The organism is Bradyrhizobium sp. P5_C11_2 (genome assembly GCF_054049755.1).
Genome location: NZ_JBFULT010000008.1, coordinates 1 through 44,237 on the forward strand (window position 1 = coordinate 1; position 44,237 = coordinate 44,237).

A 44,237-nucleotide genomic window follows, 5' to 3' on the forward strand; every position below is an offset into this window, starting at 1 on the left:
CCAAAACGCTTCTTGGCCTCGGTCTCGGCCTTGCGCTTGGCTTCCTCTTCGTGGCGATGGCGCTCGTCCTCGGCCTTGCGGCGGGCTTCGGCGGCCTCGCGCTCGACGCGCTCGGCGCTTTCGCGGACGGCGCGGCGCTGGGCTTCCTCTTCGGCCTGGCGTCGCTCCTCGACCTCACGCACCTTGGCGTCGGCGAGCGCGCTGGCGCGGGCCGAACGTTCATCCTCGGTCAGGGTGCGCAGCACCACGCCGGAACCGGCGTTGCGCGGCGGGGCAGGCTTCGGCGCGGGACGCGGCGCTGCGGCGGCGGGCGCGGCCGGCGCCGGCTTCGCAACCTCGGCTGCCTGCGGCTCAGGGGTGCCGTCGATGCGGCGCTTACCGCGCTTCTCGACCACGACCTGCTTGCTGCGGCCGTGGCTGAAGCTCTGGCGCACGGTGCCCGTTTCGACGCGCGGCTTGAGCGATAGCGTCTTGCTCGGAACGCTCAGCTTCTTGTCGCCAGGGGTCTTGGTATCAACCATTCAGCAGTCCTAATCCTGATCTTTGTTAACGTTGTGCGTTGCCGCACCGTCCTATCGGGTGGTCGTTGTCTCTCAGAAATCCTGGCCGCGCTTGTCGGCAGTCTTGTCATCGTCCGCCAGCCGGTATCGGACCAGCATCTGGCTACGTGACAGGAATGACCTGCTCGCCGGGCCCGCGAGCAGCGCAGCATGTATCACATTTGACCGGGTAAGTGCCAAATCCAATTCTACCGATTTCAGCGCGGTTATGACGGGAATCGGCGGCTTGGCGCCGCGATTTCCGTCATTTTGACGCGCCAGCATGTCCAATTTGCGGATTCCGTCCGCAGCCCCGTCGCTGGCGTGGATCAGGACCTCGACCGTGCCTTCCCGCAGGGCGCTCTCGACCTTGCCGAAGCCGGCCACGATCTGGCCCGCCTTGGCGGCAATCCCAAGGGCTTCCGTCACGCTCCGAACCAGGAGCGCCTCGATGTCGTCGGGAAGCGTCTGAGGGATGCGCAGCTCGCGCTTGAAGGCCTTGCTAAATTGGTGACGACGGACGGCTTCCGCAACCGTCTGTCGCGAGGCCGATATCCACATGCCGCGCCCGGGCAGCTTGCGCTTGAGATCGGGAACTATGTGGGCTTCCGGCGAGACGACGAAGCGGATCAGCTCGTCGATCGGCCGGACCTCGCGGCTGACCGCACACATCCGCATGGTCGCGGACCTTTCGGTCCGCGGTCCATGGTCGAGATCGTGGTCGGTATCAGCGAGCATCCGGGCGACATCTCCTAAAACCCTTAAGCCGGCTGATCTTCGGTCGCCTCGGCCTCTTCGGCCGGCTTGGCCAAATCGGCTTCGGTGATCCAGCCGGCCTTGACGCGCGCCTGCATGATCATGGCTTCCGCGTCGTCGCGGGTGATGTCGATGCCTTCGAGCGCGCCAGCGTACTTGGTCTGCTCGCCGCCTTCCTTGCGCTCGGTCCAGCCGACCAGATCGTCGGTGGCGCAGCCGGCGAGGTCATCGACCGACTTGATGTCGTTCTCGCCGAACTTCACCAGCATCTTCGAGGTCACGCCGGGCACGTCCTTGACGGCGTCCTCGACGCCGAGTTCCTTGCGCCGGGCCTCGAGCTCGGCTTCCTGCTGCTCGAGATACTCGCGGGCACGGTTCTGGAGCTCCTGGGCGGTCTCCTCGTCGAAGCCCTCGATGCCGGCGAGCTCCTTGATGTCCACCATCGCGAGTTCCTCGACCGAGGTGAAGCCCTCGGACGCCAGCAACTGGCCGACGACCTCGTCGACATTGAGCGATTCCATGAAGACGCGGGTGGAATTCTCGAAGTCGGCCTGACGGCGCTCCGATTCCTCCTGCTCGGTCAGGATGTCGATGTCCCAGCCGGTGAGCTGCGAGGCGAGACGGACGTTCTGGCCGCGGCGGCCGATCGCCAGCGACAGCTGGTTGTTGGTGTCGGGCACCACGACCTCGATGCGCTCGCGGTCCTCGTCGATGACGACCTTGGACACTTCGGCCGGCGCCAGCGCGTTGACCACGAAGGTCGCGATGTCGGGCGACCACGGAATGATGTCGATCTTCTCGCCCTGCAATTCGTTCACCACCGCCTGCACGCGCGAGCCGCGCATACCGACGCAGGCGCCGACCGGATCGACCGAGGAATCCCGGGAAATCACGCCGATTTTGGCGCGCGAGCCGGGATCGCGGGCAACCGCCTTGATCTCGACGATGCCGTCATAGATTTCCGGCACTTCCTGCGCAAACAGTTTTGCCATGAACTGCGGATGGGTGCGGGAGAGGAAGATCTGCGGGCCGCGGGTTTCGCGGCGGACGTCGAAGATGTAGGCGCGGACGCGGTCGCCGTTGCGGAACACCTCGCGCGGCAGCATCTCGTCGCGGCGGATGATGGCCTCGCCACGGCCGAGATCGACGATCACGCTGCCATATTCGACGCGCTTGACGACGCCGTTGACGATGTCGCCGATGCGGTCCTTGAATTCCTGATATTGCCGGTCGCGTTCGGCCTCGCGCACCTTCTGCACGATGACCTGCTTGGCCGACTGCGCGGCGATGCGGCCGTATTCCAGCGGCGGCAGGGTGTCGGCGATGGTGTCGCCGACCTGGGCGCCGGGATTGGCGCGTTGCGCATCTACCAGCGAGATCTGGTTGGAATGGTTTTCGACGTTCTCGACCACCAGCATGTGGCGCGACAGCCGCAGCTCGCCCTTCTTCGGGTCGATCTCGGCATGAACGTCAGTCTCGCTGCCGTAACGCGCCCGCGCCGCCTTGGCGATGGCGTCCTCCATCGCCGCGATGACGATGCCGCGGTCGATCGATTTCTCGCGCGCAACGGCGTCGGCGATCTGGAGCAGTTCAAGTCGATTGGCGCTGACTGCCATGGCTAGTCTCCTTCGTCAGGCTCGATCTCGCCGCGCCGCGCACGTTCGGCAGCAAGGCGATGTTTCTTTGTATTGGTCGGGGCCGGCTTCTTCTTCGCCGGCTTGGTATTCTTGGTGATCTTCGCGCTGATCTCCGCGTGCGGTGCAGCCGGCGGCTCCAGCCCGAGATCGCGGCGCATCTCGCGCGCCTGGGCCTTGCCGCGGCGCATCGATTCCGCGATCAGCTCGTCGGTCAGCACCAGCCGTGCCTCGCCGATATCCTCCATCACCAGGAGAACCTCGGTCTCGTCGTCGGTCTTGACGTCGTCGCGCATCACGCGCACGCGGTCGCCCTCGACGCCGGCAAGCGTGCCGCGGAACCGCTTCCGCCCCTCATGGGCGGTCGCCATCTCGACCTTGACCAGATGGCCAGTATACCGCTCGAAATCGGAACGACGCACCAGCGGGCGGTCGATTCCCGGCGAGGAAATCTCCAGCCGGTAGGCGCGGTCGATCGGGTCGGCGACGTCGAGCACCGGCGACAGCGCCCGTGAGATCGCCTCGCAATCCTCGATCTGCATCGAGCCGTCCGGCCGCTCGGCCATGATCTGCACGGTGCAGCCGGCCTCTCCGGAAATACGGATCCGCACCAGCCGGTAGCCCATGCCCTGGAGCACGGGGCCCGCGACCGCCGACACCCGCGCCGCAGCGCCCGGCTCGACCACGAGCCGCGGCTCGGCCAGCAACTCGGCATCCATGGAACCAAGGTTCGGTTCGGTCATATCCAGGGTCAAGGCGCTCGATGGTTAAGGCTTGGTTACGATGTCAGAGCCTGCTTCGGAACTCTCCGTCCGACAGATCGTCGGACCGCGCATCTTCCGCCAAGCCGCGCTCAGGTAATAAAAAAGAGCGGGTCCTTTCGGGCCCACTCTCACTACGCGGATCGTATGAGAAGATGAATTGGCGCTGATATAGCGCTTTCCACCCTCCCGGACAAGGCCCATCGCAGGCGGCAATGGGCTTTTTGCGCCCCGGTTCGCGGCTGCTGGCGCAACGCTTCCTTCATCAAGGGGGCCTAGATTCCCCGGTTGTGGGGCGGCTTGAGCCTATGGCGCGCCCACGGCGTGCCAGATTCGAGTTTGCGTTCCATGACCGTTGCCACGTCGCTCATTCCTGGACTGGACGATATCGTCAAGCGCGGCGATCCCCGACGTCGCGGCGAGGTGGCGCGCGCCATCGCCGAATTGTTCTTCCACGACGCCGCAAGGCTCCGCCCCGACCTCGTCGATCTCTTCGACAATCTCCTGATCGATCTCGTCCCGCATGCGGAGCTGGCCTCGCGCGTCGACCTCGCCGAGCGCTTCTCGCGGCTCGACAACGCGCCGCGCCATCTGGTCGGTCAGCTTGCGCGTGAAAACGAAATCGCGGTGGCAGGCCCGGTGCTGCGCCGCTCGCCCGTGCTCGACGAGGCGGCGCTGGTCGAGATCGCGCGGCTGAAGGGCCAGGGCCATCTGCTGGCGATGACGGAGCGGCCGGCCTTGTCGGTGAAGCTCACCGACGTGCTGGTCGAGCGTGGCGATCGCGACGTGGTGCGCCGTGCCGTCGGCAATGCCGGCGCGGCGTTCTCGCCCGGCGGTTACTCGGAGCTGATCAAACGCGCTGCCCAGGACGGCGTGCTGACGCTCAAGATCGGCCAGCGCGAGGATCTCTCCGGCGAGCATCTGAAGGAGCTCCTGAACGGCACGCTCGATGTGATCCGCCGCCGCCTGTCCAGCGTGGTCAACCCGGTTCGGCAGGTCGAGATCAAGCGCGCGATGGCCTCGATCGAGGAGGCCACGCTGCCGCCCGGGCCGCGGCGCGATTATTCGGGAGCGCAGCGCACCGTGCTCGGCCTGCATCGCGACGGTCATCTCGGCGAAAGCGCGCTGCTCGGATTCGCCAAGGCCAACAAGTACGAAGAGACGATCGCCTCGCTCTCGGCGATGTCCGGCGTCAGGCTCTCGATCCTCGACCGCCTGATCGCGGGCGACCGCTACGATCCGATCCTGATCCTGGGGCGGATGTTGAATTTGGGCTGGCCCACGGTGCGTGCGCTCATCCTGTTGTGGTACGGGCCGCATCGCACGCCGGCTGACGCCGACATCGAGGCGGCGCGCATGAACTTCACGCGCCTGATGCCGGCAACCGCCGAGCGCGTCGTGAAATTCTGGCGCAACCGGCAGACGATCTGAAATTATCTCTCTTGTCATTCCGGGGCGCGCGAAGCGCGAACCCGGAATCTCGAGATTCCGGGTTCGATGCTGCGCATCGCCCCGGAACGACAATCAGCTTCTTCTGAACCGCAGATACGCCGCCTTGCGGCCCTCGCGCGCGGCTTTCCGGCCATAACGCGTCATGGTGTAGCCGTCCCAGGGCTGCCGGAAATCGTCGGCGCGCTCCGCGAGCCATTGGAAATCCGGCGCGCGTGCAAGATGCGACAGTGTCCAGGCGCAGTAATCGTCGATGTCGCAGACGAATCGGAATTCGCCGCCCGCCTTCAGCACGCGCGCCATCGCGGCGATCGTCCTGTCCTGAACGAAGCGCCGCTTCCAGTGCCGCCGCTTCGGCCAGGGATCGGGATGGATCAGGTCGATCCGCGACAGCGAGGCCTTCGGCAGCCAGGCCAGCAGCTCGGCGGCATCGCCCGCGAACAGGCGGATATTGCCGATGTTGCCAGCCTCGATCTGCGCCAGGATTTTCGCCATGCCGTTGACATAGGGCTCGCAGCCGATGAAGCCGGTTGCGGGAAAGCCCTGCGCCTCCGCCGCAAGATGCTCGCCGCCGCCGAAGCCGATCTCGAGCCGCACATCGTCGGCTGCGGGATCGAAGATCTCGCCCGCATTCGCCGGCGCTGCAGCTGCGATGTCGAGCGCGAGATGCGGCAGCAGATGATCGATCAGCTCGGCCTGGTGCTGCCTGAGCTTGTGGCCCTTGCGGCGTCCGAAGAAGGCGCGTTCGCTGTCGTCGCGACCTGGATCTGATTTGCGCTCGCTCATTGCAGCGTCTGATACAGGCGATAGAGCAGCCGCGCGCGCGGTTCGAGCGAGGAGACGTAGAGCTGCTCATAATGGGTGTGCGCGCCCTTGCCGTCGACGCCGAGCCCGTCGAGCGTGCCGGTATCGGCCGCCGTGAAATTGCCGTCCGAGCCGCCGCCGGTGTGGGTGTCGATCAGCTCGAAGCCGATCTCGGCTGCCAGCGTCTTCGCATGCTCGTACAGCGAAGCACCGGAATTGCTTTTCTCATAGGGCGGACGATTGAGCTCGCCCGTGACCTTGACCGTGACGCCGTCCGTCTTCGACGTCAGTCCGAGGATCTTGCCGACGAATTCGTCCGCATCGGTGAAGCTCGGCACGCGCAGATCGATTTCGGCATAGGCCTCTTCCGGCGTCACGTTGGGCCGCGTGCCGCCGCGCACCACGCCGACATTGACGGTGACGCCGCGCTTCAAATCGTTCATCCCCTCGAGCGCCTGGATGACGTTGGCGAGCTCGCGGACGGCGCTGCGGCCGTCTTCAGGCCGCGTCCCGGCATGGGCGGGCACGCCCTTGATGAACACCTGGAAGCGTCCGACGCCCTTGCGCCCGGTGACGATCTTGCCGCCGTCGCGCGCCGGCTCCGTGACCAGCACGTATTTGGCCTTGCGTCCTTCCTGCTCGATCAGCGCGCGCGAGGTGGGGCTGCCGATCTCTTCGTCGGACGTGAACAGATGCGTGATGCAGAGCGGTGAACGCTCGGCCGTGGCGCACAGCGCGCGGAAGGCGTGATGGGCGATGTAGGCGCCGCCCTTCATGTCGTAGATGCCGGGACCGAACGCGCTGTCGCCTTCGACCCTGAACGGCAGGCGCGCGATGAATCCCATGGGATGAACGGTATCGAGGTGGCTCAGCACCAGGATGCCCGGCCGGTCCTGGCCCCAGGTCGAGCGTGCCACGAGATGATCGCCGCAACCATCGACGCCATCGACGCGCTCGAGCGTGACCGGCAGATCGCGATATTGCTCCGCGACCATCGAGATCAGCTTGTTGACTTGGTCAGGCGCTTCCGTCGGCGTCTCGATCTCCACCCAGCGGCGGATGCCATCGAGAATAGTTTGGGAATCGAACCAATTGGAGCTCGCCATGGACGCATCTGTGCCTTTGAATCGCATCATCTGTGAGGGCGCGCATCAAGACGCGCCCGCAAATGACGACATAGGCCAGATTTGGCGCAGTCTCAAATCGGAATGAGGTTGCGCGTCAGCGTTTGTCGGGGCCTTCGCGGGCGGCGATCTGCTCGACCAGATCGACGATGGAGCGGCGCAGCTTCGAATCGGTGATTCGGGTGAACGCCTTGGTCAAGGCGAGCCCTTCGGAGGTCGCGAGAAAATCGGAGACGTAGGACGGCGAGGCGCCTTCGGCGAAGCCGTCCGGACCCGGCACGCCGCTCGGGCCGCCCTCGAACAGGAACGACACGGGCACGTGGAGGATTTCGGCGATCTGCTGGATTCGGCTCGCGCCGACCCGGTTGGTGCCCTTCTCGTATTTCTGGATCTGCTGGAAAGTCAGGCCCAAAGCTTCACCGAGCTTTTCCTGGCTCATGCCCAACATGATGCGGCGCATGCGCACGCGACTGCCGACATATTTGTCAACAGGGTTGGGCGCTTTCGACATTTCCTCAGCCCTCCAAACACCACCGTCGGCGCAATCAGTATTGCCTMAGGTGACAGCGACGTCAAAACTTCACTCTGATTGGGGAAACATTGCGGAGAAATTTAGYAATGCACCGCTGTCTTATTGCAGCGGGCTCAGAATGAGGAGCCCGCCTGCGGTCTGTCAACCGTGGGACTACGGTTGTCAAAGGTTTCCGGCCGCTTCGGCAAAGACGGCGCGATCAGGGGTGCCGTTTGGCAACACGTCGCCGGACCGCCAGCAGCACAGCCAGCGCAACGAGCATGGCCGCGGGCGCGTCGCCGACCCTCGCATAGATGGTCGGCGGGATTGCGGCGGGCAGACTTGCATCCAAAATGCCTTCGATTCCAAGACCGAGGCTGGCAACCGTTCGGCCCACCGGATCGATCACCGCCGATACGCCGGTGTTGGCGGAGCGCACCAGCGGCAGCCCGAGCTCGATCGCGCGCATCCGCGCCTGCTCCAGATGCTGATAGGGGCCGGTCGAAACGCCGAACCAGCCGTCATTGGTGAGGTTCACGATCCAGCCCGGGCGCTCGTTGCGCGCCCCGACCTCGCCGGGAAAGATCGCCTCGTAGCAAATCAGCGGTAGCGCCGGCGGCGCGCCCGGCACCGGCAACGCATGCCGCACGCTGCCCGGAATGAAGCCGCCGCGGACCCGCGTGAGTTGTTCGAAGCCGAGCTTCTCCATCGTGTCCTGGAAGGGAAGATATTCTCCGAACGGCACCAGATGCAGCTTGTCGTAGACTGCGAGCACGCTGCCGTCGTGGTCCATCACATAGATCGAATTATAGGCGCGTGTGATCGGCTTGCCCGGCGGCAGGTCGGGGGCGCGCACCGATCCCGTGATCAGCACCGTGCCCTTGGGCAGGAGCTCGGCGATTTGCGCCATCACGTCGGCTTCGCGGGTCAGAAAGAACGGAAACGCGGATTCCGGCCAGATCAGGATGGTGGCATCGCGCACGCCGGTCGATTGCGGCCCCGAGGCGCGGTCCGACAGCGCGAGATATTTCTTCATCACCTCCGCTTTCGCGGAGTAGTTGAATTTTGCGTCCTGCTGGAGGTTCGGCTGCATCAGGCGCAGCTTGGCGCCCGCGACCATCGTGGTCGGATGCAGCGACAGGCGAATCGCGCCGAAGATGCCCATGACAATCAGCAGTGCGACCGCTGCGGCCGGCACACGCCACGCCAGGCGGCGATCCCGCGTGCGGTCGATCAGCACCGCGGGGCTCGCGAAGATCGCAACGGTGAGGAACGTCATGCCCCACAAGCCGATCAGGGACGCCGTCTGCGCCAGCGGCRGCGGCTCCGACAGCGCATAGCCGAAGGCGTTCCACGGAAAGCCGGTGAGCGCGTGACCACGCAGCCATTCGGCGACGGTGAGGCTCGCGGCGAGCGCGAGAATGCGCGTGGCGTCCTTGCTCCAGAGCAGGCGGGCCAGCGCGAAGCCGATCGCCGTGAAGATCGAGAGATAGGCCGGCAGGCCCAGCACGGCGAAGGGCGTCAGCCAGGCAAACACGTCGGCGTCGACGAAGAAGGCGTAGCCGATCCAGTACAGGCCGGGCACGAAATAGCCGAGCCCGAACCAATAGCCGGTCAGGGCCGCGGCGGGAACGCCGCCATATCGTCCGGCGCCAGCGCCGTCGATCAGCCAGACCAGCACCGGGAAGGTGATGAACAGCACCGGGAAGAGGTTGAACGGCGCCAGCGCCAGCACCGACAGCGCACCGCACCCCATCGCAATGAGCGCGCGTTTCCATCCCCAGGTCAGGATGATGGCAAGCGCGATCTGTCGCAAACGCTGGAAGGGACTCACTGCGGGCCGGTCCCGTCGCTTGGCGGCGGGGTCGGCGTGTCACTGGAAGGCGGCTGGCCGCTCTCCGGCGTAGCCTCGCGGCGGCGGCTCTCACGCTGGGTGCGGGGGGCGGGGCGTTCTTTCCGCGTCGAGATGCGCAGCCGCTTGACGCGGCGCGGATCGGCATCGAGCACCTCGACCTCGTAATTGCCGGGACCGGAGATCACCTCGCCGCGCACCGGCAGGCGGCCGACGAAACTGACGAGATAGCCGCCCAGCGTCTCCACCTCCTCGCCGGCCTCGCCGGTGACGAAGTCCTCGCCGATCACCGAGCGGACGTCGTCGAGGCTGGCGCGGGCGTCTGCAATGAAGGCGTTGTCGGGCAGGCGCACGATCGAGGGCGGCTCGTCGCTGTCGTGCTCGTCGTCGATCTCGCCGACGATCTGCTCGACGATGTCCTCGAGCGAAACCAGCCCGTCGCTGCCGCCATATTCGTCGACCACCAGCGCGAGGTGGATGCGCGTGGCCTGCATCTGCGCGAGCAGGTCGATCGCCCGCATCGACGGCGGCACGTAGAGCAGCTTGCGGATGATGCGCGCATCCTGAAGCGGCAGCGCGAGATCGACGGCGCGCAGATCGAGGCCTGCCGGCAGCGGCTTCTTGCGTTTGGTCTTGGTGGTTTCCGATACGCGGGCGCGCGCGGTCATGAAGGCGAGCAGGTCGCGGATGTGGACGATGCCGACGGGATCGTCGAGCGTCTCGTTGTAGACGACGAGGCGCGAATGGCCGGCGCTCTCGAAACGGTCCATCAGCTCGCCGAGCGGGATGTCGCGCTTCACCGCGATGATGTCGGCGCGATGCACCATGACGTCGGCGATGCGGCGCTCATGCAGGCTGAGGATGTTGCGCAGCATGGTGCGCTCGACGGTCGAGAACCCGGTGTCGTCGGGTGTCGTGGCGTCGAGCACGACCTGGAGATCGTCGCGCACCGATCCGGCCTTCCAGCCGAACAGCGTGCGGATGGCGCGCAGCAGCCAGCCTTCGGCGGTCGGACGCAGCACCTCGCCGGGCGTCACCACGGCCGGCAGGTTGGGCGTGTGGCGCGGATTGTCGTGGGTCGGGTCGGAATCCGGCATCTCAATCCATCCGTCAGCGGTCGGCATAGGGGTCGGGGATGCCGAGATGAGCCAGGATCTGCGTTTCGAGCGCTTCCATCTCCTCCGCGTCGTCGTCGTTCTCGTGGTCGTAGCCGATCAGATGCAGGAAACCATGCACGGCGAGATGGCTCAAATGATGGTCGAACGGTTTCTGCTCCTCGTCCGCCTCGCGCCGCATCGTTTCATAGGCGATGGCGATGTCGCCGAGCATGCGCGGCGCATCGCCCGGCTTCCATTCGCCCTCCGGCTGGAGCGCCGGAAACGACAGCACGTTGGTCGGCTTGTCGAGGCCGCGCCAGTTGCCGTTGAGGGTGCGGATGCCGGCATCATCGGTCAGCATCACGGCCACTTCGGCTTCGGCGACGTCTTCGTCGACCGATTCGGCGGCGGCCGCGACCGCGCGCCGGATCACGGCTTCGGCGTCGGGCTCGCTCTGCCAGCAATCGGCGACGACGAGGACCTCGGTCATGGGAAGGTTGGGGTGTGACATTCTGTTTGTTCGGAACGAAAGGGCGCTATGCCCGCGCCCGCATGGTCCGCTTGTCTCGTCAGGATTTGCCGGCCGCCGGCCGCTGCGGCAGCCCTTCATAGGCTGAGACGATCCGCGCCACGAGCTCGTGCCGGATCACGTCCTCGGCGGTGAAATGAACTTGCGCAATGCCCTCGACGCCGTTCAGCAGCCGGGTCGCTTCCGCGAGGCCCGAGGTCTGGCCGTTCGGCAGGTCGATCTGCGAGGGGTCGCCGGTCACGATCATGCGGCTGTTCTCGCCGAGACGGGTCAGGAACATCTTCATCTGCATCGATGTGGTGTTCTGGGCYTCGTCCAGGATGATGGCGGCATTGGTGAGCGTGCGGCCGCGCATGAAGGCGAGCGGCGCGATCTCGATCTCGCCGGTCTGGAGCGCGCGCTCGACGATGCGCGCGTCCATCAGGTCATAGAGCGCGTCGTAGATCGGGCGCAGATAGGGATCGACCTTCTCGCGCAGGTCGCCGGGCAGGAAGCCGAGCCGCTCGCCGGCTTCCACCGCCGGGCGCGACAGGATGATCTTGTCGACCTCCTTGCGCTCGAACAATTGCGCGGCATGTGCGACCGCGAGCCAGGTCTTGCCGGTGCCGGCGGGGCCGACGCCGAACACCAGCTCGTGGCGCTTCAGCGCGCGGATGTAGGAATCCTGCGCGGCGGTGCGCGCCCGCACGGGGCGCTTGCGCAGATTGATGCTCTCGAAGGTCGTCTTGGCCGACTTGGCGTCGAACTCGAACAGCGAGCCCTGCGCGATCACGGCGCGAATCGCGCCTTCGACCTCGCCCTGGTCGAGATCCTGCCCCTTCACCGCCTGGGCGTAGAGCGTTTCCAGCACGCGGCGCGCGGCATCGCAGCCGTCGCGCGAGCCGCCGATGGTGATGTGGTTGCCCTTGGAATCCACCACCACGCCGAGCCGCCGCTCGATCTGCGCGAGGTTCTGGCCATAGGGGCCGACCAGCGCGGATGCGGCGCGGTTGTCGTCGAAATCGATGACGACCTGGGTCTCGGGCGGAACTTGCATGTCGCGGTCAAATTTGCGGCTGGGAGCGAACGAAGGCGAATCCGATGCGCTTTTTGGCAAGGGTTCAGGCTCCAGTGGCAATGGGTGATAAAGCGGGTTCGTGCGCAAGGCGCGGCGTTACGAGTTCGCCGAGGAAGCTGTAGCGCTCGAGGCTGTCGATCCGGACCGGCAGGATAGTTCCGATGATGTCGGGCGAGGCCATCACATGCGCAGGCTGCAGGAAGGCCGTCCGGCCGACGATCTGGCCGTCCTTGCGCGCCGCCCGTTCGAACAGCACGTCGACGGTTGTGCCAATCGCGGCCTTGTTGAAGGCCGATTGCTGGCTGTCGATCAGTTCCTGGAGCCGCTCCAATCGCTGGTCCATCTCGGCGGGGGACACCGTCTCCTGCATGTCCGCGGCCGGCGTTCCCGGCCGGGCGGAGTATTTGAACGAATAAGCCGCAGCGTAGCCGATTTGCGTGACAAGCGCGAGGGTGGCGAGAAAATCTTGCTCGCTCTCCCCCGGAAAGCCGACGATGAAATCTGATGAAAAAGCAATGTCTTGGCGCGCGGCCCGGAATCGGTCGACGACACGCCGATAATCATCGGCGGTATGTTTCCGGTTCATGGCCGCCAGAATCCGGTCCGAGCCCGACTGCACCGGCAGGTGCACGAACGGCATCAGCGCGTCGAGATCGCGGTGGGCGGCGATCAGACTGTCATCGACATCGCGGGGATGGCTGGTCGAATAGCGCAGCCGGGCGATGCCGGGGATGCGCGCCAGATGTTCGAGCAATTTGCCGAGCGGCCAGCTTTTTCCGTCGGGCCCGTCGCCGTGATAGGCGTTGACGTTTTGCCCGATCAGCGTGAGCTCGCGCACGCCGTTGTCGGCAAGCCGCTTCACGTCGTCGACGATCTTCGCCACCGGCCGCGACACCTCGGCGCCCCGCGTGTAGGGCACGACGCAGAAGGTGCAGAACTTGTCGCAGCCTTCCTGCACCGTGACGAAGGCGGAAATGCCGCGGGCGCGGATGGCGTCGGGCTTCGGCGGGGCGAGGAAACCGAACTTGTCGGCGGCGGGAAACTCGGTCTCGATGGCGCGGCCTTGGTGGCTCGCGCGCTTCAGCAGCTCCGGCAGATGATGATAGCTCTGCGGGCCGACCACGACGTCGACGACCGGGGCGCGGCGCACGATCTCTTCGCCCTCGGCCTGCGCCACGCAGCCCGCGACCGCGATCTGCATCGCGCGGCCGGTGCGCGCGGCCTCGTCCTTGGCGAGGCGCAGCCGGCCGAGCTCGGAATACACCTTTTCGGAGGCCTTCTCGCGGATGTGGCAGGTGTTGAGGATGACGAGGTCGGCGTCCTCGGCGCTGGCGGTCTCCACGAATCCTTCCGGGGCCAGCGTGTCCACCATGCGCTGGGCATCGTAGACGTTCATCTGGCAGCCAAATGATTTGATGTGCAGCTTGCGCGGCGGCTTCATGGAACCCGGAATTGAGGTGGAGGACGACCCCCAGATATAGGCTGGAGCGTCGGAAATCCAGCGATTGGAGCCCCTGAACCGTCATTCCGGGGCGCCCGCGAAGCGGGCGAACCCGGAATCCAGAGGTTTTGGGCGAGATTCCGGGTTCGATGCTGCGCATCGCCCCGGAATGACGGCGATGGCTAGCCCGCCAGGGCGTCCGCCTCGACTCGCCGGACCAGATCCGGCAATTGCCGCATGTCGGCAAAGATCAGGTCGGCGCCGGCCCGGCGCAGCGTCTCGTCGTAACCGTCGCGGCAATGGCTGCCGCCGTGGAAGCCGAACACGGTCATCCCGGCCGCCCGCGCGCCGGCAATGCCGGCCAGACTGTCCTCGATCACGACACAGCGCTCTGGCGGCACGCCCATTTCGTTGGCTGCGAACAAGAACAGGTCCGGCGCCGGCTTGCCGTTCCTCACCTGCGAGGCCGAGAAGATGTTCGGTGCGAGGCGCTCATGAAGAGCGGTGCTTCCGAGGCTCACGCGCATGCGCTGATGCGAGCCGCTGGAGGCGACGCAGACGCGCTGCGTGACGATATCGAGCACGTCGTGGATGCCGCGGATCGCTTCGAGATCGGCCTCGAACGAACGGAACAGCTCGTCCTGCAAGTCGCCGTGATAGGCCTCCGGCAGCTTGCGACCGAGCTCGGACTCGATCTCGAGATTGGCCTGCCGCGTGGAGCGGCCGAGAAAGCGCTCGAACACCTGCTCCGAGGTGATGGGATAGCCGTGCCGGCTCAATACGTCCGCATGCGCGCGGCAGGAGATGACCTCGCTGTCCACGAGCACGCCGTCGCAATCGAAGATGATGAGATCGATGGGCACTGAACTTAAGACGTCGGCTTGTCGTCGTCGAGCGGGACGCAATAGAGCTCGAGCCGATGGTCGACCAATTTGTAGCCGAGCTTGCGGGCGATCTCCGCCTGGAGCTTCTCGATCTCTTCGGAGGTGAACTCGATCACCTTGCCGTCGCGCAGGTTGATGAGGTGGTCGTGATGGCTGTCGCGCATCTGCTCGTAGCGCGCGCGGCCCTCGCGGAAATCGTGGCGTTCGATGATGCCGGCATCCTCGAACAGCTTGACGGTGCGATAGACCGTCGAGATCGAGATCTTGTCGTCGACGGCGACGCAGCGCCGATACAATTCCTCGACGTCGGGATGATCGACCGCCTCCGCAAGCACGCGGGCGATGACACGGCGCTGCTCGGTCATGCGCATGCCGGTGGCGGCACAGCGTGCCTCGATGCCGGATGCCTTGGATGCAGAAGAAGGTTTCAGTGCGGTCATGGATTGTCTGCCTGACGGGGCGCTTTGTGCCAACAATGTTACGACAAGTCACGTCGCATCAGAAGTGCGTTCAATTGTTCCCCGTTCGGCTGCTTATAATAGCGTTCGCGGCGCCCGACCACCATGAATCCGGCCCGGTCATAGAGCCGCCGCGCCGGCTGGTTGTTCTCYTCGACCTCGAGAAATATCGTGCGCACCCCGCGTCCCGCGAGATGGCCGAGATGGGTCATCAGCAGCGCGCGGGACAGACCGCGGCCGCGATGAGCTTGATCGACGGCAATGGAGAGGATTTCCGCTTCATCCGCGCCGATCCGCGACACCGCAAATCCGATCGTCTTGCGGCCCAGGCGCAGCCGATGCACGAGCGTGTTGCGCTCGCCGATCATGGTCTCGAACTCGCCTTCGCCCCAGCCGTGCGCGAAGGATGCGCCGTGAAGCTGCGCCAGCCGCGCCGCATCCCGTACGGATGCGGGCTCGACGGCGGCGGTGCCGCCGCGCCACCACTCCGACAACCATCTCATCACGAGGTTGCGGCTTGTGCTGCGCGTGGCGGCATGGCTGCCGGCTTTGCATCGGGCGCGCGCAGATAAAACGGCCGCGCCGGCGTCGTTTCGGGATCGGCGGCCGCGCCGAGCCACGCGACCCAGCCGATGTCGGGCGCGGCCTGCGCATCGACTGCAACCGGTTGCGGTGCGTCCTTTGGCCAGCGCTCGGCGAGGATTTTTGCGGCATTGCCGACCAGATGCGGCGCGCCGAATTGCGAGGCCGCAATCGCCTCGTCGATGCTGGCGACTTTCGGCCGCACCAGCTGGCCGCCGTCGCCGGCGACGATCTGGAAATAGACGTGATCGTGCCGCGCGTCGATCGCCGAGATCACGGGCGCCGTTCCGCTTTGGCCCACGACGGTGGCGGCGTAGGCCGACAACGTCGTCAGCCCGACGGCCGGCCGCCTGGCCGCGAGCGCAAGTCCGCGCGCCGCCGAAATGCCGACGCGCAAGCCGGTGAAACTGCCGGGGCCGACGGTGACGGCGATGCGGTCGAGCGAGGTGAATGCGAGATTGGCGGACTGCATGACACGCGCGATCATCGGCATCAGCGCCTCGGCGTGGCCGCGCTTCATGAGAAGCTGCTCCTGCGCAAGCAGCTCGCCGGCGTCGGTGTCGAGAACGGCGGCCGCGCATGCTTCCAGCGCGGTGTCGATGGCAAGGATCAGCATGAGACAGCGAATGGCGAGTGGCGAATAACGAGGAGTGTAGCGAACCACGCGCCAATCCGCCATTCTTCACGCACGATTCGTAGCCCCCTGATATCGCCGCGCTTCGTAGGGTGGGCAAAGCGAAGCATGCCCACCACGGCTGTTTCATCTTGGTTGGTGGGCACGGCGCAAGAGCGCCTTTGCCCACCCTACGGCGCTGCCGCTCACATCGGCCGCCCTTCTGTCATTCCGGGATGGTGCGTCAGCACCAGACCCGGAATCTCGAGATTCTCAGGCACGCAACTGCGCGCCGGGGCTCGGTCCTTCGGACCGCCCCGGAATGACGACTTCGTCGTCACATCGGCCGGACTTCGACCACGTCGGGCACGAAATGCTTCAACAGGTTCTGGATGCCGTGCTGCAGCGTCGCGGTCGATGACGGGCAGCCGGAGCAGGAGCCCTTCATGTTAAGATAGACGACGCCGTCCTTGAAGCCGCGGAAGGTGATGTCGCCGCCGTCATTGGCGACCGCCGGGCGCACGCGGGTCTCGATCAGGTCCTTGATCATGTCGACCGTCTCGGCGTCGGCCTCGTCGAAGAACTCGTTCTCGTCGTCGAGATCGGCATCGCTTTGGGCTGCACCGTCGGCGAGCAGCGGCGCGCCGGACATGTAGTGCTCCATGATGGCGCCGAGGATCGCGGGCTTGAGCTGCTGCCATTCACCGCTCGCCTTGGTCACGGTGATGAAGTCCGATCCGTAGAACACGCCGGTGACGCCGGGCACCTCGAACAGCTTTTCGGCGAGCGGCGACTGCGCCGCGGTTTCGCGGCTTGCAAACTCCACCGGGCTGCCGTCGACGACGACGCGGCCGGGAATGAACTTGAGCGTGGCGGGATTGGGGGTGGCTTCGGTTTGAATGAACATGGTTTTCTCCGGACGTCGCCGGTTCAAGGCCGGCGCGTAGCTATCCAGTAGCAGATGGCGACGGCGAACGCACGGTCAAGGGGTAAGGAGCGCGTTTCGTTGTTATATCAGCGGGTTAGGATACTCAAATAGTCCCGCGCCGTCATGGCCGGGCTTGTCCCGGCCATCCACGCGTTACTTCCCCCCGGTCCCAAGAACGTGGATGCCCGGGACAAGCCCGGGCATGACGAGAAGCTGGTTGGCCATTCGCCCAGACCAGGAGAGCTACGACAGCGAATCCACGCTCTGGTCGCTCAGTGCCCCGGAGATGATCGTCACCGGAACGGGGAACGTGCCCAGCGCGTGCGCCAGCAGCGAGACCAGCGGCCCCGGACCTTCCGCGCCGGGATTGGCGGCGAGCACCAGCATGGCGATGTCGGGGTCCTCGTCGATCACCGCGAGCAGCTGTTCCATCGCGGCACCTTCGCGGATGACCCGCTCCGGCGTGATCGCGGCGATGCCGTTGGCGCGGCCTGCGGCACGGTCGAGCGCGGCCTCCGCCGCTTCATTCGCCTCGGCCCTCATGATGTCGGCGACCCCCAGCCATTGCTGGTTCTGGTCCTCGATCTCGATGATACGCAGCATCACCACGCCGCCGCCGGCACGGATCGCCCAGCGGCTGGCGTAATAGACCGCGCGATCCCATTCGGCGGTGTCGTCGACGACGACGAGGCATTTGGGCTTGTGACCCGGCTCGAAGCAAAGTCGCTTGCTGGTCATGCATGTCCCGGCGTGTGCGCGGCCGACATGCTGCCACACTCTCCGTGGGTTTGGGAGAGGGGACGTCGGCCGGCGCCGTGGCGCTGGCCGTCTTGTGAACGCAACAATCAGCGCCGGCGGATGAAGCCGACGATGTCCTTCGACAGCCTCATGGTCTCGTCGGCGATCGCGCGGGCCCGGTCGGCGCCGTCGTTCAGGATCGCGTCGATATGGCCGGGATCGGCGACGAGGCGCTTCATCTCGCCGGCGATCGGCGCGAGCTTGGTGACGCACAGCTCTGCCAGCGCGTTCTTGAAGCTGGAGAACTGTCCGCCGCCGAATTCGCGCAGCACCTCGGCCTTGCTGCGGCCGGAGAGCGCGGCAAAGATGCCGACGAGATTGTCGGCCTCGGGGCGCGCTTCCAGGCCCTTTTCCTCGGTCGGCAGCGGCTCCGGATCGGTCTTCGCCTTGCGGATCTTCTGCGCAATGGTGTCGGCGTCGTCGGTCAGATTGATGCGTGAATTGTCCGACGCATCCGACTTCGACATCTTCTTGGTGCCGTCGCGCAGGCTCATCACGCGCGTCGCCGGGCCCGTGATCAGGGGTTCCGGCAGCGGGAAGAACAGGCCGTCATTGGCGCCCTGGCTTCGGATCGAGTCGCCGAAATCATTGTTGAACTTCTGCGCGATGTCGCGCGAGAGCTCGAGATGCTGCTTCTGGTCCTCGCCGACCGGAACATGGGTGGCGCGGTACAGCAAAATGTCGGCCGCCATCAGCACGGGGTAGTCGAACAGCCCGACGGACGCATTCTCGCGGTCCTTGCCGGCCTTCTCCTTGAACTGGGTCATGCGGCCCAGCCAACCCATGCGCGCGACGCAGTTGAAGATCCAGGCGAGCTCGGCATGGCCCGAGACCTGGCTCTGGTTGAACACGATGTGCTTGTTCGGATCGATGCCGCTGGCGATGAACGCCGCGGTCACCTCGCGGGTGTTGCGCGCGAGCTCGGCCGGTCCGCCCCAGACGTCGACCCCTTGCGTGATCGCGTGCATGTCGACGACGCAATAGATGCAGTTGTGGGTTTCCTGCATCTTCACGAAGTTGACGATCGCGCCGAGGTAATTGCCGAGATGCAGATTGCCCGTCGGCTGGACGCCCGAAAAGACCCGTTCAACGAATGGCATGGTAAGCTGTCCTGGCAAGCCTTCCTGAGATATTCGGCCGTCGTTTCCAACAGCGGCGCTGCCCCGTCAAGGGTAATTCCATCGCCTTACGCGCCGAGGTCGGGCCGGGCAGGCCGCTTCAGGGCATTGGCCGCCTCGCGCCAGGACGCGACGCCGAGAATTTGCAGGATCAGCCCGTAGACGGCGATCCCCGCCGCGATCTGCAGGCCCAGCACGATGAAGCGGATGAGGCCATGGGCCTCGGCGGGCATCAGACCCGCGGTCAGCCAGAGCAGGGCGCCCATGGCGAGCGCGGCGAGCACGATTCGCGGCAGCCGCTTGCGGGCGGCTGCGTCGACCGAGAAGCCGAATTCGGTGGTGCCGGTCCGGAGCAGGGCGAGCGCGCTGCTCCAGGCCCCGGCGGCAATGCTCGCCGCGATCCCGCTTGCGCCGAAAAAATGGCCGAGCAGGACCGCGAGCGCGACCGCGACCACAAGCCCTTTGGCGGTCGCCAAGAGCGGCGTCATGGTGTCGCTGCGGGCGAAGAAGGCCGGCGACAGCGCCTTGATCAGCACGTGGGCCGGCAGGCCCAGCGCCAGCCACATCAGCGCGCGCGCGGTGGCCGTGCTGTCATCTGCGCCGAAGGCGCCATGCTCGAACAACAGCCGCACGATCGGCTCGGCCAGCACGACCAGTCCGAGCGTGGCGGGCAGCGCCAGCCCGGTCGCAAGCTCCAGCGCGCGCGATTCCGCGTGCGCCACCGCGTCACGGTCGCCGCTCGCCACCGCGCGCGTCAGCTCCGGCACCAGCACCGTGCCCATGGCGACGCCGACGATGCCGAGCGGCAGCTCGATCAGGCGGTTGGCGAAATAGAGCCAGGAGACGGCGGAGGGTGTCGCGGACGCAATGATCGCACCGGCCACCATCAGCCATTGCGGGCCCGAGCTTGCGATCATGCCGGGGATAGCCTTGGCAAGGAAGCCGCGCATGTCCGTGTCGAAGTTTGCGCGCAACGGTGTCGCAAGGCGCCCGCTTCGCCGCGACAGCAGCATCACGAGCTGCAGCAGGCCGGCGACGCCGACGGTGGCGGCCAGCATCCACGCGGCGAAGGCCGCATCGGCGTGCCAGAGCAGCAGGGCCGCGATCGCGGCGATCAGGGCGATGTTGAACAGCAGCGGCGAGAACGCCGTGAGCGCAAACCGTCCCTGCGCATTGAGCAGTCCCATCAGCACCGTGACGGGGCCGGCAAAGGCGAGATAGGGCAGCATCAGCCGCGCGTTCTGGACGGCGAGATCGAGCGTGGGGCTGCCGAGAAAACCCGGCGCGACGAGCGTGATGATCAGCGGCATTGCGAGCGCGATGACGATCGAGATCGCGATCAGGGCCGCGCTGACCGTACCGAGCACGCGTCCCGCGAACGCCGCTGCGGCCGCCTCGCCATCGCGGTCACGGACGCGCAGCCAGGCCGGGATCAGCGCCGCATTCAGCGCCCCTTCGCTGAGCAGCCGCCGCACCACGTTGACGAGCTGGAACGCCGCCAGAAAGGCATCCGCCACGGCACCGGTGCCCAGCAGCGCCGCGATCAGGGAATCGCGCGCAAAGCCCAGCAGCCGCGAGGCCAGTGTTCCCGTCGAGACGGTCAGGAAGGAGCGGATCATCGGGCGTTCATACCATGGCGTTTTCGGGCGAGCTGGCCCCGGTTCGCGTCAAGAAAACGCGTCAAAAGATAACCCTCGTTGCTTGCTCGCGCGGCCCCGGTCGTGATAGGCCGCGAGCTGCATTTTCAGGCCGACAGGAAGCGGATTTTCCGCGAGATCGCAATCGGGCAACGGGATCAAAGTGAATGGCTGACGTGAAATACGACGTTCTCGGGATCGGCAACGCGCTGTTCGACGTGCTGGTCAGGACCGATGAAGCCTTTTTGGCCAGGCACGCCATGACCAAGGGCAGCATGTCCCTGATCGACGAGGCGCGGGCTGCCGCCATCTACAAGGACATGGGCCCGGCGACCGAGGTCTCGGGCGGCTCGGCCGCCAACACCATCGTCGGCATCGGCAGCCTGGGGGCCCGAGCCGCCTATGTCGGCAAGGTCAAGGACGACCAGATCGGCAAGCTCTATGTCCACGACATCCGCGCCGCCGGTGTCGCCTTCAACACGCCCGCGGCGAAAGACGGCCCGGCCACCGGCTGTTCCTACATCCTGGTGACGGGCGACGGCGAGCGCACCATGAACACCTATCTCGGCGCCGCGCAGGATCTGTCGCCCGCCGACATCGATCCGGCCGAGATCGCGAGCGCCGGCATCGTCTATCTCGAGGGCTATCTCTGGGACCCCAAGAACGCCAAGGACGCCTTCGTCAAGGCCGCCAAGATCGCCCATGATGCCAAGCGCAAGGTGGCGCTGACGCTGTCGGATTCCTTCTGTGTCGACCGCTATCGCGACGAGTTTCTCGCGTTGATGCGCAACGGCACCGTCGACATCGTCTTCGCCAACGAGTCCGAGCTGCATTCGCTCTACATGACCTCGGACTTCGACACCGCGCTGAAGCAGCTGCGCAACGACGTCAATCTCGGCGTCGTCACCCGCAGCGAGAAGGGCTGCGTGGTGGTGTCGCCGGAAGACGCCGTCGCCGCACCTGCGTTCCCCATCACGCAGCTGGTCGACACCACCGGCGCCGGCGACCTCTTCGCCGCCGGCTTCCTGTTCGGACTGGCGCGCGAGCTGCCGTACAAGCAGTGCGGCCAGCTCGGCGCACTCGCCGCCGCCGAAGTGATCCAGCACATCGGCGCACGGCCGCAAGTGTCGCTGAAGGAGCTCGCCCAGCAGCGCGGGCTGACGGGGTAGCGCGAAGTCGCCTCATTCTCGCTGTCATCGCCCGGCTTGACCGGGCGATCCAGTACTCCGAGACGTCAGTGGTTTATCGGCGTACTGGATTCCCCGCTTTCGCGGGGAATGACAGTTTTCGTGTGGCGAGAGTTGCGCCCCTCACGCCGCCTTCTGCCCGCTGCCCGCATCGAGCCCGGCATAGACGCCGCGCTCGAATCCCGCGAAAGCCTCCAGGCATTTGGCGTCGACGAACGGCAACACCTGCATCAGGATCACGCCGGCAACATCGCGCGCCGGGTCGATCCAGAAATAGGTATTGGCGAGACCAGCCCAGGCGAGGCTGCCGGCGCTGCGGCCCTCCGGCGTCTTGGCAGTGTTGATCAGGAAGGAGAGCCCCCACTTCTTCACGATGTCGGGAAAGAGATCGACGTCGTTCGTGTACATGGGCGCCACCGTCGTCATCTTGCCAATGGTGAGATCGCCAATGTGGTTCTGGCCCATCAGAGTGACCGTCTCGGGCTTCAGCACCTGGTTGCCGTTGCCGCGGCCCTTGTTCAGGATCATCTGGGTGAACTTGATGTAGTCGCTGGCAGTGCCGTAAAGGCCGCCGCCACCCATGCAAAATTCCGGATTCTGCTCGATCTCGAACGGGATCGGCGCCAGCGATCCATCCTCGCCGCGTGCGTGCGTGGCGACCAGCCGCCGGCGCATGTTGTCGGTGATCTTGAAGCCGGTGTCGCTCATGCCGAGCGGGGTGAAGAGATTGTCGCGCAGATAAGCGTCGAGACGCTTGCCGCTCACGGCTTCCACCGCCTTGCCGACGAAGTCGATGTTGATGCCATACTCCCAGCGGGTGCCGGGATCGGACATGATCGGCGTCTTCAGCGCGACGTTCTGGCAGGAGAAGATGTTCGGGATTCCGGTCTTCTCCAGATAGACCGCGAGATCGCCGTTCCACACATTGTAGGCGAAGCCGGCGGTGTGGGTCATGAGCTGGCGCAGCGTGATCGGTCCCTTCGCCGGCCGCAATTTCGGCTCGCCCTTGGCGTCAAAGCCTTCGAGCACCTGCGGCTTGGCGAGGTCGGGCAACACCTCACCGATCGGCGCGTCCAGCGACAGCTTGCCTTGCTCGACCAGTTGCATCGCGCCCGCCGATGTCACCGCCTTCGTCATCGAGGCGATCCAGAACACGCTGTCGGGCGTCATCGCGTCGGGCTTGGACAGGTCGCGCTTGCCGAACGCGCCCTGATACAGCACGTCGTTGCCGCTGGCGGCAATCGCGACGACGCCGGGAATCTCTTTTGCGTCGCTTGYCTTACGCAGAACCTCGTCGATCTGGGCTTGGCTTTGCATACGCGTTTCCTCCGGTTTGATTATTGTTGGAAGTGATCGATTGTCCTCCCGCGTGCTCCGTGCGGCAAGCGCGTCCGTGGGTCTTGACCGGTCGCGATGTCGTGACTTGACGACCCGCGCCCCGCGCAGGACGACAGGGCGACTGGACTGCAACACTTCCTCACAATCTGCGGTGGATGGCCGCACTTCGCAGTGACCCAGAACGGGCTCAGGCGATATGCTTCGAGGGTTTTCGAGCACTTGAACCATTTTGTGCGTTGCGGCGTTCAGCACCCGCCTCAATGAGGCGGCCGACGTTAAGACTTGATGCAAATTTGGCGGCTGCTGATCGGCCGCGAGGGGGCCTCTGATGATTTCAACCTGGAGCGAATGGAAGCGCTATCCCCGTCCCGGACGGGGCGACAATCTCGAGGCGCCGATTGCGCCGGGCATCTACGAGGTCCGCATCGCCGGCACCGGCGCGCTCTATTCGTTCGGCGCGGTCGACAATCTGGCGCAGGCGCTGGCGCTGCTGCCGGTCGGCTCGAAGTCGTGGTTCGGCCGCCGCGACACCTCCGACGCCCCCGATCTCGAATACCGGACCTGCGCGACGTCCTCGAAGGCCGACGCCAAGGCCGCGGCGGAGCGCATGATCGGCCGGCGCGAAACCTATATGAGCGGCGCGGCGTAACCTCGCGGATCCCACTTTAATTCCCACCAGATGCGCGTTGCGGGACGGTGCATTGCGCGCCGCTTGTCCCTATATTCCGGGCCGATCCGATCGTCCGAAGGAGCAACGCCATGACCCCGACCGCCGCCGCACGCGCCCAACACGCCACATCCACCCTGCGCGACCGGTTGAAGGATCCCTCGCTGCTGAAGGAGGCGTGCTACATCGACGGCGCCTGGGTCGGCACGCCGGTCTTTGCCGTCAACAATCCCGCGACCGGCGTCGAGCTCGCGAAAGTCCCGCAGCTTGGTGCTGACGAGACCACCAAGGCGGTGGAAGCTGCCCAGCGCGCGTTCCCGGCCTGGGCCAAGCACACCGCCAAGCAGCGCTCCAACATCCTGCGCAAATGGTTCGAGCTGATCATCGCCAACCGCGAGGACCTGGCGCTGATCCTCACCTCCGAACAGGGCAAGCCGCTGACGGAAGCGCTCGGCGAGGTCGACATCGGCGGCGCCTATGTCGAGTTTTTCGCGGAAGAGGCCCGTCGGGTTTATGGCGAGACCATTCCGACCCAGCGGCCCGATGCGCGCCTGCTCGCCATCAAGCAGCCGATCGGCGTCTGCGGCGCCATCACGCCGTGGAATTTCCCGAACTCGATGATCACGCGAAAAGTCTCGCCGGCGCTGGCGGCCGGCTGCACCGTGGTGCTGAAGCCCGCCAATGAGACGCCGCTGTCGGCGCTGGCGCTCGCCGTGCTGGCGGAAAAGGCCGGCGTGCCCAAGGGCGTGTTCAACATCATCACCGGTGATGCACCGCCGATCGGCAAGGTGCTGTGCGAGCACCCGGCGGTGCGCTTCGTCGGCTTCACCGGCTCGACCGCTGTCGGCAAGATTCTCTACCAGCAGGCCTCCGTCGGCGTGAAGCGGCTCGGCCTGGAGCTCGGCGGCAACGCGCCGTTCGTGGTGTTCGACGACGCCGATATCGATGCCGCGGTCGAAGGCGCCATCGTCTCGAAATACCGCAACATGGGCCAGACCTGCGTCTGCGCCAACCGTCTCTACGCCCAGGACAAGATCTACGATGAGTTCGTGAAGAAGCTCTCGGCCAAGGTCGCGGTGATGAAGATCGGCGATGGCACCGAGAGCGGCGTCACGCAGGGCCCGCTGATCAACCTGAAAGCGGTCGACAAGGTCGAGCGCCACATCGCGGATGCCGTGAAGCGCGGCGCCAAGGTTGTCACCGGCGGCAAGCGCAGCGAGCTCGGACGTTCCTTCTTCGAGCCGACCGTGCTTGCCGACGTCAAGCCGGATTCGCTGGTGGCGCAGGAAGAGACGTTCGGCCCGCTCGCCCCGGTGATCCGCTTCAAGGACGAAGCCGACGTCATCGCGATGTGCAACGCCTCGCCGTTCGGTCTGGCCTCCTACTTCTACTCCCGCGATCTCGGCCGCGTCTGGCGCGTCGCCGAAGCGCTTGAGTCCGGCATGGTCGGCGTCAACACCGGCCTGATCACCACGGAGGTCGCGCCCTTCGGCGGCGTCAAGGAGAGCGGCCTCGGCCGCGAGGGCTCGCGCCACGGCATGGAAGAATATGTCGAGATCAAATACGTGATGATGGCGGGGGTTTAGGCTCTAGTCTTGTAGCCCGGATGGAGCGAAGCGTAATCCGGGACATCCGTCGCTTGTGGCACGATCCCGGATTGCGCTGCGCTCCATCCGGGCTACGAAACCACGCAAGCAATCAATTCTTGCTTCGGCGCAGTTCGCTGGGACTGTATCCAAGCTCGAGCCGCATCCATTTGGCGAGGTGAGATTGATGGGAAAAGCCCGCTTCAAGGGCAATTTCGCTGAGCTTGCGATTGCCTTGAAGCACCAGCTGCTGCGCGTGCTCCACCCGCCTCCTCAGAACGTAGTGATGGACCGTGACGCCCATCGCCGCCTTGAACCAGGCCCGTAGATGCGAGCTGCTGACACCGGCCTCGCGGCTGAGAATGTCGATGGTGAGCGGCTGGTCGAGATTCGCATCGATATAGGCCAGGACTCTCTGGAGCTGCGCGTTCGACAGGCGGATGGCCTGGGCCGGCGGGTCATTCGCCAGGTTCAGCAATTCGACCGCCAGGGCCATTCCCACGTTCTCAGCAAACAACGGGCCGCTCGGCGAGCCCGCTTTCAGGTCGCTTTCGAGAGCCTGTCCAAGCAGAACGATGCGGTCATTCCGCAGCATATGATGGTGCGTCAGTCGGGCGGATGCCGATTGTCGAGCCCTGGATGCGGCATGGTCCAGCATGCTCGGCGCGAGTCGGATCTGAAGCGACTGGTAGGGCGTCTCCGCGACAAAGCCGCCGACGGCGCCGCACGGAATCACATCGATATCGCCGGCCTGACGCAGAAACTGATCCCCGGTCTCAAGACAGAATGAGCGCGTCGCAGGGCTGAGGTGGATGACGATCCGGTGATCGCGGATCGGCTCGAGCGCGACGGAGTCGGGCTCGGTTCGCATGGCCGCGGCGGCGGTACCGGCCGATGTTGGCGCCGAACGCGGTCTCGCATGCATGGGCCAGGCTCCAGATCTTGGCGGAACGTGCTCGGTATTTGGCGCCTTGTGCGCGATTTTCAACGGCTCCGAGGCCAAGAACTCATCTGTCGTCTCGTGACAAATGAGGATGCCAAGTGAGTCATTACGTGATTGTCGGAGCCGGTCCCGTCGGGCGCGAAACCGCCCGCCTTCTTGCGGAGGACGGACACAGCGTCATCCTGACCAGCAGGAATGCCGGGTCGCTCGATCTCGCAGATGTGCGTACGGTTTCGTCGGATGCCACCGACGCCGCACAGCTGGCGTCACTCAGCAAGGGCGCCGACGCGATCTTCATGTGCGCCATGGCCGCCTATCACAGATGGCCGACCGACTTCTTTCCGATCATGGACGGAACGGTCAAGGCGGCCGAGCAGGTTGGTGCCAGGCTGATCGTGGTCGGGAATGTCTATGGCTATGGCGCGGCGGCCGTGAGCCCTCTCACTGCGGACCTGGAGCCGGACCCGACCACCCGGAAGGGCACGACCCGGCACATCATGTGGCAGCGTGCGCTGCGATCGAACGTTCCCGCGCTCGAGGTCCGTGCAAGCGACTATCTCGGCAAGGGCGCGGTCGCGTATTTCTCGCTGCTGGCACTGCCGTCGCTGCTCAAGAACGAGCCGGTCGCGTTCCTTGGCGATCCCGATGTGGCGCATGCCTGGTCTTTCACCAAGGACACGGCGAGGACGCTGGTCGCTGCGTCGCGCTTTACCGGAAAATGGGGCCGCGCCTTTCACGTGCCGTCGCAGTCCGCGTCCGTGCGCGAACTGGTGCGCAGATTTGCGGTCGCGCTGAGGATTGGCGTTCCGGACCTGCTTCGCCTCACCTCGGCCGATCTGGAAGGCATCGGCTTCAGCGAAGGGATCGAGATGTCTTATCTGTTCGAGAAGCCGCTTCTGCTCGATGCCGGCGATACCGAGAAACTGTTGGGCGTCGCCGCGAGCAGCCTGGACACGATGGTTAGCGATACCCTGTCGTAAACGGCAGGCATGGTCATGTGGAGGAGAAAATCCAATGAGCGAACGCGTGACAAATCTCGTCCGGAACTACATTGCCGTCTGGAACGAGCGAGATGCCGGCAAACGCCGGCGGCTGATCGACGAGGTCTTCAGCGACGCGTGCGTCTATATCGACCCGAATGACTCGGTCGCCGGACGGGATGCAATCGAGCGCCTGGTGGAAGCCTTGCAGGCAAGGCTTCCGGACCTGCGCTTCACGCTTGCAGGGAGCGTGAATGCGCATCACGATCAGGTCCTGTTCGGCTGGACGTTGGCCGCGCCGGGAGCTGCAACCCCGGCTGCAACAGGCATTGACATGGCGGTCCTGGATGGAGACCGCATCCGGCAGCTTCACGGCTTTGTAAATCCGCGGCAGTGATAGCCCCGTAGCCCGGATGGAGCGAAGCGCAATCCGGGGCCTCTGTCGCTTGTGGCACGATCCCGGATTACGCTTTCGCTCCATCCGGGCTACGGGCCAATCATCGCCTCAGCACCGCGATCGTCCGGTTCGCAAACGTCAGCCGCTCGGCCATGATCGACACGAAATAGGTCAGCAGCTTGTGGCTGAGCGCGGGGTCCTCGGCCTTGATCTCGTCGAACTGGTGCGTGTTCAGCACATAGAGGACGCTGTCGACCTCGGCCTGGATCGTCGCGCTGCGCGGCGTCTGCGACACCAGGCCCATCTCGCCGATCGTGGTGTAGCGGCCGAGGCTGCGCACGCGCGTGGTGCGGTCGTCGTCGGCGGGGATCATGATGCCGACGCGGCCGTCGAGGATGAAGTGCATGGAATCGGCGGGATCGCCGGCCTGCACGATGACGTCGCCGGCCTCGACCTCGAGGCGCTGGCAGCGGCGGATCAGCTCGTCGGCATCGTCCTCGCTGTCGAGGATCCCCGTGAACCAGTCGCGCAGGCTCGCCTGCTCCTGTTCCAGCCCCTGATGCTTCGCGATGAGCTCGTTCTCGCACCATTCCAGCGCATGATCGAGCTCGGGAATGATGGTGACGCTTTCGCTGATGAAGTCGCTGGAACGCAGCACCTTCTCGGCCGCGGCCGACAGATGCACCAGGATCAGCTCGACGCCGAGATCGGCGGCGCTGCGCTTGATCTGGGCAAAACTATAGGCGGCCGAGGAGTCGACGCCGGTGACGAGCTTGAAATCGAACAGCAAATAGCGGCACTCGGGGCGTTCCTGGAGCAGTTGCTTGACGTGCTGGTAGAGCCGGTTGGCGGAGCCGAAGAACAGATAGCTCTGGAGGTTGAGGCCCTGGATCTTGCCGCCATGGGCCAGCAGCACCTCCTGGTCGTCGCGCGAGCGGTCGAGCGAAGAGCGATATTCGGCGCCGTCGAAGCTGTATTTGATCGATTCGACCCGCGCCGCGCTGAACGCGAAGGTCGCGCAGCCGATGACGACGCCGATCAGGATGCCGGGCACGAATCCCCAGAGAACGATGATCGCGATGATGGCGACCAGCGAGAGGTATTCAAGCCGCGAGAGCCGCTTGCGCGATTCGATGAGCCATTTGTGCAGCTGGTCGGCGCCGAGATAGAGCAGCAGGCCGCCGAGCACGAATTTCGGCATGAAGCCGAGCAGTTCCGGCGCGATCGCGAGCATCAGCAGCGAGATCGCCGCGACCGTGAACCCGGACAGGCGCCCACGGCCGCCGCTGGAGAAATTGAGGATCGAGCGGCTGACCGAGATGCAGCCGGCATAGCCGCCGAGCACGCCGGTCAGGATGTTGGCCGCGCCGGTGACGTTGAGCTCGCGCTCCAGATTGGCCTCGCGATGCACGGCGACCTCGATGCCGGTGGTGTTGAACAGCGTGCTGGAGGCAGTGACGAAGATCACGGCGACAACGTTGCCGAGCAGGTCCGGCACGGCGGACCAGGGATAATTCGCGAGATCGTCGGTGTGCCAGGGCAGCATGAAGGCCGCCGCCGGCGGCGGCTGGAAGATCCAGCCCAGGGCGCGCGCTTCCTCCGGCGAAATCCCTGCGATCCAGAACGCCAGATGTGCCGTCAGCATGCCGCCGACCAGGATGATCGGCAGGCCGAACGGGCTGCGCGAGCGGTGCCAGGCCAGATACAGCACCATCGCCATGGCGCAGGCGGCGCCGAGCTCCGACAGCGTGATGCCGTCGGTGAAGCGCAGCATCGTTGCGAATTGCACGGGGTGATCGGTGATCACCCGGATCGCGCCCATGACGATCAGGAGCCCGGTGGCGCCGAGGAAGCCGCCGACCACCGGATAGGGCACGTAGCGGATGGCGCGGCCCAGTCGCGTCAGCCCCAGTCCGCACAGCACGATCCCCGTCAGCCCGGTCGACAGGCCGAGCGTGATCAGGACCGGCTGCAGCAGCGGTGCCGACAGATTGGCCGCTTCGACGCGCTCGACCAGCGAAGCGGCCAGAATGCCCGTCACCGCGGCCGTCGAGCTGTCGGGGGCGGCGATCGCGAAGGGCAGGGAGCTTCCCAGCGCGATGACGGCGGCGATCATCGCGGAGCTGATGAAGGTCGCGGCGATGCCGTAGGACAGATAGGGCGACAGCGGGCCTGTGAAGATCAGCAGCGCGTAGGACAGCCCGAATGTGATGGTGAGGACGCTGGCGGCGCTCCCGCCCAATATATCATTCAGCGCACGCTTGATGGACGGATTGACCCCGGTGACCGGACCGAGGTCAATTGCTGGATCTGTCACGCTGTGACACTCGCTCATGAACATTCCCGTCCGAGACGTAGACGACTGCGAGCCTAGCGCAACTGGATTCTTTCAGCTGTGAGGTATCCGACAGTTTTGGAGCGATGCGGCGGGGATGTGGGTCCGCGGCTTGTGAACGGCCGATCATACGCGGGAGGCAAGTCGGGATCAGCCGAAGCACACACCCGGTGTCGTCCTGGCGAAAGCCAGGACCCATTACCCCAGCGAGGAGTCGTGTTGCGAGCTGACGACCACGAGTCTTCGCCAAACAACTCCCCGTGGTAATGGATCCTGGATCGTCGCTCCGCTTCGCTGCGCTTGTCCAGGACGACGAGTGAAGATTGATGCTGTCGCCTCACACCCGGTGTCGTCCCGGCGAAGGCCGGGACCCATAACCCCAGGGAGTAGTTTGGTGCGAGCTGACGACCACGAGTCTTCGCCAAACTCCTCCCTATGGTAATGGGTCCTGGATCGACGCTCCGCTTCGCTGCGCTTGTCCAGGACGACGAGTGAAGATTGATGCTGTCGCCTCACACTCGCCGTCGTCCTGGCGAAAGCCAGGACCCATTACCCCAGGGAGGAGTTTGGCGAGGATTGGTCGTGCGGGATTAGAACCGTCCGCGATCGATAGACCTCGCGGTATGGGTCCTGGCTTTCGCCAGGACGACAGCGGAGAGTTGGGCAGGCAATAACGGACTTGGCTGCAACAGCCGAGCTAGATCTTCAGCTCGCTCCCCGTCACCCGCCGATACGCTTCCAGATATCGCTTGCTGGTTGCGTCCACCACGCTCGCCGGCAGCGGCGGCGGTGGGGCGTCGCCGTTCCAACGGCCGGCGCGGCGTTCGACATCGAGATAGTCGCGCAAGGGCTGCTTGTCGAAGCTCGCCTGCGGCTGGCCGGGCTTGTAGGCATCGACCGCCCAGAAGCGCGACGAATCCGGCGTCATCACCTCGTCGATCAGGATGATGCGGCCGTCCTTGTCGCGGCCGAACTCGAACTTGGTATCCGCGATGATGATGCCCTGCTCGCGCGCCAGCTCCTCGCCGAGCGTGTAGATCGCGCGCGTCATGCTCTCGAGCGTGTAGGCTGTCTCGTCGCCGACCACCTCGCGCATCCGCGCGATCGTGATGTTCTCGTCATGGCCGGTCTCTGCCTTGGTTGCCGGGCTGAAGATCGCAGGCTCCAGCTTCTCGCTCTCGACCAGGCCGGCCTTCAGCTCCTCGCCCGCGAGCGTGCCGCTGGCTGCGTATTCCTTCCAGGCCGATCCCGAGAGGTAGCCGCGGATCACGCATTCGATCGGAAACACGGTGGTGCGGCGCGACAGCATGGCGCGGCCGAGGATCTCGCCGCGGTGCGGCTTCAAGGCGGGCACGGCCGCGATGATCTCGTCGGTGTCGGCGCTGATCATGTGATGCGGCACCACGCCTTCGAGCTCGTTGAACCAGAACGCGCTGATCTGGGTCAGCACCGCGCCCTTCATCGGGATGGTCTCGCCCATCACGACGTCGAAGGCGCTGATGCGGTCGGTGGTGACGAGCAGCAGGCGGTCGTCGTCGACGGCGTAGATGTCGCGCACCTTGCCGCGCCCGATCTTGGGCAGCGGCAGGTCGCTGGAGAGCATGGTGGTCATCGGCAAAGCTTTCGCAGGCAGGAAATCCGGCAGCGCCGGACAGCGCGGCCGGACACCGGATTAGCCTATTCCGGCAGCGGAATGAACTCATGTTCCTGCGGAACCGCGGTGAAGCGGCCGGTTTTCCAGTCCTGCTTGGCCTGCTCGATCCGCTCCTTGCTGGAGGAGACGAAATTCCACCAGATGTGGCGCGGCCCTTCCAATGCATCGCCGCCGAGAAACATCATCCGCGTGGCCTTGAGTGCCTTCACGGTGATGCGGTCGCCGGGCCGGAAGATCAGCAGCCGCGGCCCCTCGTAACGCTCGTTCGCGATCTCAACCTCGCCGTCGACGACATAGATCGCGCGCTCCTCGTGGTCGGGGTCGAGCGGCACGCTCGCGCCCGCAACGGCCGTGACCTCGGTGTAGAACCAGGGCGACACCATCGACACCGGCGAGGTGATGCCGAAGGCGGAGCCCGCGATCACCCGTGCGGTGAAGTCGCGCTCCGAGATCATCGGCAAATCGCCCGCGCCGTAGTGCTGGAACGACGGCGCGATCTCTTCCGATCCGGCCGGCAGTGCGATCCAGCTTTGCAGGCCCAGCATCTTCTGGCCCGAGGCGCGCTGAGCATCCGGCGTGCGCTCGGAATGCGCGATGCCGCGTCCGGCGGTCATCAAATTCATCGCGCCGGGTTGGATCTCCTGGATGTTGCCCTCGCTGTCGCGATGCATGATCGAGCCGTCAAAGAGATAGGTGACGGTGGCAAGCCCGATATGCGGATGCGGCCGCACGTCCATGCCCTTGCCGGAGACGAACTGCACCGGGCCGAAATGGTCGAAGAAGATGAAGGGCCCGACCATCTGCCGTTTGCCATGCGGCAGCGCGCGCCGCACCTCGAATCCGTCGCCGAGGTCGCGCGTGCGCGGCACGATGACGAGGTCGAGCGCATCGCACGACATGGGGTCGCCGAGCACGGGATCGTTGGAGGGTTGCCAGCTCATGATGGACTCCTTTTGACTTTCTTGGGCGAGATCGTAGCAGGATTTCGTATCGTCGTCCCGACAAAGCACCGCTGTCATGCCCCGCGAAAGCGGGGCATCCAGTACGCCGCGGCCTATCGGTTCAATCACGGCCGTCTCGGAATACTGGATCGCCCGGTCAAGCCGGGCGATGACAGTTGGGGTGTGGATGGTCCTTGAAAAAAAGGACGCAACGAACGATGTTCGGCTGATTCCAACCGCGACCGATCGCATCAGCCGATGACACTTGCCGCAACAGAGCTCGCCTTTCGCGCCGCCAGCGTCACGCTGCTGCTGATGCTGGCGGCGTCGCTGTTGCAGGACTTTCGCAAAGTGCTCGCAGCCCGCCTCGGCGCGGCCTTCGCGCTGGGCTCGGCCGCGCATGCGGCGAGCTATTCGGTGGATGTCACGTCGCGGATCCCGCTCTGGCATGCACCACTGATCGCGTTGTCGACCGGCACCATCGTGGTGTTCTGGCTGTTCACACGCTCCCTGTTCGACGACGAGTTTCGCCTGCGCTGGTGGCACGGATGGGTCTGGGCGCTGGTGACGGCCTTCAGCTTCGCAGGCTGCGTCTGGATTGCACCTAGCGGCCATGTGCGGCTCTCGGTGACGGTGGTCAATCTGATCGTGCTCGGTTTCATCGCGCTTGYGGTCGGGCAGATGATCGCCTCCTGGCCGGCCGACCTGGTCGAGCGCCGCCGCCGCGTTCGTGTCTTCATCGTCTGCATAACCGCGCTCTATGGCGGGCTGAACGCGGTGCTCCAGATCGCCGCCGCCGGCCACCACGTCGGCGATGTCGCCGAAACCATCAATGCCGGCGTGCTCGCCTGCACCGTTGCGGCGATCGTCTATGCCATGATGCGCGTTGACGGGGCGGATCTGTTTCCGGCAGCAGTGGAACCCGCACCGCCGATTGTTTTCAGTCAGCCTGCGGCCGATGACGCCGCCGATCAAAAGCTGATCGACGCCCTGATGCGGCTGATGGCGGACGAGCGGATCTATCGCCAGGAGAACATCACCATCGGCGCGCTCGCGGGCCGGCTGAAAATTCCGGAATACCGGCTGCGCCGGCTGATCAACCAGCGGCTCGGCTATCGCAACTTCAATGTGTTCCTGAACAACCACCGGATCGAGGAGGCCAAGGCCGCGCTCGCCGATCCCATGCAGGCCGAGGTCCCCGTCATCACCATCGCGATGGACGCCGGCTTCCAGTCGCTTGGCCCCTTCAACCGGGCCTTCAAGGCCGTCACCGGCGTGACGCCGACCGAGTACCGGCGGCTGAAGGTCAACGCGGCGTGACGGGTTCTTCGCCTCTCCCCGCCTGCGGGGAGAGGCCGGAATTTGCGGAGCAAATTCCGGGTGAGGGGGAGCCTCCGCAAGTCCAACTGTTGCCGTCCCTGAGGAGGCTCCCCCTCACCCCAGCCCTCTCCCAGCAAGCGGGGCGAGGGGGCTGACCGCCATCGCGGCCGCATCTTCGTATTGCTTTGAAATAGCTTGCTTATTCCAGAATCGACCAGCCCCGCGCAGTTTCAACCAGGCCGTTTTCCAAATCCGGCGAGCACACATCGCCCGCATCCTGCTTCGTCTCCGGCACACGCCCCAAGCCGGAGAAAGCCCGTGACCCGCCGCCGCAAGATCATCCTCCTCACCACCACCATCGCCGCTGCCGGCCTCGCGCTCGGCGCGGCGCGGGCCCGCGACGTGCCCAAGGTCGCGACCGGCTTCATCGCCGACATTCTCTGCTCGGAGACCTTCGTCTCGGGCCTCGACCCCGGGCGCAACCTCGTCGAGACCACCGATGCGATGCCGGGCACCGGTCTGCTCACCTGGGCGATGGACTACCAGGTCGACCGCGTCCGCAAGGACGTCACGGTGACGCTGTTCGGAATCGGCCGCAGCCATGCCGTCTATCGCGAGGGGCTCGGCTGCACGCTCGAGCACGACGCGGGGATTGCCGCCGTCGAGCCGCTTGCGGACGACCGGCAGTCCGCGGCTCTCGCCGAGATCGCCGGCCCTGCGATCGTGCCGCCGCAGGGCGAGGGGCTCGCCGCGGCGCTCGACCGCGCCTTCACCGAGCCCGCGCAGCCGCCATACCGGCGCACCCGCGCGGTCGTCGTGATGAAGTCGGGCCGCATCGTCGCCGAGCGCTACGCGGACGGCATTGGACCGGAGACGCCGCTGCTCGGTTTCTCCATGACGAAATCGGTGATCTCGGCGCTGACAGGCGTGCTGGTGCGGCAGGGCAGACTGAAGCTGGACGGGCCCGCGCCGGTCGCCGCCTGGCAAAATCTTGACGATCCGCGCCATGCCATCACCGTCGATCATCTCTTGCGTCACACCGCGGGCCTTGCGCTCGGCAGCTCCTTGGAGGCCTCGCTCGGCTCCGCGTTCGAGCCGGTCAATCGGATGAAATTCGCCGAGTCCAACATGGCCGCGTATGCGGAGAGCATCCCGCTCGAGACTGCGCCAGGCGCGGCGTGGAACTATCACGACGGCAATAGCATCATTCTCTCGCATCTGATCCGCAACGCCGCTGGCGGCAATCCCAGTGAGGCGCTGCGCTTCGCGCGCCGCGAATTGTTCGCTCCGCTCGGCATGCGCCATGTCACGCTCCAGCTTGATGGCTCGGGTACGATCGAAGGCTCGAGCGAGATGCTCGCATCCGCGCGCGATTGGGCGCGCTTCGGCCAGCTCTATCTCAATGACGGCGTCGCCGGCGGCCGGCGCATCCTCCCCGAGGGATGGGTGAACTACTCTGCCAGCCCGACGCCGAACGCCTGGGTCGGCATCGGCGCCGGCTTCTGGACCAACCAGGGCGACAGCTTTGGTGCGAATTTTCGCATCACACACGGCTGGCCGCGCGATGCCTTCTTCGCCAAGGGCACGATCGGGCAGTACACGATCGTGATTCCGTCGGAGCGCCTGGTGATCGTGCGGCTCGGCCGCTCGCCGAACTGGCCGCCGCAAGCGGACGGCGTGTTCGATCTCGTGCGCGACGTGGTGGCGGCGACGCGCGAGAAGGGGAAGCTGGCGGGGGTGGACTTGCCTTAACCTCTCCCCGCTTGCGGGGAGAGGTCGGATTGCCCCCGGCGATGCGAAGCATCGTCCGGCGCGATCCGGGTGAGGGGGTACAGGTCTCACGATCATCTCATCTGGGGAGAGAGGCCCCTCACCCCAACCCTCTCAGCGCGAGCGAAGCTCGTCGCGGCCCCGTAAGAACGGGGAGAGGGAGAAGAAACTCACTGCCGTCCCAGCTCCGTCGCCTTCGCCACGCGATCAAACCGCTCCAGCGTCATGATCGCATCCGCAAACTTCTCCGCGCGCGCGTTCAGCACGGGCCGCGCCAGCGTCAGAAATTTCTGCTGCATCGCCTGCGCATCGGGGAAAGAATTCGGCTCTCCGGAAGGATCGGCGTACAGCCGCTCATGCACGCCATCGTCCGTGGTGATGCTGACGCGGGCGCCGAACGGATGGGTGCGGCCGATCTCGAGCCGGTCGTCCTGCACCACGTCGAACTTGTCGGCGAGCGCGTCGATGGTGGTGTCGCCAAGGCGGCTGTAATCGTCCCAGCCAAACGAGCCCTGGTCGAGCGCGAGCGCGCCGGTGAAGAACATCGAGAACTGGCCGCCGACGATCGAGGTGGGATGCCGCTTGGTCGCGGCATCGCCGGTCAGCGTGATGCCGTTGCGATGCAGGCCGATCTCGACGCGCTTGACCTGGTCGGGCGTCAGATTGTGCTCGCGCCGCATCGCGATCAGCGCGTCGATCGCGGCATGGGTATAGCGGCAGCTCGGATACGGTTTGACGCCGATCTTCATGGTCTCGTAGGTCTTGCCGAGCCCGGCCACCGCCTTGTCCGGATGTGCGTCGTCGGTGTAGCCGGCGAGCAGGCCGTGCTTGCCCTCGACCGATTCCGTCGCGCCGACGAAATCGTTGCGCGCCAGCGTCGCGGCGATCACGCCGTTCATCGCGGCGGCGCCGACCTGGTAGCGCTTGTTCCAGGCGCCGTTGACCAAAAATTGCAGCGAGCCCGCGGCCTGGCTGCCGGAGACGCCGAAGGCGGCGACGATCTGCTGCTCGGAGAGACCGAACAGCTTTGCCGCAGCCGCGGCCGCGCCATAGGTGCCGGCGGTCGCGGTCGGGTGGAAACCGCGGGCATAATGCGAGGTCGGGTCGAGCGCGTTGCCGAGCCGGCAGCAGACCTCATAACCCGCAACGATCGCGGTCAGCACGTCGCGCCCCGACGCGCCGACCATCTCGCCGACGGCGAACGCGGCCGGAACCACCGGCGCGCTCGGATGCAGCGAGGAATCGGCATGGGTATCGTCGAAGTCGAGGGAATGGCCGAGCGCGCCGTTGAGGAGTGCCGCGACCGCCGGGGTCCAGGTCTTGGTGTCGCCGAACACGGTGGATTCGCCCCTGGTGTCGAGCGCGAGCGCTTCCAGCATCTTCAGGATCGAGGGGGTCGATTCCGCCTCGCTGCGGGCCCGGATCGCGCTGCCGAGGAAATCCAGYGTCAGCACTTTTGCGCGATCCAGCACCTCTGCCGGAATATCAGGGTATTTCAGCTTGGCGACATAGGCGGCGAGCGTTGCGGTTTCGTGGGCCATCGTGTTTCCTCGTTTTGGCGCGCAAGTTAGGCGGGCTGATTTGGCCTTTCAAGCGGCCCTGCGGCAGCGGGCATCAGCCATGCTTTTGCCTGGCTTCAAAAGGATCGGGACGTCTGACGATGGCATCTGCAAAACAGCTGTTCGACCGGGTCTGGTCGCGGCGAACGCAACTCGGATTGGCGATCCGGGTCACGGTGGCCGCGGTGGCGGCCTATGCCATCGCAACCGCGCTGCATCTGCTGCTGCCGCTCTGGGCGGTCCTGACCTCGCTGATCGTGACCCAGATGAGCGTCGGCCGCTCCCTGAAGGCGACGCGCGACTACGTGCTCGGCACGATCGGCGGTGCCATTTATGGCGGCGCCATCGCGATCCTGATCCCCTATTCGACCGAAGTCGGGTTGTTGGGGCTGCTGGTGCTGGCGGTCGCGCCGCTCGCCTTCGTTGCCGCGATCAATCCGAGCCTCAACGCCGCCACGGTGACCGCCATCATCGTGCTGCTGGTTCCGACCATGCATCACTCCGATCCCATGACCTCGGCGATCGATCGCGTCAGCGAAGTCGGCGTCGGCGCCATCACGGGCCTGCTGGTCTCCTTCCTGGTGCTGCCGTCGCGCGCGGTGCGGCAGATCCGCGCCAGCGCGGCGAAGCTGCTCGAATTGATCGCCGAGGCCCTCACCGAACTATTGGCGGGCCTCACGCGCGGCCGCGACAACGACGCGCTGCACCGGATCCAGGACGGCATCGGGACCGCGATGGTCGGTCTCAACGCCACCGGCGCCGAGGCCGAACGCGAGCGCGCCGCGCGTCTGTCGAGCGGCCCCGACACCGGCCCGTTGCTGCGCACGATCCTGCGGCTGCGCCATGACGTCGTGATGATCGGCCGCGCCACGGTGGTGCCGCTGCCGGCCGACGTGCAGATCAGGCTCGCCGCGCCGCTCGCCGAGGTCAACGCGGCGATCGCACGCTTTCTGAAGTCCGCAGCCGAAGCGCTGCGGGCCGGCGCCGGCGCGCCGCCGATCCATCCCGTGCACGTCGCGCTCCAGCATTACGCCGAGGCCGTCGCCGCCGTCCGCCAGGACGGCCTGATCCGCGGCCAGCCCGGTGATACCGCCGAGCGTTTTTTCGCGATCGGCTTCTCGCTGGAGCAGATGCACCAGAATCTCTGCGATCTCGATCGCGTCGTCGGCGAATGGTCGGAGGCGGCGAGCGACAAGCCCGCGCGCGTGGCGGAGTGAGCCTGGGTGTATACTCAGCAGCGTTCGGCTGCCGACAGCACAGTGCCGTAGAACCGGTCAACGAGCTCAAGACGAAGAAAGGGGAGAGCATGCTAGGGAACGCGAAGGTGGCAACCCGGCTTCCGGCAAAAGACCTGAACCGTGCGCGGGCATTCTACGCCGAGAAACTCGGGCTCGAGCCGATAGAGGAGCGTGCGGGCGGACTCCGCTATATCTGCGCGGGCGGCGAGTTTGCGATATTCATCTCGGCCGGAATGCAATCCGGCACGCACACACAGATGGGATGGGAAGTCGAGGATATCGCGGCAACCGTACGCGAGCTTCGCGCGCGGGGTGTCGCGTTCGAGGAGTACGACCTGCCCGGCCTTAAGACCGTCGATGGGATTGCCGAGATTGCGGGAAACTACCCCAGCAAGGGTGTTGGAGAGCGGGGCGCGTGGTTTCGCGACAGCGAAGGTAACTTGCTCGGGGTGGGGCAGCCGGTGCGAAATTGACGGGCGGCTGCGTCGCCTTCGTCGAGGGAGCACACGCCCTATCGCCGCATCAGGCCCTTAGCCACCATGCGCCAGAGCAGGAGATCGATGCGGTCCTGGCCGAAGAACGGCTCGTTCTCGAACACGAAGGTCGGCACGCCCCAATGGCCTGACGCCGCGTGGTCCTTCTCGTTTCCCGCGATCACCTGCTCGTAGCGATCCGGATCGGCGCTGATCGCCGCATCCATCGCGGCGAGGTCGAAGCCGGCTTTTTCGGCGGCGCGCGCGAGGTGGTCGCCCTCGTTCCAGCCCGTCACCGAGCCGTCCCACAGCACGCGCGCGATCGCGTTGGTAAAAGCGAGCGAGCGGCCTTCGAGCTGCGCCATGGCGCCGAGCCGGGTCAGGCGATGGATGTAGGGCTRCTCGGTCGCGACCTCGAGCGTCGTCAGATCCTGGACGATCGGATCAGGCCGCGGAAACCGGAACGGAATGCCCTCGTGCTCGGCGACGCGGCGTGAGTCCAGCACCACATAGCGAATGAAGTTCGGGCTGGCCTTCTTGAAGAAGCCGGGCACGCGCACCGCCAGCGGATAGACCGGGCGCAAATTCACCGCGAGATCATACTCCGCGACCAGCTTCAGCGTCTTCGGCAGCGCCAGATAGCTGAAGGGGCTGCGGAACGAGAAGAAGAGGTCGACTGACAGCGTCATCGGGCCGGCTCGACGATCGCTCCCATCATGCTGCGCACCACCAGCTTGTGGAAGGGCATGATCAGCGTGAGATAGGTCCGCCCCAACAGATTATTCGTCCGCACCAGCGTGGTCGACGTCACCTGCCGGTTCGCCGCGTCACCGGTCACGTCGACCACGAGGCGGAAATCGAGGTGGTAGTCGTTGAAGCCGGCCACCAGCCGGTCCGGCGTCTCGCTGACCACCGGAAACAGGCCGATCATGCCGCCGGGTGCCGGCATGCCTTCGCCCGATGTTTTCAGCCCGAACGGCGCGACGATGATGTTGCGCAAGCCCACGAGCACGCTGATCCAGCGCGGCCAGTGCAGCACCATCCGGGTGCAGGCCTGCCGCGCATCGAGGCCGGTCGCGCCGATTGCGACACGATAGGCGTCGACGAATTGCGCGCCGGCCAGCAGCGCGCCGGCATCGACCTCGGGGGTGACTTCGCGGACGGGCGTCATGCGCCCAATCTGCGCGTCAATCGCCGGAAGCGCAAGATCAGAAGCCCGGCATAGACGAACGTCCCGATCGAGAACCCGATCCAGACGCCGACGGCGCCGAGCCCGGCGTTGAAGGCCAGCACCCAGGCGATGGGGAAGGCGACGCCCCAATAGCCGATTGCCGCGAACACCAGCGTCATCCTGGTGTCATTGATGCCGCGCAGCGCGCCGCCCATGATGGTCTGGAGGCCGTCGGCGATGAAGAAGGTCGCGCCGACCACCAGCAGCGTTGCCGTCAGCTCGACGGTCGCCGCGCTCTCTGCGCCGCTGCCGAAGAACAGCCGTCCCAGCTGATAACGGCCGAGGATGATGGCAATGGTCAGCGCGGAAACCAGCGCGACCCCGAGCATGGCTGCGACCAGCCCTGCGCGCTTCACCGCGCGGGGCTCGTTGCGGCCGAAGGCATGGCCGACCCGCACCGTCGCCGCCATGCCGATGCCGAGCGGGACCATGAACAGCACGGCCGTGACCTGGAGCGCGATCTGGTGTGCGGCGAGCGCCGTGGTCGAGATCAGCCCCATCAGCAATGCGGCCGAGGAGAACAGGCCATATTCCATCAGCAGGGATAACGAAATCGGGGCGCCGATGACGATGAGCTGGCGCATCAGTGGCCAGTCGATCCGCCAGAGATGGGCGAGCGGATGATAGTCGGCAAACGGCTTGCGCAGCCCTGCAATGGCGAGTGCGGCGACGAAAGTGCCGAGATTGACGAGTGCGGTGGCAAGCCCGGCGCCGAACAGGCCGAGCTCCGGCAGGCCRAACAGGCCGTGGATCAGGGCATAGACCAGCGCGGCATTGACGGGGATCGCCGCGAGCGTGATCCAGAGCGGCGCCTGCGGCCGGTTCACCGCGCTCATCATGCTGCGCAGCGCGATGAAGCCGAGCGCCGGCGCGATGCCCCAGGCCAGCCCGTTCAGATAGCGCTGGGCGAGCGCGGCCGATTGCGGCGCCTGTCCGAGCGCCAGCAGGATGTGCTCGCCATAGAGCGGCGAGGCCATCATCGGCAGCGAGATCAAGAGCGCGACCCATAGGCCGACGCGCAGGGAGCGGCGGATGCGCCTGATGTCGCCGGCGCCAAAGGCCTGCGCAGCCAGCGGCGACACCGCAGCCATCAGCCCGAGCCCGAAGGTGAAGCTGACGAAATAGACCGTATGGGCCAGAGCGGCCGCCGCGACGGCGCTCTCGCCGAGCCGTCCGATCAGCGCCAGATCGGTCGTGATCATCGCGATCTGCCCGAGCTGCGTCAGCATCATCGGCACGGCCAGCCGCAACGTCTCGACGAGCTCATCGGCGAGATGGTTTTGCGGCACGCCGGATTGCGGCTGCGGACGCGGCTGGACAGTGTCGAGCATGGCCGGTCAATAACACAGCCACACGTCGAAAACATGGCCCGTGTCTCTTCTCCCTCTCCCCGTTCTTACGGGGAGAGGGTCGGGGTGAGGGGCTGCATCCGCAAAAATGGTGACAGTTGGACTCGCGGAGATTCCCCCTCACCCGCCGCGCTCCGGACGATGCTCCGCATCGCTCGGCGCGCGTCGGCCTCTCCCCGCAGGCGGGGAGAGGCGAAGAGCCCTCAGCTCTTCCTTTCCGGCACGCGCTTGATCTTCGCGCCCAGCGCGTTCAGCCGCTCGTCGATGCGCTCATAGCCGCGCTCGATCTGGTCGGCGTTGTTGATCGTCGAGGTGCCCTCGGCGCAGACGGCGGCCAGCAGCATGGCCATGCCGGCGCGGATGTCGGGCGAGATCATCGATGCGCCGCGCAGCCGGCTCGGGCCTGCGATGATGGCGCGATGCGGATCGCACAGCACGATGCGCGCGCCCATCGCGATCAGCTTGTCGACGAAGAACATCCGGGATTCGAACATCTTCTCGAACATCAGGATCACGCCCTCGCATTGYGTGGCGGTGACGATCGCGATCGACATCAGGTCGGCCGGGAAAGCCGGCCAGGGCTGGTCCTCCAGCTTCGGCACGTGGCCGCCGAAATCGTCCTGGATCTTCAGCGTCTGGTTCGAGGGCACGATCAAATCGTCGCCCTCGACCCGGCAGACGATGCCGAGCCGCTCAAAACCCATGCGGATCGAGCGCAGATGCTCGACCCCGGCGCGGGTGATGCGGAGCGGCGAGCGCGTCACGGCGGCAAGCCCGATCAGCGAGCCGACCTCGATATGGTCGGGCTGGATCCGGTAGGTCGCAGCCCCCAGCGTCGCCGGCCCGTGCACGATCATGGTGTTGGTGCCGATCCCTTCGATCTTCGCACCGAGCGCGACCAGGAAATTGGCAAGGTCCTGCACATGCGGCTCGGAGGCCGCGTTGCGCAAATAGGTGGTGCCGTCGGCGGCAACCGCCGCCACCAGCGCGTTCTCGGTCGCGGTGACGCTCGGCTCGTCCAGGAATACGTCCGCACCGGCGAGCTTTGGCGCGCGGAATTCGAGCCGGTCGGTGGCGGTGACCTTGGCCCCGAGCTGTTCGAGCGCGAGCACGTGGGTGTCGAGCCGGCGCCGGCCGATGACGTCGCCGCCGGGCGGCGGCAGCATCACTTCGCCGCAGCGGGCGAGCAGGGGGCCCGCGAGCAGGATCGAGGCGCGGATGCGGACGCAAAGCTCGGGGTCGAGGTCGGCGGCGCGGATGCTCTTGGCGTGGATATGAAGCGTATTGCGGGCGGTCCATTCCGCGGACGCGCCGACCGAGCGGATCAGCTCGACCAGCGTCTCGGTGTCACGGATGCGCGGCACGTTCTCCAGCGTCACCGGATGCTCGGTGAGCAGGGCGGCCGCAATGATCGGCAGCGCCGAATTCTTGTTGCCGGACGGCTCGATCGAGCCCGAGAGCCGGTGACCGCCCTCGACGATGTACTGGATGGGCGCCACTTGGGTCTCTCGCTTCCTGTGGGTGGGGCGGGGCTGCTTCGGGAGCGGAAAATACAGAGAATTGAGCGCGGTAGCAATTGCTGGCCGAGGCTCAGGCCCGTTGGTCAGCCCCGGAGAGGCTCAGAACAGGCCGATAATGTTCGCCACCACATAGAGGATCGCGATCAGGATCAATGCGCCGATCACGACGAAGGATATCTCGACCGCGATGGCGCCGGTGCCGAGCGTGGCGGCGACGGCGGCAAATAGGCGCTCCTCTCTGAATATCAACGAGAGGACCGAGAGCAGAATGGCGAGCAGGCCGAGCGAAATTGCGGTGACGGAAGCCGGTTCGCTCCAGCTTCTGCCGGCCGATTTCTCGACCTTCGGCGCCTGATACTCCACGCCCTTCACGCGTGCGATGATGCGGTCCTTGATGCGGTGTCCGGTGTCGACGACCACCTGGTCAACCGGTGGCGGCGGATACACGATCGGCACGACCCAGTGCGGCAGAACGGCTGCAATGAAGGCCAGCAGGCCGATGAGGCTCCCGATCACGCCAAGGCGGAGCGAGGGGATAGCAGGCTTCAATGCGGGCGCACTCATGACACAGCGTTTCCCGGCCGGAACGGGCCCAATGGATCTAAGCCATTTCGTCGCGATTGCGGGTGGTGAGGTTCAGGGGGTGCCACGCGCGTCAATTGCGGAACAAATTGATTGCGCCGCCCTCGCCTTTGACTTCGAAATACATGAGATCGATGTAGATCGCAGCTGCAAGAATCAGGGCTCGCTCATCGTCTGTCAGGCCGGGTTCTAAATATTCCACCAGAAAACTATCGCGGTCCGTGAACAGTTCATAGCCGAGGCCAGACCATTTTTTCGCAACGCGCGCGTGCTCTCGCCCTCCGCGCATAAACGGAAAGGTCCATACGCGCCAAAATGGCGAACTGACTTCGAGCACCACTCTCCCCTGCGCGTCGTGCACATGGAAGCTCTTGGTCAAGATCGAAAACTGACGCTCGATGTTTCCAATCAGGCGGCCGTCGCGCGACCGCAGCTCCAGACACTGAAAGAACAAGCGGAAGGGATGAATCCCGCGCACGACCGGTTGTCGAGCATTGTCGAAAAAATGAAGCTCAAAGGAGCGCCAATGCCCAAATGCCTGGCGCCACAAGAAGCCGAGAATTCCCTTTTGCTGTTCGGCCGCATAGAGCAGATC

General features: G+C 65.7%; 42 protein-coding genes. 10 read left to right on the forward strand and 32 right to left on the reverse strand.

Features of this window, described 5'->3' with window-relative positions; translation table 11 throughout:
- The 4 genes from ACXJL8_RS01730 to rimP form a co-directional block, all read right to left on the reverse strand.
- Nucleotides 1-521: translation initiation factor IF-2 associated domain-containing protein (locus ACXJL8_RS01730; RefSeq protein WP_456684518.1), on the reverse strand; the 521-nt coding region annotated here is incomplete at its 3' end.
- A gap of 72 nt (nt 522-593) precedes the next feature.
- Entirely contained in the window at nt 594-1,277 is a 684-nt protein-coding gene (locus ACXJL8_RS01735; RefSeq protein WP_456618509.1) for an RNA-binding protein, read from the reverse strand.
- Between the two features lie 23 nt (nt 1,278-1,300).
- Nucleotides 1,301-2,911: a transcription termination factor NusA gene (nusA, locus tag ACXJL8_RS01740; RefSeq protein ID WP_456618508.1), complete on the reverse strand. Its 1,611-nt coding sequence runs from the start codon at nt 2,909-2,911 to the stop codon at nt 1,301-1,303.
- A gap of 2 nt (nt 2,912-2,913) precedes the next feature.
- Nucleotides 2,914-3,672, reverse strand: coding sequence for a ribosome maturation factor RimP (gene rimP, locus ACXJL8_RS01745; protein ID WP_456618507.1), 759 nt, complete (start codon nt 3,670-3,672; stop codon nt 2,914-2,916).
- A 366-nt stretch (nt 3,673-4,038) separates the two neighbouring features.
- On the opposite strand from rimP, the gene ACXJL8_RS01750 reads away from it, so the two are divergent.
- Complete coding sequence (locus tag ACXJL8_RS01750; RefSeq protein ID WP_456618506.1) at nt 4,039-5,121, forward strand: DUF2336 domain-containing protein; 1,083 nt, start codon at nt 4,039-4,041, stop codon at nt 5,119-5,121.
- A 93-nt stretch (nt 5,122-5,214) separates the two neighbouring features.
- Here ACXJL8_RS01750 and ACXJL8_RS01755 read toward each other — a convergent pair whose 3' ends face one another.
- From ACXJL8_RS01755 to murJ, 16 genes are all read right to left on the reverse strand, one after another.
- Entirely contained in the window at nt 5,215-5,925 is a 711-nt protein-coding gene (locus tag ACXJL8_RS01755) for a tRNA (guanine(46)-N(7))-methyltransferase TrmB (RefSeq protein ID WP_456618505.1), read from the reverse strand.
- On the reverse strand, nt 5,922-7,079 hold the full coding sequence (locus tag ACXJL8_RS01760; protein WP_456618504.1) for a M20 family metallopeptidase: 1,158 nt from the start codon (nt 7,077-7,079) through the stop codon (nt 5,922-5,924). The genes ACXJL8_RS01755 and ACXJL8_RS01760 overlap by 4 nt, the downstream gene beginning before the upstream one ends.
- Nucleotides 7,080-7,164: 85 nt before the next feature.
- Nucleotides 7,165-7,578: a helix-turn-helix domain-containing protein gene (locus ACXJL8_RS01765; protein ID WP_456618503.1), complete on the reverse strand. Its 414-nt coding sequence runs from the start codon at nt 7,576-7,578 to the stop codon at nt 7,165-7,167.
- 220 nt (nt 7,579-7,798) lie between these two features.
- Complete coding sequence (lnt, locus tag ACXJL8_RS01770) at nt 7,799-9,412, reverse strand: apolipoprotein N-acyltransferase (protein WP_456684519.1); 1,614 nt, start codon at nt 9,410-9,412, stop codon at nt 7,799-7,801.
- Nucleotides 9,409-10,527, reverse strand: a complete 1,119-nt coding sequence (locus ACXJL8_RS01775; protein WP_456618501.1) for a hemolysin family protein — start codon at nt 10,525-10,527, stop codon at nt 9,409-9,411. The genes lnt and ACXJL8_RS01775 overlap by 4 nt, the downstream gene beginning before the upstream one ends.
- A gap of 13 nt (nt 10,528-10,540) precedes the next feature.
- Nucleotides 10,541-11,038, reverse strand: coding sequence for an rRNA maturation RNase YbeY (ybeY, locus tag ACXJL8_RS01780; RefSeq protein WP_456618500.1), 498 nt, complete (start codon nt 11,036-11,038; stop codon nt 10,541-10,543).
- A gap of 58 nt (nt 11,039-11,096) precedes the next feature.
- Nucleotides 11,097-12,092: a PhoH family protein gene (locus ACXJL8_RS01785; RefSeq protein ID WP_456618499.1), complete on the reverse strand. Its 996-nt coding sequence runs from the start codon at nt 12,090-12,092 to the stop codon at nt 11,097-11,099.
- Nucleotides 12,093-12,156: 64 nt separating this feature from the next.
- A complete protein-coding gene (gene miaB / locus ACXJL8_RS01790) occupies nt 12,157-13,554 on the reverse strand; it encodes a tRNA (N6-isopentenyl adenosine(37)-C2)-methylthiotransferase MiaB (RefSeq protein ID WP_456618498.1) in 1,398 nt (465 codons plus the stop codon).
- A 182-nt stretch (nt 13,555-13,736) separates the two neighbouring features.
- Nucleotides 13,737-14,417 carry an HAD family hydrolase gene (locus ACXJL8_RS01795; protein ID WP_456618497.1) on the reverse strand — a complete coding sequence of 227 codons (681 nt, stop codon included), beginning with the start codon at nt 14,415-14,417 and terminating at the stop codon, nt 13,737-13,739.
- Nucleotides 14,418-14,422: 5 nt separating this feature from the next.
- A complete protein-coding gene (locus ACXJL8_RS01800) occupies nt 14,423-14,878 on the reverse strand; it encodes a Fur family transcriptional regulator (RefSeq protein WP_094894339.1) in 456 nt (151 codons plus the stop codon).
- Nucleotides 14,879-14,916: 38 nt separating this feature from the next.
- Nucleotides 14,917-15,402, reverse strand: a complete 486-nt coding sequence (gene rimI, locus ACXJL8_RS01805; protein ID WP_456618496.1) for a ribosomal protein S18-alanine N-acetyltransferase — start codon at nt 15,400-15,402, stop codon at nt 14,917-14,919.
- Nucleotides 15,399-16,094, reverse strand: coding sequence for a tRNA (adenosine(37)-N6)-threonylcarbamoyltransferase complex dimerization subunit type 1 TsaB (tsaB, locus tag ACXJL8_RS01810; RefSeq protein WP_456618495.1), 696 nt, complete (start codon nt 16,092-16,094; stop codon nt 15,399-15,401). The genes rimI and tsaB overlap by 4 nt, the downstream gene beginning before the upstream one ends.
- 334 nt (nt 16,095-16,428) lie before the next feature.
- A complete protein-coding gene (locus ACXJL8_RS01815) occupies nt 16,429-16,998 on the reverse strand; it encodes a NifU family protein (protein ID WP_456618494.1) in 570 nt (189 codons plus the stop codon).
- Between the two features lie 264 nt (nt 16,999-17,262).
- Entirely contained in the window at nt 17,263-17,757 is a 495-nt protein-coding gene (locus ACXJL8_RS01820; RefSeq protein ID WP_456618493.1) for a universal stress protein, read from the reverse strand.
- Between the two features lie 107 nt (nt 17,758-17,864).
- The gene (gene trpS / locus ACXJL8_RS01825; RefSeq protein ID WP_456618492.1) at nt 17,865-18,917 is read right to left on the reverse strand and encodes a tryptophan--tRNA ligase; all 1,053 of its coding nucleotides are present in this window, start codon (nt 18,915-18,917) and stop codon (nt 17,865-17,867) included.
- Nucleotides 18,918-19,003: 86 nt separating this feature from the next.
- Nucleotides 19,004-20,554, reverse strand: a complete 1,551-nt coding sequence (murJ, locus tag ACXJL8_RS01830; protein ID WP_456618491.1) for a murein biosynthesis integral membrane protein MurJ — start codon at nt 20,552-20,554, stop codon at nt 19,004-19,006.
- Nucleotides 20,555-20,739: 185 nt separating this feature from the next.
- On the opposite strand from murJ, the gene ACXJL8_RS01835 reads away from it, so the two are divergent.
- A complete protein-coding gene (locus ACXJL8_RS01835; RefSeq protein WP_456618490.1) occupies nt 20,740-21,741 on the forward strand; it encodes an adenosine kinase in 1,002 nt (333 codons plus the stop codon).
- Between the two features lie 141 nt (nt 21,742-21,882).
- On the opposite strand, the gene ACXJL8_RS01840 is transcribed toward ACXJL8_RS01835, so the two are convergent.
- On the reverse strand, nt 21,883-23,076 hold the full coding sequence (locus ACXJL8_RS01840) for a serine hydrolase domain-containing protein (protein ID WP_456684520.1): 1,194 nt from the start codon (nt 23,074-23,076) through the stop codon (nt 21,883-21,885).
- Nucleotides 23,077-23,425: 349 nt separating this feature from the next.
- On the opposite strand from ACXJL8_RS01840, the gene ACXJL8_RS01845 reads away from it, so the two are divergent.
- Complete coding sequence (locus tag ACXJL8_RS01845) at nt 23,426-23,746, forward strand: hypothetical protein (RefSeq protein ID WP_148773504.1); 321 nt, start codon at nt 23,426-23,428, stop codon at nt 23,744-23,746.
- A 110-nt stretch (nt 23,747-23,856) separates the two neighbouring features.
- The gene (locus ACXJL8_RS01850; protein WP_456618488.1) at nt 23,857-25,350 is read left to right on the forward strand and encodes an NAD-dependent succinate-semialdehyde dehydrogenase; all 1,494 of its coding nucleotides are present in this window, start codon (nt 23,857-23,859) and stop codon (nt 25,348-25,350) included.
- Nucleotides 25,351-25,462: 112 nt separating this feature from the next.
- Here ACXJL8_RS01850 and ACXJL8_RS01855 read toward each other — a convergent pair whose 3' ends face one another.
- The gene (locus ACXJL8_RS01855; RefSeq protein WP_456618487.1) at nt 25,463-26,275 is read right to left on the reverse strand and encodes a helix-turn-helix transcriptional regulator; all 813 of its coding nucleotides are present in this window, start codon (nt 26,273-26,275) and stop codon (nt 25,463-25,465) included.
- Between the two features lie 116 nt (nt 26,276-26,391).
- On the opposite strand from ACXJL8_RS01855, the gene ACXJL8_RS01860 reads away from it, so the two are divergent.
- Together ACXJL8_RS01860 and ACXJL8_RS01865 are read left to right on the forward strand one after the other, a co-directional pair.
- Nucleotides 26,392-27,273, forward strand: a complete 882-nt coding sequence (locus ACXJL8_RS01860) for an NAD(P)H-binding protein (RefSeq protein ID WP_456618486.1) — start codon at nt 26,392-26,394, stop codon at nt 27,271-27,273.
- A 34-nt stretch (nt 27,274-27,307) separates the two neighbouring features.
- The gene (locus ACXJL8_RS01865) at nt 27,308-27,670 is read left to right on the forward strand and encodes a nuclear transport factor 2 family protein (protein WP_456618485.1); all 363 of its coding nucleotides are present in this window, start codon (nt 27,308-27,310) and stop codon (nt 27,668-27,670) included.
- Nucleotides 27,671-27,770: 100 nt separating this feature from the next.
- Here ACXJL8_RS01865 and ACXJL8_RS01870 read toward each other — a convergent pair whose 3' ends face one another.
- The 3 genes from ACXJL8_RS01870 to ACXJL8_RS01880 all read right to left on the reverse strand — a co-directional run bounded on the left by ACXJL8_RS01870 (nt 27,771) and on the right by ACXJL8_RS01880 (nt 32,600).
- Nucleotides 27,771-29,987, reverse strand: coding sequence for an SLC26A/SulP transporter family protein (locus ACXJL8_RS01870; protein WP_456618484.1), 2,217 nt, complete (start codon nt 29,985-29,987; stop codon nt 27,771-27,773).
- A 715-nt stretch (nt 29,988-30,702) separates the two neighbouring features.
- Nucleotides 30,703-31,617, reverse strand: a complete 915-nt coding sequence (locus ACXJL8_RS01875; protein WP_456618483.1) for a phosphoribosylaminoimidazolesuccinocarboxamide synthase — start codon at nt 31,615-31,617, stop codon at nt 30,703-30,705.
- A 65-nt stretch (nt 31,618-31,682) separates the two neighbouring features.
- Complete coding sequence (locus ACXJL8_RS01880) at nt 31,683-32,600, reverse strand: pirin family protein (RefSeq protein WP_456618482.1); 918 nt, start codon at nt 32,598-32,600, stop codon at nt 31,683-31,685.
- Between the two features lie 258 nt (nt 32,601-32,858).
- On the opposite strand from ACXJL8_RS01880, the gene ACXJL8_RS01885 reads away from it, so the two are divergent.
- Together ACXJL8_RS01885 and ACXJL8_RS01890 are read left to right on the forward strand one after the other, a co-directional pair.
- Nucleotides 32,859-33,920 carry a helix-turn-helix domain-containing protein gene (locus ACXJL8_RS01885; RefSeq protein WP_456684521.1) on the forward strand — a complete coding sequence of 354 codons (1,062 nt, stop codon included), beginning with the start codon at nt 32,859-32,861 and terminating at the stop codon, nt 33,918-33,920.
- 318 nt (nt 33,921-34,238) lie between these two features.
- Nucleotides 34,239-35,672: a serine hydrolase domain-containing protein gene (locus ACXJL8_RS01890; RefSeq protein WP_456618480.1), complete on the forward strand. Its 1,434-nt coding sequence runs from the start codon at nt 34,239-34,241 to the stop codon at nt 35,670-35,672.
- Between the two features lie 188 nt (nt 35,673-35,860).
- On the opposite strand, the gene ACXJL8_RS01895 is transcribed toward ACXJL8_RS01890, so the two are convergent.
- Nucleotides 35,861-37,231, reverse strand: a complete 1,371-nt coding sequence (locus tag ACXJL8_RS01895) for an MmgE/PrpD family protein (protein WP_456618479.1) — start codon at nt 37,229-37,231, stop codon at nt 35,861-35,863.
- A gap of 119 nt (nt 37,232-37,350) precedes the next feature.
- On the opposite strand from ACXJL8_RS01895, the gene ACXJL8_RS01900 reads away from it, so the two are divergent.
- Both ACXJL8_RS01900 and ACXJL8_RS01905 read left to right on the forward strand, forming a co-directional pair.
- Nucleotides 37,351-38,466: an FUSC family protein gene (locus ACXJL8_RS01900; RefSeq protein WP_456618478.1), complete on the forward strand. Its 1,116-nt coding sequence runs from the start codon at nt 37,351-37,353 to the stop codon at nt 38,464-38,466.
- Between the two features lie 107 nt (nt 38,467-38,573).
- Nucleotides 38,574-38,960, forward strand: a complete 387-nt coding sequence (locus ACXJL8_RS01905) for a VOC family protein (RefSeq protein ID WP_456684522.1) — start codon at nt 38,574-38,576, stop codon at nt 38,958-38,960.
- Nucleotides 38,961-38,998: 38 nt separating this feature from the next.
- Here the strand turns inward: ACXJL8_RS01905 and ACXJL8_RS01910 are convergent, their stop codons facing one another.
- From ACXJL8_RS01910 to ACXJL8_RS01935, 6 genes are all read right to left on the reverse strand, one after another.
- Nucleotides 38,999-39,649 (reverse strand): 2-hydroxychromene-2-carboxylate isomerase, encoded by a 651-nt coding sequence (locus ACXJL8_RS01910; protein WP_456684523.1) that lies wholly within the window; start codon nt 39,647-39,649, stop codon nt 38,999-39,001.
- Nucleotides 39,646-40,131 (reverse strand): DUF2867 domain-containing protein, encoded by a 486-nt coding sequence (locus tag ACXJL8_RS01915; protein WP_456618475.1) that lies wholly within the window; start codon nt 40,129-40,131, stop codon nt 39,646-39,648. Before ACXJL8_RS01915 ends, ACXJL8_RS01910 begins: the two co-directional genes overlap by 4 nt.
- Nucleotides 40,128-41,522, reverse strand: coding sequence for an MATE family efflux transporter (locus ACXJL8_RS01920; protein ID WP_456618474.1), 1,395 nt, complete (start codon nt 41,520-41,522; stop codon nt 40,128-40,130). The genes ACXJL8_RS01915 and ACXJL8_RS01920 overlap by 4 nt, the downstream gene beginning before the upstream one ends.
- Nucleotides 41,523-41,743: 221 nt before the next feature.
- Nucleotides 41,744-43,039 carry a UDP-N-acetylglucosamine 1-carboxyvinyltransferase gene (murA, locus tag ACXJL8_RS01925; protein WP_456618473.1) on the reverse strand — a complete coding sequence of 432 codons (1,296 nt, stop codon included), beginning with the start codon at nt 43,037-43,039 and terminating at the stop codon, nt 41,744-41,746.
- Nucleotides 43,040-43,159: 120 nt separating this feature from the next.
- Complete coding sequence (locus ACXJL8_RS01930; protein WP_456618472.1) at nt 43,160-43,624, reverse strand: hypothetical protein; 465 nt, start codon at nt 43,622-43,624, stop codon at nt 43,160-43,162.
- A 91-nt stretch (nt 43,625-43,715) separates the two neighbouring features.
- Nucleotides 43,716-44,237: phospholipid scramblase-related protein (locus tag ACXJL8_RS01935; RefSeq protein ID WP_456684524.1), on the reverse strand; the 522-nt coding region annotated here is incomplete at its 5' end.

Bases quoted from the DNA above. Each gene is read 5' to 3' on its own strand.
- ACXJL8_RS01930 (WP_456618472.1), bottom strand. From the start codon at position 43,624: ATGAGTGCGCCCGCATTGAAGCCTGCTATCCCCTCGCTCCGCCTTGGC.
- ACXJL8_RS01815 (WP_456618494.1), bottom strand. From the start codon at position 16,998: ATGTTCATTCAAACCGAAGCCACCCCCAATCCCGCCACGCTCAAGTTC.
- ACXJL8_RS01850 (WP_456618488.1), top strand. From the start codon at position 23,857: ATGACCCCGACCGCCGCCGCACGCGCCCAACACGCCACATCCACCCTG.
- miaB (WP_456618498.1), bottom strand. From the start codon at position 13,554: ATGAAGCCGCCGCGCAAGCTGCACATCAAATCATTTGGCTGCCAGATG.
- murJ (WP_456618491.1), bottom strand. From the start codon at position 20,554: ATGATCCGCTCCTTCCTGACCGTCTCGACGGGAACACTGGCCTCGCGG.
- tsaB (WP_456618495.1), bottom strand. From the start codon at position 16,094: ATGCTGATCCTTGCCATCGACACCGCGCTGGAAGCATGCGCGGCCGCC.
- ACXJL8_RS01800 (WP_094894339.1), bottom strand. From the start codon at position 14,878: ATGACCGCACTGAAACCTTCTTCTGCATCCAAGGCATCCGGCATCGAG.
- ACXJL8_RS01760 (WP_456618504.1), bottom strand. From the start codon at position 7,079: ATGATGCGATTCAAAGGCACAGATGCGTCCATGGCGAGCTCCAATTGG.
- ACXJL8_RS01880 (WP_456618482.1), bottom strand. From the start codon at position 32,600: ATGAGCTGGCAACCCTCCAACGATCCCGTGCTCGGCGACCCCATGTCG.
- ACXJL8_RS01845 (WP_148773504.1), top strand. From the start codon at position 23,426: ATGATTTCAACCTGGAGCGAATGGAAGCGCTATCCCCGTCCCGGACGG.
- trpS (WP_456618492.1), bottom strand. From the start codon at position 18,917: ATGCCATTCGTTGAACGGGTCTTTTCGGGCGTCCAGCCGACGGGCAAT.
- ACXJL8_RS01820 (WP_456618493.1), bottom strand. From the start codon at position 17,757: ATGACCAGCAAGCGACTTTGCTTCGAGCCGGGTCACAAGCCCAAATGC.
- ACXJL8_RS01865 (WP_456618485.1), top strand. From the start codon at position 27,308: ATGAGCGAACGCGTGACAAATCTCGTCCGGAACTACATTGCCGTCTGG.
- ACXJL8_RS01775 (WP_456618501.1), bottom strand. From the start codon at position 10,527: ATGCCGGATTCCGACCCGACCCACGACAATCCGCGCCACACGCCCAAC.
- ACXJL8_RS01835 (WP_456618490.1), top strand. From the start codon at position 20,740: ATGGCTGACGTGAAATACGACGTTCTCGGGATCGGCAACGCGCTGTTC.
- ACXJL8_RS01755 (WP_456618505.1), bottom strand. From the start codon at position 5,925: ATGAGCGAGCGCAAATCAGATCCAGGTCGCGACGACAGCGAACGCGCC.
- ACXJL8_RS01855 (WP_456618487.1), bottom strand. From the start codon at position 26,275: ATGCATGCGAGACCGCGTTCGGCGCCAACATCGGCCGGTACCGCCGCC.
- ybeY (WP_456618500.1), bottom strand. From the start codon at position 11,038: ATGTCACACCCCAACCTTCCCATGACCGAGGTCCTCGTCGTCGCCGAT.
- ACXJL8_RS01765 (WP_456618503.1), bottom strand. From the start codon at position 7,578: ATGTCGAAAGCGCCCAACCCTGTTGACAAATATGTCGGCAGTCGCGTG.
- ACXJL8_RS01875 (WP_456618483.1), bottom strand. From the start codon at position 31,617: ATGACCACCATGCTCTCCAGCGACCTGCCGCTGCCCAAGATCGGGCGC.
- nusA (WP_456618508.1), bottom strand. From the start codon at position 2,911: ATGGCAGTCAGCGCCAATCGACTTGAACTGCTCCAGATCGCCGACGCC.
- rimP (WP_456618507.1), bottom strand. From the start codon at position 3,672: ATGACCGAACCGAACCTTGGTTCCATGGATGCCGAGTTGCTGGCCGAG.
- ACXJL8_RS01750 (WP_456618506.1), top strand. From the start codon at position 4,039: ATGACCGTTGCCACGTCGCTCATTCCTGGACTGGACGATATCGTCAAG.
- ACXJL8_RS01735 (WP_456618509.1), bottom strand. From the start codon at position 1,277: ATGCTCGCTGATACCGACCACGATCTCGACCATGGACCGCGGACCGAA.
- ACXJL8_RS01900 (WP_456618478.1), top strand. From the start codon at position 37,351: ATGGCATCTGCAAAACAGCTGTTCGACCGGGTCTGGTCGCGGCGAACG.
- ACXJL8_RS01915 (WP_456618475.1), bottom strand. From the start codon at position 40,131: ATGACGCCCGTCCGCGAAGTCACCCCCGAGGTCGATGCCGGCGCGCTG.